Source organism: Nocardioides silvaticus, from assembly GCF_003160695.1.
Taxonomy (GTDB): Bacteria; Actinomycetota; Actinomycetes; order Propionibacteriales; family Nocardioidaceae; genus Nocardioides; species Nocardioides silvaticus.
This window is the reverse complement of record NZ_QGDD01000003.1, coordinates 168021-224397: the sequence shown is the minus strand read 5'-3', so window position 1 is coordinate 224397 and position 56377 is coordinate 168021. Positions and strand designations below refer to the sequence as shown.

At 71.6% G+C, this 56377-nt stretch carries 53 protein-coding genes (2 of these 53 only partly in view); 40 read left to right on the top strand and 13 right to left on the bottom strand.

The annotated features are described in order from the left end of the window. The 6 genes in view from DJ010_RS09180 to DJ010_RS09155 are tightly spaced (each overlapping or abutting the next) and all read left to right on the top strand, a layout consistent with a single transcriptional unit that may run on beyond the window. On the top strand, window positions 1-930 hold the 3' portion of the coding sequence (locus DJ010_RS09180; protein WP_109693367.1) for a VOC family protein. The gene continues 204 nt to the left of window position 1, outside the view; the window shows 930 of its 1134 coding nt (coding positions 205-1134); the start codon falls outside the window, past its left edge; its stop codon occupies window positions 928-930. Next, entirely contained in the window at window positions 927-1880 is a 954-nt protein-coding gene (locus DJ010_RS09175; RefSeq protein ID WP_109693366.1) for a fumarylacetoacetate hydrolase family protein, read from the top strand. The genes DJ010_RS09180 and DJ010_RS09175 overlap by 4 nt, the downstream gene beginning before the upstream one ends. Beyond that, window positions 1877-2239, top strand: coding sequence for a DoxX family protein (locus DJ010_RS09170; protein WP_109693365.1), 363 nt, complete (start codon window positions 1877-1879; stop codon window positions 2237-2239). Before DJ010_RS09175 ends, DJ010_RS09170 begins: the two co-directional genes overlap by 4 nt. Next, a complete protein-coding gene (locus tag DJ010_RS09165; RefSeq protein ID WP_109693364.1) occupies window positions 2236-3807 on the top strand; it encodes a bifunctional 3-(3-hydroxy-phenyl)propionate/3-hydroxycinnamic acid hydroxylase in 1572 nt (523 codons plus the stop codon). Before DJ010_RS09170 ends, DJ010_RS09165 begins: the two co-directional genes overlap by 4 nt. Further along, on the top strand, window positions 3804-5000 hold the full coding sequence (locus tag DJ010_RS09160) for a cytochrome P450 (protein WP_109693363.1): 1197 nt from the start codon (window positions 3804-3806) through the stop codon (window positions 4998-5000). Before DJ010_RS09165 ends, DJ010_RS09160 begins: the two co-directional genes overlap by 4 nt. After that, window positions 4997-5200, top strand: coding sequence for a ferredoxin (locus DJ010_RS09155; RefSeq protein ID WP_109693362.1), 204 nt, complete (start codon window positions 4997-4999; stop codon window positions 5198-5200). Before DJ010_RS09160 ends, DJ010_RS09155 begins: the two co-directional genes overlap by 4 nt. Window positions 5201-5203: 3 nt before the next feature. On the opposite strand, the gene DJ010_RS09150 is transcribed toward DJ010_RS09155, so the two are convergent. Then, window positions 5204-6124 (bottom strand): NADP-dependent oxidoreductase, encoded by a 921-nt coding sequence (locus DJ010_RS09150; protein ID WP_109693361.1) that lies wholly within the window; start codon window positions 6122-6124, stop codon window positions 5204-5206. 125 nt (window positions 6125-6249) lie between these two features. On the opposite strand from DJ010_RS09150, the gene DJ010_RS09145 reads away from it, so the two are divergent. Genes DJ010_RS09145 through DJ010_RS09135 form a run of 3 tightly spaced genes read left to right on the top strand, consistent with a single transcriptional unit; the run spans window position 6250 to window position 8653 of the window. Beyond that, window positions 6250-6651, top strand: a complete 402-nt coding sequence (locus tag DJ010_RS09145) for a winged helix-turn-helix transcriptional regulator (RefSeq protein ID WP_109693360.1) — start codon at window positions 6250-6252, stop codon at window positions 6649-6651. A gap of 9 nt (window positions 6652-6660) precedes the next feature. Next, window positions 6661-8019: an NAD(P)/FAD-dependent oxidoreductase gene (locus DJ010_RS09140; RefSeq protein ID WP_109693359.1), complete on the top strand. Its 1359-nt coding sequence runs from the start codon at window positions 6661-6663 to the stop codon at window positions 8017-8019. After that, entirely contained in the window at window positions 8009-8653 is a 645-nt protein-coding gene (locus tag DJ010_RS09135) for an HAD family hydrolase (protein ID WP_281271129.1), read from the top strand. Before DJ010_RS09140 ends, DJ010_RS09135 begins: the two co-directional genes overlap by 11 nt. On the opposite strand, the gene DJ010_RS09130 is transcribed toward DJ010_RS09135, so the two are convergent. Next, entirely contained in the window at window positions 8608-9099 is a 492-nt protein-coding gene (locus DJ010_RS09130; protein ID WP_109693358.1) for an Lrp/AsnC family transcriptional regulator, read from the bottom strand. The two genes, DJ010_RS09135 and DJ010_RS09130, sit on opposite strands and share 46 nt — an antisense overlap. Before the next feature lie 127 nt (window positions 9100-9226). Between DJ010_RS09130 and DJ010_RS09125 the strand changes: the two genes are divergently transcribed. The 6 genes from DJ010_RS09125 to DJ010_RS09100 all read left to right on the top strand — a co-directional run bounded on the left by DJ010_RS09125 (window position 9227) and on the right by DJ010_RS09100 (window position 14120). After that, the gene (locus DJ010_RS09125; RefSeq protein ID WP_158282979.1) at window positions 9227-10420 is read left to right on the top strand and encodes an ABC transporter substrate-binding protein; all 1194 of its coding nucleotides are present in this window, start codon (window positions 9227-9229) and stop codon (window positions 10418-10420) included. Beyond that, on the top strand, window positions 10404-11552 hold the full coding sequence (locus DJ010_RS09120; RefSeq protein WP_109693356.1) for an ABC transporter ATP-binding protein: 1149 nt from the start codon (window positions 10404-10406) through the stop codon (window positions 11550-11552). The genes DJ010_RS09125 and DJ010_RS09120 overlap by 17 nt, the downstream gene beginning before the upstream one ends. Beyond that, window positions 11552-12412 (top strand): ABC transporter permease, encoded by an 861-nt coding sequence (locus DJ010_RS09115; protein ID WP_109693355.1) that lies wholly within the window; start codon window positions 11552-11554, stop codon window positions 12410-12412. The genes DJ010_RS09120 and DJ010_RS09115 overlap by 1 nt, the downstream gene beginning before the upstream one ends. Then, a complete protein-coding gene (locus tag DJ010_RS09110) occupies window positions 12412-13212 on the top strand; it encodes an ABC transporter permease (protein ID WP_109693354.1) in 801 nt (266 codons plus the stop codon). Before DJ010_RS09115 ends, DJ010_RS09110 begins: the two co-directional genes overlap by 1 nt. Window positions 13213-13284: 72 nt before the next feature. Beyond that, entirely contained in the window at window positions 13285-13629 is a 345-nt protein-coding gene (locus DJ010_RS09105; RefSeq protein WP_211318727.1) for an ArsR/SmtB family transcription factor, read from the top strand. Beyond that, window positions 13626-14120: an SRPBCC family protein gene (locus tag DJ010_RS09100; protein ID WP_109693352.1), complete on the top strand. Its 495-nt coding sequence runs from the start codon at window positions 13626-13628 to the stop codon at window positions 14118-14120. The genes DJ010_RS09105 and DJ010_RS09100 overlap by 4 nt, the downstream gene beginning before the upstream one ends. Window positions 14121-14125: 5 nt before the next feature. Here the strand turns inward: DJ010_RS09100 and DJ010_RS09095 are convergent, their stop codons facing one another. Then, on the bottom strand, window positions 14126-15502 hold the full coding sequence (locus tag DJ010_RS09095) for an aspartate aminotransferase family protein (RefSeq protein ID WP_109693351.1): 1377 nt from the start codon (window positions 15500-15502) through the stop codon (window positions 14126-14128). Window positions 15503-15637: 135 nt separating this feature from the next. Between DJ010_RS09095 and DJ010_RS09090 the strand changes: the two genes are divergently transcribed. The 5 genes from DJ010_RS09090 (at window position 15638) to DJ010_RS09070 (ending at window position 24007) form a co-directional block, all read left to right on the top strand. Further along, the gene (locus DJ010_RS09090; protein WP_109693350.1) at window positions 15638-17071 is read left to right on the top strand and encodes a gamma-aminobutyraldehyde dehydrogenase; all 1434 of its coding nucleotides are present in this window, start codon (window positions 15638-15640) and stop codon (window positions 17069-17071) included. A 175-nt stretch (window positions 17072-17246) separates the two neighbouring features. Beyond that, window positions 17247-19070 carry a phosphoenolpyruvate carboxykinase (GTP) gene (locus tag DJ010_RS09085; protein WP_109693349.1) on the top strand — a complete coding sequence of 608 codons (1824 nt, stop codon included), beginning with the start codon at window positions 17247-17249 and terminating at the stop codon, window positions 19068-19070. A 6-nt stretch (window positions 19071-19076) separates the two neighbouring features. Further along, the gene (locus tag DJ010_RS09080) at window positions 19077-20237 is read left to right on the top strand and encodes a zinc-binding dehydrogenase (RefSeq protein WP_109693348.1); all 1161 of its coding nucleotides are present in this window, start codon (window positions 19077-19079) and stop codon (window positions 20235-20237) included. Window positions 20238-20354: 117 nt separating this feature from the next. Continuing rightward, a complete protein-coding gene (locus tag DJ010_RS09075; RefSeq protein WP_211318726.1) occupies window positions 20355-23420 on the top strand; it encodes an MMPL family transporter in 3066 nt (1021 codons plus the stop codon). Next, entirely contained in the window at window positions 23417-24007 is a 591-nt protein-coding gene (locus tag DJ010_RS09070; RefSeq protein ID WP_109693347.1) for a TetR/AcrR family transcriptional regulator, read from the top strand. Before DJ010_RS09075 ends, DJ010_RS09070 begins: the two co-directional genes overlap by 4 nt. Here DJ010_RS09070 and DJ010_RS09065 read toward each other — a convergent pair. Continuing rightward, window positions 24004-25590, bottom strand: a complete 1587-nt coding sequence (locus tag DJ010_RS09065) for an adenylate/guanylate cyclase domain-containing protein (RefSeq protein ID WP_109693346.1) — start codon at window positions 25588-25590, stop codon at window positions 24004-24006. The genes DJ010_RS09070 and DJ010_RS09065 overlap by 4 nt on opposite strands. Window positions 25591-25630: 40 nt before the next feature. Here DJ010_RS09065 and DJ010_RS09060 point away from each other — a divergent pair, with 40 nt between their 5' ends. After that, window positions 25631-26125 carry a nuclear transport factor 2 family protein gene (locus DJ010_RS09060; protein ID WP_211318725.1) on the top strand — a complete coding sequence of 165 codons (495 nt, stop codon included), beginning with the start codon at window positions 25631-25633 and terminating at the stop codon, window positions 26123-26125. Between the two features lie 22 nt (window positions 26126-26147). Then, the gene (locus DJ010_RS09055) at window positions 26148-26642 is read left to right on the top strand and encodes a PGPGW domain-containing protein (RefSeq protein WP_245927388.1); all 495 of its coding nucleotides are present in this window, start codon (window positions 26148-26150) and stop codon (window positions 26640-26642) included. Here DJ010_RS09055 and recD read toward each other — a convergent pair. The 3 genes from recD to recC are packed head-to-tail and all read right to left on the bottom strand — an operon-like array spanning window position 26620 to window position 34966. Continuing rightward, window positions 26620-28362, bottom strand: coding sequence for an exodeoxyribonuclease V subunit alpha (gene recD / locus DJ010_RS09050; RefSeq protein ID WP_109693343.1), 1743 nt, complete (start codon window positions 28360-28362; stop codon window positions 26620-26622). The two genes, DJ010_RS09055 and recD, sit on opposite strands and share 23 nt — an antisense overlap. Continuing rightward, on the bottom strand, window positions 28359-31757 hold the full coding sequence (locus DJ010_RS09045) for a UvrD-helicase domain-containing protein (protein WP_109693519.1): 3399 nt from the start codon (window positions 31755-31757) through the stop codon (window positions 28359-28361). The genes recD and DJ010_RS09045 overlap by 4 nt, the downstream gene beginning before the upstream one ends. Next, window positions 31757-34966, bottom strand: coding sequence for an exodeoxyribonuclease V subunit gamma (gene recC / locus DJ010_RS09040; RefSeq protein ID WP_109693342.1), 3210 nt, complete (start codon window positions 34964-34966; stop codon window positions 31757-31759). Before recC ends, DJ010_RS09045 begins: the two co-directional genes overlap by 1 nt. 107 nt (window positions 34967-35073) lie before the next feature. Here recC and DJ010_RS09035 point away from each other — a divergent pair, with 107 nt between their 5' ends. Next, the gene (locus DJ010_RS09035; protein ID WP_109693341.1) at window positions 35074-35685 is read left to right on the top strand and encodes an ACT domain-containing protein; all 612 of its coding nucleotides are present in this window, start codon (window positions 35074-35076) and stop codon (window positions 35683-35685) included. 141 nt (window positions 35686-35826) lie between these two features. Next, window positions 35827-36324 (top strand): nitroreductase family deazaflavin-dependent oxidoreductase, encoded by a 498-nt coding sequence (locus DJ010_RS09030; protein WP_109693340.1) that lies wholly within the window; start codon window positions 35827-35829, stop codon window positions 36322-36324. Here the strand turns inward: DJ010_RS09030 and trxA are convergent. Both trxA and DJ010_RS09020 read right to left on the bottom strand, forming a co-directional pair. After that, window positions 36285-36653, bottom strand: a complete 369-nt coding sequence (trxA, locus tag DJ010_RS09025) for a thioredoxin (RefSeq protein WP_109693339.1) — start codon at window positions 36651-36653, stop codon at window positions 36285-36287. The two genes, DJ010_RS09030 and trxA, sit on opposite strands and share 40 nt — an antisense overlap. Continuing rightward, entirely contained in the window at window positions 36650-37021 is a 372-nt protein-coding gene (locus DJ010_RS09020) for a MerR family transcriptional regulator (protein WP_109693338.1), read from the bottom strand. Before DJ010_RS09020 ends, trxA begins: the two co-directional genes overlap by 4 nt. A gap of 71 nt (window positions 37022-37092) precedes the next feature. Between DJ010_RS09020 and DJ010_RS09015 the strand changes: the two genes are divergently transcribed. After that, complete coding sequence (locus DJ010_RS09015; protein ID WP_109693337.1) at window positions 37093-38061, top strand: 1,4-dihydroxy-2-naphthoyl-CoA synthase; 969 nt, start codon at window positions 37093-37095, stop codon at window positions 38059-38061. Here the strand turns inward: DJ010_RS09015 and DJ010_RS09010 are convergent. After that, window positions 38055-38630, bottom strand: a complete 576-nt coding sequence (locus tag DJ010_RS09010) for a DUF2238 domain-containing protein (RefSeq protein ID WP_109693336.1) — start codon at window positions 38628-38630, stop codon at window positions 38055-38057. The two genes, DJ010_RS09015 and DJ010_RS09010, sit on opposite strands and share 7 nt — an antisense overlap. A gap of 308 nt (window positions 38631-38938) precedes the next feature. On the opposite strand from DJ010_RS09010, the gene tuf reads away from it, so the two are divergent. Next, window positions 38939-40126, top strand: coding sequence for an elongation factor Tu (gene tuf, locus DJ010_RS09005; protein ID WP_109693335.1), 1188 nt, complete (start codon window positions 38939-38941; stop codon window positions 40124-40126). Between the two features lie 51 nt (window positions 40127-40177). Here the strand turns inward: tuf and DJ010_RS09000 are convergent, their stop codons facing one another. Beyond that, the gene (locus DJ010_RS09000; RefSeq protein WP_146207298.1) at window positions 40178-41305 is read right to left on the bottom strand and encodes a PP2C family protein-serine/threonine phosphatase; all 1128 of its coding nucleotides are present in this window, start codon (window positions 41303-41305) and stop codon (window positions 40178-40180) included. Between the two features lie 184 nt (window positions 41306-41489). Here DJ010_RS09000 and DJ010_RS08995 point away from each other — a divergent pair, with 184 nt between their 5' ends. Both DJ010_RS08995 and DJ010_RS08990 read left to right on the top strand, forming a co-directional pair. Further along, window positions 41490-41990 (top strand): hemerythrin domain-containing protein, encoded by a 501-nt coding sequence (locus DJ010_RS08995; protein ID WP_109693333.1) that lies wholly within the window; start codon window positions 41490-41492, stop codon window positions 41988-41990. Window positions 41991-42003: 13 nt separating this feature from the next. After that, a complete protein-coding gene (locus tag DJ010_RS08990) occupies window positions 42004-42195 on the top strand; it encodes a hypothetical protein (protein ID WP_109693332.1) in 192 nt (63 codons plus the stop codon). A gap of 8 nt (window positions 42196-42203) precedes the next feature. Here the strand turns inward: DJ010_RS08990 and DJ010_RS08985 are convergent, their stop codons facing one another. Continuing rightward, window positions 42204-43010, bottom strand: a complete 807-nt coding sequence (locus DJ010_RS08985) for a nucleoside phosphorylase (RefSeq protein WP_158282978.1) — start codon at window positions 43008-43010, stop codon at window positions 42204-42206. A 91-nt stretch (window positions 43011-43101) separates the two neighbouring features. On the opposite strand from DJ010_RS08985, the gene DJ010_RS08980 reads away from it, so the two are divergent. After that, window positions 43102-43791 (top strand): NAD-dependent deacylase, encoded by a 690-nt coding sequence (locus DJ010_RS08980; protein WP_245927386.1) that lies wholly within the window; start codon window positions 43102-43104, stop codon window positions 43789-43791. Further along, entirely contained in the window at window positions 43788-44798 is a 1011-nt protein-coding gene (locus tag DJ010_RS08975; protein WP_211318724.1) for an asparaginase, read from the top strand. Before DJ010_RS08980 ends, DJ010_RS08975 begins: the two co-directional genes overlap by 4 nt. 545 nt (window positions 44799-45343) lie before the next feature. On the opposite strand, the gene DJ010_RS08970 is transcribed toward DJ010_RS08975, so the two are convergent. Then, complete coding sequence (locus DJ010_RS08970; RefSeq protein WP_109693330.1) at window positions 45344-46120, bottom strand: TetR/AcrR family transcriptional regulator; 777 nt, start codon at window positions 46118-46120, stop codon at window positions 45344-45346. Between the two features lie 102 nt (window positions 46121-46222). Here DJ010_RS08970 and DJ010_RS08965 point away from each other — a divergent pair, with 102 nt between their 5' ends. From DJ010_RS08965 to DJ010_RS08920, 10 genes are all read left to right on the top strand, one after another. Continuing rightward, complete coding sequence (locus DJ010_RS08965; RefSeq protein WP_109693329.1) at window positions 46223-48379, top strand: MMPL family transporter; 2157 nt, start codon at window positions 46223-46225, stop codon at window positions 48377-48379. A gap of 10 nt (window positions 48380-48389) precedes the next feature. Next, window positions 48390-50222 (top strand): serine/threonine protein kinase, encoded by a 1833-nt coding sequence (locus DJ010_RS08960; RefSeq protein ID WP_109693328.1) that lies wholly within the window; start codon window positions 48390-48392, stop codon window positions 50220-50222. A 40-nt stretch (window positions 50223-50262) separates the two neighbouring features. Beyond that, on the top strand, window positions 50263-51732 hold the full coding sequence (locus DJ010_RS08955; protein WP_109693327.1) for an MDR family MFS transporter: 1470 nt from the start codon (window positions 50263-50265) through the stop codon (window positions 51730-51732). A gap of 41 nt (window positions 51733-51773) precedes the next feature. Continuing rightward, window positions 51774-52919: an acyl-CoA dehydrogenase family protein gene (locus DJ010_RS08950; RefSeq protein WP_109693326.1), complete on the top strand. Its 1146-nt coding sequence runs from the start codon at window positions 51774-51776 to the stop codon at window positions 52917-52919. 39 nt (window positions 52920-52958) lie between these two features. Then, on the top strand, window positions 52959-53516 hold the full coding sequence (locus tag DJ010_RS08945) for an NYN domain-containing protein (RefSeq protein ID WP_109693325.1): 558 nt from the start codon (window positions 52959-52961) through the stop codon (window positions 53514-53516). A gap of 15 nt (window positions 53517-53531) precedes the next feature. Then, a complete protein-coding gene (locus DJ010_RS08940; RefSeq protein ID WP_109693324.1) occupies window positions 53532-54125 on the top strand; it encodes a hypothetical protein in 594 nt (197 codons plus the stop codon). 64 nt (window positions 54126-54189) lie between these two features. Further along, on the top strand, window positions 54190-54849 hold the full coding sequence (locus DJ010_RS08935; RefSeq protein ID WP_109693323.1) for a hypothetical protein: 660 nt from the start codon (window positions 54190-54192) through the stop codon (window positions 54847-54849). Next, the gene (locus DJ010_RS08930) at window positions 54846-55430 is read left to right on the top strand and encodes a hypothetical protein (protein ID WP_109693322.1); all 585 of its coding nucleotides are present in this window, start codon (window positions 54846-54848) and stop codon (window positions 55428-55430) included. The genes DJ010_RS08935 and DJ010_RS08930 overlap by 4 nt, the downstream gene beginning before the upstream one ends. Then, entirely contained in the window at window positions 55358-56314 is a 957-nt protein-coding gene (locus tag DJ010_RS08925) for a sensor histidine kinase (RefSeq protein WP_109693321.1), read from the top strand. Before DJ010_RS08930 ends, DJ010_RS08925 begins: the two co-directional genes overlap by 73 nt. Further along, window positions 56311-56377 carry the beginning of a response regulator gene (locus tag DJ010_RS08920; RefSeq protein WP_109693320.1) on the top strand. It continues 560 nt past the right edge of the window, so 67 of the gene's 627 nt are visible here — the first part of the coding sequence; it begins with the start codon at window positions 56311-56313; its stop codon lies beyond the right edge, outside the window. Before DJ010_RS08925 ends, DJ010_RS08920 begins: the two co-directional genes overlap by 4 nt.

Here is a 56377-nt window from a genome sequence, read left to right as displayed (position 1 = left end):
CTGCGCGGCGCCTTCGCTGGAGCGCCGAGCGTGATCATCCGCCGCGGGGCCCGGTCGCGCTACGCCGGCGCTGCGTTCCGGGCGGCCGACGACGCCGACGTCCTCAGGCTCGCGGACGCCACCGGCGCCCGCGTCGGCCGGTTGCCCGAGAGCATCGGTGGCATCGTCGTCGACCTCGAGGCGCCGGACGGGGCCGGGGTCCGGGTCGTCAGCGGCATGGACGAGCTGCCGGCACTGGCGACGCAGGCCGCCCATACCTTCAACGCCGGCGGCGACGTACGACGCGCGAACGCGACCCAGCGACCGCCCCGCGCGCCGGCCGTCATCGAGCGGCTCGGTCACGTCGTGCTCCAGAGCAACCGCTACCTCGAGAGCCTCGACTGGTACCTCCAGCACCTCGGCCTCATCGTCAGCGACTTCCAGTACTTCGAGGGACAGCGCGACCGCGGACCCACGATGAGCTTCATCCGTTGCGACCGGGGGTCGCAGCCGGCCGACCACCACACGCTGGCCATGGCGCTCGGCCCACGGAACCGCTACGTGCACTCGGCCTACCAGGTCGCCGACCTCGACGCACTCGCTGCAGGCGGGGAGCACCTGAGGGAAAAGGGCTACTTCCGGTCGTGGGGCATCGGCCGTCACATCCAGGGCAGCCAGATCTTCGACTACTGGCGCGACCCCGACGGGTTCCTCGTCGAGCACTTCACCGACGGCGACATGTTCGACAACACCCTGGAGCCGGGCTGGGCACCGATGACCGCCAGCGGCCTTGCGCAGTGGGGACCTCCCGTCAGCAAGGACTTCCTCGGCGTCAAGCCCGGACGGGAGTCGCTCCTCGAGCTGCGGTCGATGGTGACCGCGCTCCGCTCCGACGACAACGAGTTCGACCTGCCGCGCCTGCGCGGCCTGCTGAAGGTGGCCACCTCATGAGCATCTCCGTTCTCCGCACCGCCGACGCCTGGTGGGTCGCGACCTCCACCGGCGCCGCCCGCATCGAGACCGCGGCCACGACGACGGCCGAGCTGCTCGCCGACCGTGCCGCAGTCGACGCGGCGGCCGCCACCGAGGGCGGCGAGCCGATCGAGAGCCTCGCGCTCTTCTCGCCGGTCACCGCGCCCTGTCGGGTGGTCGCGCAGATGACGAACTTCCGGTCGCACGTCGCCGACGCCGGCATGAACCCGGACACGATCCCGATGACGTTCTTCCGCAAGACGTCGGGCTCTATCTCCGGTCCGTACGACGACATCGTGAAGCCCGCGCACGTGCGGCTGCTCGACTACGAGGTCGAGATCGGCATCGTGATCGGCAAGCCGGTGCCGGTCGGCACCGCGATCACCGCCGAGAACCTGGCCCAGCACGTCGCCGGCCTCGTCGTCACCAACGACGTGAGTGCCCGCGACCTGCAGCTGCCGAAGACCCAGTTCTTCGAGTCGAAGAGCTATCCGGCGTTCACGCCCGTCGGGCCGTCGCTGGTGCTGCTGGAGGGCGACGAGCTGAAGCGGTTCGCCGACCTGCGGCTGCGGCTGTCGGTCAACGGGGAGGTCCGCCAGGACGCTCTGGTCCGCGGCGACATGGTGTTCGAGCCGCTCGCCGCGCTGCAGGGGCTGTCCGGCTTCCAGCGGCTCGACCCGGGCGACCTGCTCCTGACAGGCACGCCCGTCGGCACCGCCCTCAGTGCACCGCCCAAGCCGATCGAGATGATCGGCAACCTGCTGCCGCCGACGGTGAGGTGGAAGGCGTTCTTCAAGGCCCAGGCCAGGAACCAGAAGTACCTGAAGCACGGTGACGTCGTCGAGCTGTCGATCGCCACCGACGACGGCGCCCTCGACCTCGGCAGCCAGCGCACCGTCGTCCGCGACGCCGGACAGGACTCACGATGAGCGCCGAGGCGATCGGTGCCACCTGGGTCATCGGCGTAGCGGTGGCCTCGGGTTTCATCGGTCTCGGAGTCGCCAAGGTCGCCAAGACTCAGGCCATGCGCGCCCGCGCTGAGCACGTGGGCCTCGACGCGAGGGCCTATCAGCTCATCGGGGTCGCGGAGTTCGCAGGGGGTGTCGGGGTGCTCGCCGGTCTTCGATACCCGCCGCTCGGGTTCGCCGCGGGCGCAGGGCTGCTCGTGCTGATGACGGGCGCGGTGCTCGCCCACGCCCGCGCCGCCGACGGGCCGACCCAGCTGCTGCCCGCCGCCGTCTTCGCCGCCGGCACCCTCGCCTACCTCCTCGGGCTGGGAACGCGGTGAACGCCGGAGCGGGCGACCGGTCTCCGACGAACGGTGTCGAACCGGAGGTCGTGGTGGTGGGTGCCGGACCGACCGGCGTGACGGCCGCGATCCTGCTGGCCCAGGCCGGGGTGAGGGTGCTGGTCCTCGACAGGTGGACCGACGTGTTCCCCCAGCCTCGCGCGGTCCACCTCGACGACGAGGTCTACCGCATCCTGGGCAGCCTCGGGGTGGCCCGGGAGTTCGGAGCCATCTCGATCCCCGGCGCCGGACTCCGACTGCTCTCCCGGGAGCACCGGGTCCTGGCGCAGTTCGACCGAACCGACCCGCAGACGGTCAACGGCTACCCACAGGCCAACATGTTCGACCAGCCCGACCTCGAGGCGGTCCTGCGCCGGCGGATGCACGAGCTCGACCTCATCACGTTCCGCGGCGGCGTCGAGGTGTCCGCCGTCCGTGCCGACGTCGTCGGGCTCCCCGAGGTCGACTTCCTCGATCTCGCCGCGCAGGAGATCCGCACCGTCCGTCCGCGCTTCGTGCTCGGGTGCGACGGCGCGAACAGCGTCACCCGGCGTGCCATCGGCTCGACGATGGCCGACCTCGGGTTCCGCGCGCAACGATGGCTGGTCGTCGACATAGCGACGCCCCGGGAGCTGGGTCACTGGGGTGGCGTCCACCAGGTGTGCGACAGCGGGCGCGCCGCGACGTACATGCGCACCGGCGCGACCCGCCACCGCTGGGAGTTCGAGCTCCACGAGGACGAGAGCGCGGCCGACTACAAGACCTTGGACGAGCTCGCACCCCTCCTCGCGCCGTGGGACTCCGACACCAGCGACTTCGAGGTCGTCCGGGTCGCCGAGTACACCTTCCGCGCCCAGCTCGCCGATCGATGGCGGCGCGGCAACGTGTTCCTCCTCGGCGACGCCGCCCACCTCACGCCACCGTTCATCGGACAGGGCATGGGGGCCGGGATCCGGGACGCGGCCAACCTGTCCTGGAAGATCGCGGCGGTCATCGAGGGCGCCCTGCCTGCCGGGATCCTCGACAGCTACCAGACCGAGCGGCGGGCGCATGCCCGCGCGATGATCCGGCTCGCCGCCACGGTCGGACTCTCGATGACCGGCGGTGGACCCGTCGGGGACCGGTTGCGGCGGTTCGTCGTGCCTGTGTTGCCCCGCCTGCCCGGCCTGCGCGGCCGGGTGCTCGACAGCGCGACTCCCTCCCTGGCCGGGTCGATCGTCAACCACCGCCGGGGCCGACGCCGCGGCTTGGCAGGAACCCTGTGCCCGAACGTGCTCCTCGACTCCGGGGAGCGCCTCGACGACCGCGCGGGAAACCGGTTCACCCTGGTGCACCGGACCCCGCTCGACCGCGCTGACACAGCCCGGCTCGGTCCGCTCGGCCCGCTCGACGTGTGCCTCGTGGACGCCGCGGAGTCGGCCGATCTCGACCATTGGCTCGGCCGCGCCCAGGCCGCCCTCGTTCGACCCGACCGGACGGTCCTCGCCGAGGGGCGTCTCGGTGAGGTGCTGCGTCGCATGCCCCGTGGCCGACCCACCACACCCCGGCACCAGGAGGCCGCTCGATGAGCACCGTCGTCACCGCACAGACCTACCGCGGGAACCTCTACAGCGCCGCCGCGATCGCCGACCCCTATCCGGTCTATCGAGAGCTCCGTGCCCTCGGCCCGGTCGTCCGGCTGGCCCGGCATCGGGCCTTCGCGCTGACCGGGTACGACGAGTGCAAGCGGACCCTGCTCGACGACGGCACCTTCGTCTCCGGCAAGGGTGTCGCCCTCAACCCCTTCGCGAACCGTTTCAGTCGCGGGACCACCCTCAACAGCGACGGCGACGAACACGCCAACCGACGCAAGCTCGTCGCCCACCGGTTGACACCGCGGGCGTTGCGCTCGATGAGCGACGCTGTCGAGGCTGCGGCCGAACAGGTCGCAGGGCGGGCGGTCGCGCGTGGACGTGTCGACGGTGTCGCGGTGGCCAGGTCCCTGCCGCTGCAGGTCGTGCCCGACCTCGTCGGCTGGCCCGACGACGAGCGTGAACACCTCCTGAGGTGGGCAGCGGCGACCTTCGACGTCCTGGGGCCGATCAACGGCCAGTCCTTGCGCAGCACCGCCGCCTCGCTGGGGATGATGCGCTTCGCGCGGCGGATCGCCCGGACCGAGAACGTGCTGGCCGGCAGCATGGGTGCGGAGGTCATCGCCGCCGCGAAAGCAGGCCGCATCGCGAGAAGCGAGGCATCGGCACTGATGATCGACTACCTCGCGCCCTCGCTGGACACCACCATCAGCGCGATCTCCAGCGCACTGCTGCTGTTCGCGCTCCACCCCGGCCAGTGGGACCAGGTCCGCGCCGACCGCACCCTCATCCCGAACGCGCTCAACGAGGTCGTCCGCTTCGAGTCCCCGCTGCGTGCTTTCACCCGCCTGGCGTCGGACGACACCGAGATCGCCGGAACCCCTGTGCGGAAGGGCCAGCGAGTCGTGGTCCTCTTCGCATCGGCCAATCGCGACGAGACGGCGTGGAACGATCCCGACACCTTCGACATCCATCGCGATGCGACGCGCCACCTCGGCTTCGGGCAAGGCACGCACGGGTGCGCCGGCCAGGGTCTCGCCAGGCTCGAGGCGCACGCGATCCTCAACGCGCTCGCCGACCGGGTCGAGCGCATCGAGCTGACCGGACTTCCGGTCTGGGGCCGCAACAACATCATCCGAGGGCTGGCCCGCCTGCCACTCGAGCTCCACCCGATCGGAGGCCGCACATGAGGATCGTCGCCGACCGCGAGAGGTGTGAGGGCCACGGGATCTGCATCAACCAGGCGCCGTCACTCCTGGGCCTGGACGACGACGACATCGTCCTCGCGCCCGAGCACGACCTGAGCCCGGACGAGGAGGGCCAGGCGCGCGTCGCCGTGGCCTCCTGTCCGGTCGCCGCCCTCGTCCTCGCCGAGGACGGGTGCCCCTGACGATCAAGGCCGCAGCACGTAGCGGCCGCGGTAGCCGCCCTTGGCGACCAGCTGGAGCGCCTCGACCACGTCGGCGAGCGGGAGCTCGCCCGCGACCGGGGTCGGCAGGTCGCCGCGTGCGGCGGCCCGCAGCAGGAAGTCGAGTCGCTCGGCGTCGGGCTCGACGGACACCGCCTTCACGGCGACCCCGCGGCCGGTCTCGGGCAGCGCCGCCGGCCGGACTCCGACGAAGACACCGCCGTCGCGGACCAGCGCCGCGGCCTCCTCCTGGAGCACCGCCGCGTCGGCGACCGCGTCCCAGCCGTCGGTGGTCTCGGTGGTGAAGTCGGCGCCGAGGCCGCGGACGAATGCCTCGTCGGCCGGGCGGGCCAGGCCGGTGACGGTCCAGCCGCGCTCGGCGGCCAGGCGCACGACGTACGCCCCCACCGCCCCGGCGGCGCCGGTCACGAGCAGCCGCCGACCGTCCCCGTCGCCCAGCAGGCCGACGACCTGGTCGGCAGTGAGGGCGTTGAGCGGAACGGTGGTGGCGCGGGCGGCGGTCAGCTGGTCGGGCACGACGGCGACCCACGAGCGGTCGGCGACGATCTCCTCGGCGTAGCTGCCGAAGTCGCGGTCGAAGCCCGGCACGATGCCGGCGACGCGCGCGCCGGTGGGGAGGTCCACCCCCGCGCCCGCCTCGAGGACGGTGCCGGCGAAGTCCCAGCCGAGGCCGGTGTGGGACGGCTGGTCGATCATGCCGATGGAGTGGAAGAACCCGTCGGTGACGCCGACGTCGGCGGGGTTGACGGTCGCTGCCTCGATCCGCACGCGCAGCTGGCCCTCGCCGGGCTGCCGGACCGGGACGTCGACGAGCTCGACGGACTCCGGTCCGGCGGGCGTGCGGACGACGGCGGCGCGGAAGGTGGCGGTGGTGGTGGTGCTCATGGTGCTCCTCCTGGAGTGGGTGAGGTTCTCCTGCTTGTCACTCCAGAGTGGTAGGGCTACTCTCTTCTGGGAAGTAGGCACCTGGAAGTGCGTAAGTTGCTGGTGGGTGCCGGAGAGGTGACCCGATGCCCACCATGACCGCCGCCGAGAAGCGGGCCCGCGCGAAGACGGCGTACGACGCCTTCCTCGACGGCTGCCCCAGCCGGCAGCTGCTCGACCGGATCTCCGACAAGTGGGTGGCGCTCGTGCTCGCCGCGCTCGCCGAGGAGGGGCAGCTCCGCTACTCCGCGCTGTCGCGGCGGCTGGCCGGTGTCAGCCAGAAGATGCTGACCCAGACCCTCCGCTCGCTCGAGCGCGACGGGCTGATCACCCGCACCGTCACGCCGACCGTCCCCGTCACGGTCGAGTACGACCTCACCGACCTCGGCGCCTCCCTGCAGCAGGTGATGCTGCGGCTCAAGGACTGGGCCGAGAGCCACATGGACGAGGTGCGCCTCAACCGCGACCGCTACGACGCCGCGGGCTAGCATCCGCGCGTGGACTCTCTCGCCGGATCGGTCAACCGGCCGCTCTGGTTGGACACGCCGCTCCGGCCGGATGCGCGCCCGGCGCTCGCCGGCGACACGACGGCCGACCTCGTCGTCGTGGGTGGCGGGTTCTGCGGGCTGTGGACGGCGCTCCGCGCGGTCGAGCGCGAGCCGGGGCGCGACGTGGTCCTGCTCGAGGGCGAGCGGATCGCCGAGCACGCGACCGGGCGCAACGGCGGGTTCTGCGAGGCCTCCCTGACCCACGGCGAGCCGAACGGCCGGGCCCGCTGGCCCGAGGAGTACGACGACCTCGAGCGGCTCGGCATCGAGAACCTCGACGGCATCGAGGAGGCCGTCGCCCGCTACGGCATCGACTGCGGCTTCCTCCGTGGTGGCGCCCTCCTCGTCGCGACCCGCGAGCACGAGGTCGCCGACCTCGCGCCGGACCGGCCGGGCTTCCTCGACCGCGACGCGGTGCGCAAGGTCGTGGACTCGCCGACCTACCTCGCCGGCCGGCTGTCCGCGCCCGAGGAGTGCGCCGTCCTCGACCCGGCCCGGCTCGCGTGGGGTCTCGCTGACGCCGCCGAGCGGCAGGGTGTCCGGGTCGCCGAGCACAGCCCGGTGACGAGGATCCGGCGCGACGGCGAGGCCATGGAGGTGCACACGCCGCAGGGCGTGGTCCGGGCCAGCCGGGTCGCGCTCGGCACCAACGTGTTCCGCCCGCTGCTGCGGCGGCTGCGCTGGACGACGGTGCCGGTCTACGACTACGTGCTCGCGACCGAGCCGCTCACCGAGGCACAGCTCGCCGACCTGGGCTGGGACCCGGCGATCGGCGTCGGCGACGCGGGCAACCAGTTCCACTACTACCGGGTCACTCCGGACCGCCGGATCCTCTGGGGCGGCTACGACGCGATCTACCACTTCGGCCGGTCGATCGAGCCGGACCACGAGGAGCGGCAGGAGACCTTCGGCGTCCTCGCGGAGCACTTCCATGCGACGTTCCCGCAGCTCGACGGGATCCGGTTCACGCACCGGTGGGCAGGGGTGATCGACACCTCGACCCGGTTCAGCGCGAGCTTCGGCACCGCGCACGGCGGTCGGTCGTCGTACGCCCTCGGGTTCACGGGTCTCGGCGTCGGCGCCACCCGCTTCGCCGCCGACGTGATGCTGGACCTGCTGGCCGGCACGGAGACCGAGCGCACGCGGCTGGAGATGGTGCGGCGCCCGGCGGTGCCGTTCCCGCCGGAGCCGGTCGCGTGGGCCGGCATCGAGCTCACGCGCAGGGCGCTCGCGCGCGCCGACGAGACCGGCCGCCGCAACCTGTGGCTGCGCACCCTCGACCGGTTGGGGCTCGGCTTTGACTCGTGATCTCTGCGTCGGCTTCGACCTCGACATGACCCTCATCGACACGGTGCCGGGGTTCCGCGACGTGCTGCGAGCGTTGGGGTCCGAGCTCGGCGTGCAGTTCCCGATCGAGGAGATGACCGCCGTCCTCGGCCCGCCGCTCGACCTCATCCTGCAGCCGCACCTCGCGCAGGACGCGATCCAGCCGGCGGTCGACCGCTTCCGTGCCCTCTACCCGGACCACGCGATCGAGAGCGTCGCCGCGATGGCGGGTGCGCACGACGCGCTGGCCGCCGTACGACGTCACGGCGGGCGGGTGGTCGTCGTGACCGGCAAGTACACGCCCAACGCGCAGCTCCACGTCGACCACCTCGCGCTCGACGTCGACCACCTCGAGGGCAAGGTCTGGGGTGTCGGCAAGGCCGACGTGCTGCGCCGCGAAGGCGCCAGCATCTACGTCGGCGACCACGTCCACGACGTCGAGGGGGCGCTCGCAGCCGGGATCCTCAGCGTCTCCGTGCTCACCGGCGGGTGCACCCGGGAGGAGCTGTACGACGCCGGCACCCACGTGGTGCTCGACCACCTGGGCGAGTTCCCGGACTGGCTGGACGACTACCTGGGGATGCGGTCACCGGGCCGCGGCAGCCCCCAGTTGTAGACCTCCTTGCGGGTCTCGAGATAGACGAACGACTCCGTCGACTGCACGCCCGGGATCCGCCTGATCTGGTCCGACACGGTGAGCAGGTCGGCGTCGGACTTGGCGATCACCTCGGCGACGATGTCGATGCTGCCCGCTGTCACGACGACGTAGATCACCTCGTCCATCTCGACGAGGGCGTCGGCGACCGGCGCGGTGGGTCCCGAGACCCGGATCCCGAGCATCGCCGCGCGGGCGAAGCCCAGCTTCAGCGGGTCGGTCACCGCAGCGACGATCTGCATCACGCCGGACTCGAGCAGGCGTTGCACCCGCTGACGCACCGCTGCCTCCGAGAGTCCGACCACCTTGCCGATCGCCGCGTAGGAGCGACGCCCGTCCTCCTGCAGCTGCTCGATGATCGCGACCGACACGTCGTCGAGCTGATGACCGGTGGAACGTGCGCCCATGGCGGGATCGTCCCACGTCCGTGTTCCGTGCTCAACGACCTACGGAAATGCGAAATCCGTTGCGAGCATGTTTCGATGCCACCGAATCCCTTGCCGTCGAGCACGTTCCGGTGCAAGCATCACGGCCATGGTGCCTGAGCAACCGGCCCGCCGCTCCACTCTGTCGAGGCGCGGGCTGCTCAAGGGGGGCGGGGCCGTCGCGTTCGGCGGTCTCAGCATCGCAGCGCTCAAGCTGCCGATGTTCGGCATCGACCCGGTCCAGGCCTGTCCCAACGGCGGTGCCGCCAAGGACGTCTCGGCCGACGAGCGCGAGCTGGTCATCTCCAACTGGACCGGCTACATCGACCCGCGGAAAAACCCGAAGAGCACGCTCGCGCAGTTCCAGGACCAGACCGGCATCTCGGTGACCTACAACGTCGACATCAACGACAACGCCGAGTTCTACGCCAAGGTCAAGAACCAGATGCGGGCGTGCGAGCCGATCGACCGCGACATGATCGTGATGACCGACTGGATGGCTGCGCGGATGATCAGCCTCGGCTTCATCCAGCCGCTGAACAAGGGCAACGTGCCCAACCTCGACAAGAACCTGATCGAGTCGCTGCAGGGTGTGCCGTGGGACCCGGAGCGCGAGTACTCCGCGCCGTGGCAGTCCGGTCTGACCGGCATCGCCTACAACGCCGATCTGGTGCCGGAGGTGAGCAGCTTCGAGGAGCTCATCACCCGCGACGACCTCAAGGGCAAGATCACCCTGCTCAGCGAGATGGCCGACACGATGGGGTTCTTCCTCAAGGTGACCGGCGCGGACCCCGTCGACTTCGACGACGACGAGTGGGCCGCCGCGATCGACCGGCTGCGCGAGGTGAAGGAGAGCGGCCAGCTGCTGCAGTTCGCCGGCAACAACTACCTGCAGCAGCTCTCGCAAGGGACGCTGCTGGCCTGCGAGGCGTGGTCGGGCGACGTCATCCAGGCGCAGTACGACAACCCGAACCTGAAGTTCGTCGTGCCGGAAGAGGGGCTGTCGCTCTGGAGCGACAACATGATGGTCCCCAACTACGCGACCCACCAGACCCACGCCGAGACCTGGATCGACTACTACTACCAGCCCGAGGTCGCGGCGAAGCTGGCCGCCTGGGTCAACTACATCTGCCCGGTGCAGGGGGCGCAGGAGGCGATGCTCGACATCGACCCCTCGCTCGCCGAGAACCCGCTGATCTTCCCCGACTCCGAGATGTTGGCGAACACGTGGGACTTCATGACCCTCACCGACGAGAAGCAATCGCAGTACGAAGGGGAGTGGGCCGATGTCATCTCCAGCTGAGGCCGGCGCCGAGCCCGGCGACGGCCTCCAGGTCCGCGCGCTGAGCAAGTCGTACGGCGACTTCCACGCCGTCCGCTCGCTCGACCTCGACGTGCCGCGGGGCCGGTTCTACGCCCTGCTCGGTCCGTCCGGCTGCGGCAAGACCACCACGCTGCGGATGGTCGCGGGCCTGGAGGCGCCGACGTCCGGCTCGATCCTGCTGGCCGGGCAGGACATCACCCGGACCAAGGCCTACCGCCGCCCGGTCAACACCGTCTTCCAGAACTACGCCCTCTTCCCGCACCTCGACATCTACGAGAACGTCGCGTTCGGGCTGCGCCGGCGCAAGGTCGGCGACGTCAAGAAGAAGGTCGACGAGATGCTCGAGCTGGTCGAGCTCGGGGCGCAGGCCCGGAAGAAGCCGGCCCAGCTGTCCGGCGGGCAACAGCAGCGGGTGGCGCTGGCACGGGCGCTCATCAACGAGCCCGAGGTGCTGCTGCTCGACGAGCCGCTCGGCGCGCTCGACCTCAAGCTGCGTCGGTCGATGCAGATCGAGATCAAGCGGATCCAGACCGAGGTCGGGCTCACGTTCATCCACGTCACCCACGACCAGGAGGAGGCCATGACGATGGCCGACACGGTCGCGGTGATGAACAGCGGCGTGATCGAGCAGCAGGGCTCGCCGGCCGAGCTCTACGAGAACCCACGCAGCACCTTCGTGGCCAACTTCCTCGGTCAGTCCAACCTGATCGAGGGCACCGTGAAGACGCCAGCCGCCGACGTCGTCACCGTCGACATGCACGGCATCGACGTGAGCATCCCGGCCGACCGCGCCCACACCGACGGCGGCAAGGGCTGGATCGGGATCCGGCCGGAGAAGGTGCTGATCGGCGACGCGGGCGCGGAGCTCGACGCCCCGGGCAACACCATCCCCGGTGGCGTGGTGACCGACGTCAGCTTCATCGGCGTGAGCACGCAGTACCTGGTGCGGATGCCGTGGGGCCAGGAGCTCCAGGTCTTCGCCCAGAACACCGGCCGGACCAAGATCCACTCCGTCGGCGACCAGGTCGAGCTGTCGTGGCGGCCGGAGTACGCGTTCCTGCTCGACCATGCGCAGGACGTGCACGCCGGCTCCCAGGAGGAAGGCGCCTGATGGCCGAGACGGGGCGTCGGCGGGGGCTGACGGCGTACCTCCTGATGGCGCCGGCCGTCATCGTGCTCGCCCTGTTCTTCGTCATCCCGTTCTACTCGCTGGTTGCGGCGAGCCTCTACGAGCCGGGTGGCTCGGACAAGAACGGGTGGGAGGTCACCTACCACTTCGCCAACTACTGGGACGCGGTCGAGCTCTACTGGCGGCCCCTGGTGCGGTCGTTGGTGTACGCCGGCGCGGCGACCCTGATCTGCCTGGTGCTCGGCTACGTGCTGGCCTACGCCATCGCGTTCAAGTCGGGCCGGTGGAAGAGCCTGCTGCTGGTGCTCGTGATCGCGCCGTTCTTCACCAGCTTCCTGGTGCGCACGCTGTCGTGGCAGCTGATCCTCGCCGACGACGGGTGGATCGTGGACACCCTGCAGTTCCTGCACGTCCTCGGTGACGACGACCGGCTGCTCGCCACCAACTTCGCCGTGGTGATGGGGCTCGCCTACAACTTCCTGCCGTTCATGGTGCTGCCGCTGTTCGCGAGCATCGACAAGATCGACCACCGCCTGATCGAGGCCTCTGGCGACCTGTACTCCAACCCGGTGGTCGGCTTCTTCAAGGTGACCTGGCCGCTGTCGCTGCCAGGGGTCGTGTCCGGCACGCTGCTCACCTTCATCCCGGCGGCCGGCGACTACATCAACGCCGAGCTGCTCGGGAACACCGAGACGTCGGTCATCGGCTCGGTCATCCAGCTGCAGGCCACCGACGCCAACCACCCGCACACCGCGGCCGCGCTGTCGATGATCCTCATGATCGGGATCCTCGCGATGGTGCTGTTCTACATCCGCAAGGCCGGGACGGAGGACCTGCTCTGATGGCCTGGATCAAGGAGCGGGCCGTCCTCGTCCTCGGCCTCCTCGTCCTCGTCTACATGTTCGTGCCGATCTTCGTGGTCGTGCTGATGAGCTTCAACGACCCGGCCACGCGCAACGTCTACAAGTTCGACGGCTTCACGATGCACAACTGGCTGAACCCGTGCGAGGACCCCAGCATGTGCGACGCGCTCGGCCTCAGCGTCCGCATCGGCCTGCTCGCGACGGTCGTCGCCACGATCATCGGCACCCTCGCCGGCTTCGCGCTGGTCCGCTGGGACTTCTTCGGCCGGTCGTCCTCGAACGTCCTGATCTTCCTGCCGATGGCGGCGCCCGAGATCGTGCTGGGCTCCTCGCTGCTCACCCTGTTCGTCCAGGGCGGTTTCGCCGGCCAGCTCGGCTTCTGGACGATCTTCATCGCCCACGTGATGTTCTGCCTGTCGTTCGTGGTGGTGACCATCCGCGCCCGCCTCGCGGGCATGAACGACGTCCTCGAGCAAGCGGCCGCCGACCTCTACGCCACCCCGTCCCAGACCTTCTGGCGGGTGACGTTCCCCCTCGTCCTGCCGGGCATCCTCGGCGCCGCGCTCCTCAGCTTCTCGCTGTCCTTCGACGACTTCATCATCACCAACCTCAACTCCGGCAGCGAGGTCACCTTCCCCATGTACGTCTGGGGCGTCGCTCGGGTCGGCCTCCCCATGCAGGTCAACGTCGTCGGCACGCTGATGCTCATCGTCTCCCTCGTCATCGTCCTCGGCACCGAGGTCAACGCCCGCCGCCGCGCCCGCGCCCTCGCCACCTGAGCGGCGGCCGCCGAACGAACGATCCGGCGACGGTCTTGACCGACCATCTTGGTAAGTCGTAACTTACCGTTCGTGACGACTTACCAAGCGATCGAGCTCGACCCCTGGGTCGCGCTGGGCGACCGGACCCGACGACAGATCTTCGGGCTGCTCGCGCGCCGGCCGCGGTCCGTCGGGGAGCTGGCGGACGAGCTGCCGGTGAGCCGCCCGGCGGTGTCCCAGCACCTCAAGGTGCTCAAGGGCGCTGCGCTGGTGCAGGTGCGGCCCGAGGGCACCCGCCGGATCTATGCCGTCGATGCCGACGGCCTCGCCGCGATCCGCTCCGAGCTCGAGACGTTCTGGAGCGCGGCACTGACCAACTTCAAGGAGCTCGTCGAAGCCGACGAGCCGAGCGGCACGACCAAGGAGAAGAGATGACCGAGACCAGCGAGACCAGCCAGACCAGCCAGGACACCGCCGTGCGCCTGGACATCACCGTGGAGGCGTCGCAGGAGAAGGCCTTCCGCGTCTTCACCGAGCAGTTCGACAAGATCAAGCCTCGCGAGCACAACCTGCTCGGAGCGCCGATCGCGGAGACCGTGCTGGAGCCGCGGGTCGGGGGCAGCGTCGTCGACCGGGCGGAGGACGGGACGGAGTGCCGGTGGGGGCGGGTGCTGGTCTTCGACCCGCCGGAGCGGCTCGTGTTCACCTGGGACATCGGGCCGGACTGGCAGGTCGCGTCGGACCTGGAGCACACGAGCGAGGTCGAGGTGCGGTTCGTCGTCGAGAGCGAGAACCGGACCCGCGTCGAGCTGGAGCACCGCAACCTCGAGCGCCACGGTGCTGCCTGGGAGTCGTTGCGGGACGGCGTTGCGGCCGACGGTGGCTGGCCCCTCTACCTCCAGCGGTACGCCGACCTGTTGGCCTGACCCGCTCAGATCAGCGTGTACGCCTTGTCGAGGACGGACCGGAGGACCTGCTCCATCTCGTCGAAGTGCTCCTGGGTGCAGACGAGGGGCGGGGAGAGCTGGATGACGGGGTCGCCGCGGTCGTCGGCGCGGCAGTAGAGGCCCTCGTCGAAGAGACCCTTGGAGACGAAGCCGTAGAGGATGCGCTCGCACTCGTCGGCGGTGAACGACTCCCGGGTGGCCTTGTCCTTGACGAGCTCGATGCCGTAGAAGAAGCCCTCGCCACGGACGTCGCCGACGATCGGGAGGTCGAGGAGGCGCTCGAGGGTGGCCCGGAAGGCCGGGGCCTTCTCGCGGACGCCGGCGAGGATGTCCTCCTCCTCGAAGAGCTGCATGTTGCGCAGGCCGACGGCGGTGGAGACGGGGTGGCCGCCGAAGGTGTAGCCGTGGGCGAACATCGCCTTGTCCTTGGCGAACGGCTCGAACAGCCGGTCGGTGGCGATCATCGCGCCGAGCGGGGCGTAGCCGGAGGTGAGCCCCTTGGCGCTGGTGATGATGTCGGGCTGGTAGCCGAACGCGGTCGCGCCGAACATCTCACCGAGCCGCCCGTAGGCGCAGATGACCTCGTCGGAGACCAGCAGCACGTCGTACTCGTCGCAGATCTCGCGCACCCGCTGGAAGTAGCCCGGGGGCGGCGGGAAGCAGCCGCCGGAGTTCTGGACCGGCTCGAGGAAGACCGCTGCCACGCTGTCGGGGCCCTCGTACTCGATCGCGACGGCGATCTGGTCGGCCGCCCAGCGACCGAAGGCCTCGGGGTCGTCGCCGTGGACCGGCGCGCGGTAGATGTTGGTGTTCGGCACCCGGAACGCCGACGGCACCAGCGGCTCGAACTGCTGCTTCAGCCCCGGCAGGCCGGTGATCGACAGCGCGCCGTGGGTGGTGCCGTGGTAGGCGATCGCGCGGCTGAGCACCTTGTGCTTCATCGGCTTGCCGACCCGCTTGAAGTAGTCCTTCGCCAGCTTCCACGCCGACTCGACCGCCTCGCCGCCGCCAGAGGTGAAGAAGACGCGGTTGAGGTCGCCGGGGGCGTACGACGCGATCTTCTCGGCGAGCTCGATGGCGGGCGGGTGCGCGTAGGACCACAGCGGCATGAACGCGAGGGTCTCGGCCTGGGTCGCGGCGGCCTCGGCGAGCTCGCGTCGGCCGTGCCCGAGCTGGGACACGAACAGCCCGGCGAGCGCGTCGAGGTAGCGCTTGCCCTTGTTGTCGTAGAGGTAGACGCCCTCACCGCGCACCATGATGGGTACGTCGTGCTGCGGTCCGTCACCGTCGTAGCGACCGTGCTGCGAGAAGTGCAGCCACAGGTTGTCCTTGGCAGCGCGCTGGAGTGCGGAGTCGTCCATGCCCCCATGGTGAGCCAACGACCGCGGGCAAGCAAGTGAATCAGTAGGCCATCGGACCTCCTCCCTACGGATTCCGCAAAAATCCGACGGGAATCACCCGCTGATTTCGTCGTCCGACCCGGCTAGAGTCCGTTCATGGCCGACCAGACGTTCACGAACATCATCAACGGCGAGCGCGTCCCCGCCGCCAGCGGAGCGACGTACGACGTCATCGATCCCACCACCGGCGAGGTCTACGCCCAGGCGCCGATGTCCGGCGAGGAGGACGTCGACCGGGCGTACGCCGCCGCGGCGGCCGCGTTCGAGACGTGGGGAGACACCACGCCCCAGGACCGGGCGACCGCGATGCTGAAGATCGCCGAGGCGATCGACGCCCGCAAGGACGAGATCAACGAGGTCGAGTGCAGGGACACCGGGAAGCCGCTCCACCTGACGATGTCGGAGGAGATGCCCTACGCCTCCGACCACTTCCGGTTCTTCGCCGGTGCCGCGCGTGTCCTCCAGGGCAGCTCGGCCGGTGAGTACATGGCCGACCACACCTCGTGGATCCGCCGCGAGCCGGTCGGCGTCGTCGGCCAGGTGACGCCGTGGAACTACCCGCTGATGATGATGATCTGGAAGATCGCCCCCGCCCTCGCCGGCGGCAACACGATCGTCCTGAAGCCGAGCGACACCACGCCCGCCAGCTCGACCCTGCTCGCGGAGATCTGCCAGGAGTTCCTGCCGCCGGGCGTCCTCAACGTCGTCTGCGGCGACCGCGACACCGGCCGCGCGCTGGTCGCGCACAAGACGCCGCAGATGGTGGCCATCACGGGCTCGGTCCGGGCCGGCATGCAGGTCGCCGAGGCCGCCTCCGCGGACCTCAAGCGGGTCCACCTCGAGCTGGGCGGCAAGGCGCCGGTCATCGTGTTCGACGACGCCGACATCGAGGCGGCAGCCGAGGGCATCGCCGGCGCCGGCCTCTTCAACGCCGGCCAGGACTGCACGGCCGCGACCCGGGTGCTGGCCGGGCCGGGCATCCACGACGAGTTCGTCGCCGCCCTCACCGAGGCCGCGAGGGGGATGCCGACCGGCGCCCCCGACAGCGAGGACACCTACTACGGCCCGCTCAACAACCAGGACCAGTACGACCGCGTGTCCAGCATGGTGGACCGGCTGCCCGACCACGCCAACGTCGAGACCGGCGGCGGCCGTCACGGCGACCGGGGCTACTTCTACGAGCCGACCGTGCTCTCCGGGTTGAAGCAGGACGACGAGCAGATCCAGACGGAGATCTTCGGCCCGGTCATGACCGTGCAGCGGTTCACCGACGAGGCCGAGGCGCTGCGGTGGGCCAACGGCGTGGAGTACGGCCTCGCCTCCAGCGTCTGGACCAAGGACCACGGCCGCGCGCTCCGGATGAGCCGCAAGCTCGACTTCGGTGTGGTGTGGATCAACACCCACATCCCCTTCGTCTCCGAGATGCCGCACGGCGGGTTCAAGCACTCCGGCTACGGCAAGGACCTGTCGATGTACGGGCTCGAGGACTACACGCGCATCAAGCACGTCATGTCGTACTTCGGGGAGTAGCAACCCTTCGATCGTTCCAATCGACCCCGATGTGCGAAGGGGCGTCTTGCAGTGCCATGGTGGCTCCGTCGCGGACGACGGTGTCCACGGTTCAGGCACATTCCTTCCTGGGATTTCGGGCACCTGAGCGTGAGGTAGCGTGCCCCCACCCATTCGGACGCGAAAGGCAAGACTGATGGTCGATGTGGAGCGGGTTCTCGACGAAGCGGGACTCACCAACACGCACGTTCGTGAGTACGTCGCTCACTGGGCCGGGGTCACCGGCGCCGAGCGGATCGAGGTCGTCTCTGCTGCCGACGACGCGCGTCTGGTCCAGGAGTCGCTCGACGCGGGCGAGCTGCTGCCCGCCGGCGAGGGCCTCTACTACTCGCGGTCCTACTTCAAGGACACTGCACGCGCCGAGGAGCGCACGATCGTCGCGACCAACGACGAGTCCGACAAGGGCACCTACAACAACTGGCGTCCGGCCGCGGAGATGAAGCCGCTGCTCGTTGACCTCATGACCGGCGCGTCCGCCGGCAAGACGATGTACGTCATCCCCTACCTGATGGCGCCGAAGGGCTCCCCGCTCGAGAACTTCGCCGCCGGTGTCGAGCTCACCGACAACCGCAACGTCGTGCTCCAGATGATCCGCATGGCGCGCGTCGGCGTGGAGTACATCAACGACCTCGGCGACTCCTTCGTCAAGGCCGTCCACGTCACCGGCGACCTCGAGAACCTCGGCCAGGGCACGCCCGACGACAAGCGCTACTTCGTGACCGTCGCCGACGAGCGCACGATCCTGCACTTCGGTTCGTCGTACGGCGGCAACGCGCTGCTCGGCAAGATCGCCCACGGCCTGCGTCAGGGCTCCTACGACGGGTGGAAGAACGGCTTCCTCGTCGAGCAGTTCATGCTGCTCGGGATCACCGACAAGGAGACCGGCAAGAAGTACAACATCTGCGGCGGCTTCCCCAGTGCCTCGGGCAAGACCAACCTCGCGATGACGCTGGCTCCCGACGCCCTCGGTGACCGCTACTACGTCGAGTTCTACGGCGACGACATCGCGTGGCTGTGGGTCGGCGACGACGGCAAGCTCTACGGGATGAACCCGGAGAACGGCGTCTTCGGTGTCGCCAAGGACACCAACGAGAAGACCAACCCGACCGCGATCGACTCGATCGTCCCGGGCACCGGCGCGATCTTCACCAACGTCGCCTACAACGAGAAGACGCAGGAAGTCTGGTGGGAGGGCAAGAGCGAGAAGCCCACGGACCTCGACGGCTGGCTGGACTGGAAGGGCGACAAGATCGCGGACCGCGTCCCGGAGAACGCCGACGCGCCGTGGGCCCACCCCAACAGCAGGTTCACCACCACGCTGGCCAACGTCCCGAACGTGGCTAAGGACTTCGAGGACCCGGCCGGGGTCGAGATCCACGGCATCATCTTCGGTGGCCGCACCCGCGACCGCGAGCCGCTGATCCGCGCGATCACCGACATCGCCGAGGGCGTCTACGACGGCCTCACCCTGGGTGCCGAGGCGACCGCGGCGGCCGACGGCCTCGAGGGCGTGCTGCGCTACGACCCGATGTCGATGCGCCCGTTCATGTCCTACCCCGAGGCGGACTACGCCGCGCACTGGCTGAAGGTCATCGGCGCCGCCAAGGAGAAGCCGATCTTCGCGCACGTCAATTGGTTCCAGCGCGGCGACGACGGTCGCTTCCTGTGGCCGGGCTACCGCGAGAACCTGCGCCCGCTCCTCTGGCTGATGCAGCTGAAGAACGGCGAGGTCTCCGGTGTGCAGACCCCGGTGGGCATCATCCCGGCCCGCGAGGAGCTCAACCTCGAGGGGCTCGACGACCAGGCGCTGGCCGACCTCGACACGATCCTCGAGATCGACCGCGACCGCTGGCAGCAGGAGATGAAGTTCCGCGAGGAGCACCTCGACCAGTTCGACGGTCTTCCCGAGGAGATCTGGGCGGCGCACCGCCGGGTGGCGGACGACCTCGACAAGTCCTGACCGTCGATGCGGGCCGTCGTCTGTCACGAAGGTGAGCTGGCGGTCGAGGACGTCGCCGACCTGACCCCGGGTCGGGGACAGGTGCTGCTCGACGTGGAGCGGTGCGGGATCTGCGGGTCCGACCTGCATGCCCGCATCCACTGTGACGAGACCGCGGACGACGTCGCGAGCCTCGGCTACGACGGCTTCATGCGCTCCCACCAGAAGGTGGTGATGGGGCACGAGTTCGTCGGGACGGTGGCCGACTACGGTCCACGGACCAGGAGGTCGTGGCCGGTCGGCACCCGGGTGGTCGCGCTGCCGGTCCTGCGTTCGGCAGGGGCCGTGCACCTCACCGGTCTCAGCGAGGACGCGCCGGGCGGGTACGCCGAGCAGGTGCTGGTCACCGCCTCGATGGCGATGAGGGTGCCGGACGGACTGGGAGCCGAGGGTGCGGCGCTGACCGAGCCGATGGCGGTCGCCCTGCACGCCGTACGACGCGGTCAGGTCGGCGCCAAGGACACCGCGGTCGTCATCGGCTGCGGTCCGATCGGGCTCGCCGTGATCCTGATGCTCAAGGCGACCGGGGTGCGGCACGTCATCGCCAGCGACTTCTCGGCCGGCCGCCGGGCGCTGGCGGAGAAGTGCGGCGCGGACGTGGTCGTCGACCCGGCGACCGAGTCGCCGTGGATGTCGTTCGAGGAGTCGCGCTACCTCACCAACCCGATCGCGCTCGCCGAGGTCGGCCTCGACGCGATGGACAAGCTGCGCGCCGTGCCGCTGCTGCCGTGGGCGCAGGTCCTCCGAGCAGCGGAGAAGGCCGGGGCGACCCCGCGCGGACCGGTGGTGTTCGAGTGCGTCGGCGTGCCGGGCGTGATCGAGCAGATCGTGACCGGAGCGCCGCTGCTGACCCGGGTGGTCGTCGTCGGGGTCTGCATGGGCGAGGACTCGTTCCGCCCGTCGATGGCGATCAACAAGGAGATCGACCTGCGGTTCGCGTTCGCCTACGACCCGAGCGAGTTCCACCAGACCCTGCAGTGGATCGCCTCCGGCAAGGTCGACGTCGCCCCGCTCGTCACCGGCACCGTCGGGCTCGACGGGGTGGCCACCGCGTTCACCGCGCTCGGCGACCCCGAGCAGCACGCCAAGATCCTGGTCGACCCGAGCAGCGGGGCCGTCGCCCCCTGACCGTCGGCTGAGGGCCGCGTCACATCTCCTTGCCGCTGGCAAGGAAACGTTACTAGCGTTCCTGGAACACGTTCCTTGCCACCGGCAAGGAGCCGACGCGGACGACTTGGGGACCGGGTGGCTGACGACACGGACGACGAGCGCGTCACGGGGATAGCGGGGTTCGCCGCCTCGCGGGCCGCGATGGTGGTGGTCGCGTGGCTGGCGCTCGCCGCCGCGCTGAACGTCTTCGTGCCGCAGATCGAAGAGGTCGCGGCCCGCGACTCCACGCCGGTGGTGCCCGACGACGCCCCGTCGATCGCCGCGGTCGACGCGATGGGCAAGGCGTTCGGCAACGACGGGGCCAACAGCTTCGTCGTGGTCGCGATGGAGCGCGACTCCGGTCTCACCCGCGAGGACCGCCGGTACGCCGGCCGGCTCGCCGCCGAGCTCACCGAGGACGACGAGAACGTCTCCTTCGTCCAGGACGTCCGCAAGGACCCCGAGCTGCTCGGCGCTCTCACCAGCGAGGACGGCGAGGCGAGGTACGTCCTGGTCGGCATCACCGGCCAGACCGGCGCGCCGTCGGCGATCCGGCAGGTCGAGGCCGTCCGCGAGGTCGCCCGGGAGCTGGCGCCGGACGGGCTCGAGGTCGCCGTCACCGGTCCGACCGCGACGATCGTCGACCTGTCGGTCGAGACCGAGAACAGCATCGTGCCGATCACGATCGTGAGCGTCGGCCTGATCGCGCTGCTGCTGTTGCTGATCTACCGCTCGTTCTCGGTGATGGTTCTGGTGCTCACCGTGGTCGGGCTCGGCCTCGGCCTGGCCCGCGCCCTCACCGCGCTCTGCGGCGAGCTCGGGGTGTTCACGGTCTCCACCTTCAGCGGCACCTTCCTCACCGCCGTCGTGCTCGGCGCCGGCACCGACTACGCGATCTTCCTCGTCTCCCGCTACCAGGAGCAGCGCCGGGCCGGCGTGCCTCCGCAGCTCGCCGCGGCCACCGCCGGCGCCCGCATCACCGGCGTCATCGTCGGCTCGGCGCTGACCGTGGTGCTCGCCTGCGGGTGCATGCTCATCGCCGACCTCGGCTTCTTCTCCACCACCGGCCCGGCGATCGCGGTCAGCGTCGCGATCAACCTGCTGGTCGCGCTGACGCTGACCCCGGCGCTGCTGGCGCTCGCCGGCCGGCGCGGCTGGTGCGAGCCGCGTCCCACCAAGGTGGACAAGCTGTGGCCGCGGCTGGCGGCGCTCGTCGTCGCCCACCCGGCGCGGATGCTGCTCGCCTCGGTGGTCCCGCTGGCGGCCCTCGCCGCGATCGCGCCGCTGATCAACGTCAGCTACGACACCCGGGACTCCTCGCCGGACACGACCGAGAGCAACCGCGGCTACGCGATGCTGGACCGGCACTTCCCGGTCAACGAGATCATCCCGGACTACGTGCTCGTCCAGGCCGACCACGACCTGCGCAACCCGCGGGACCTGGCCCTGCTCGAGCGCGCGGCCGCCGCGGTCGCCCAGGAGGAGGGCGTGGTGCTGGTCCGCAGCATCACCCGCCCGCTCGGCGAGCCGCTCACCGACGCGACGGTGGCGCGCCAGGCCGGCATCGTCGGCGTGCGCCTCGACCGGGCCTCGGACCGCATCGGCAAGGGCGAGGACGGCGCGGAGCAGCTCGCGGACGGCGCCGGTCAGCTCGGCGACGGCGCGTCCCAGCTCAGTGACGGCACGGGTCAGCTGGCCGACGGGGCGGAGCGTGCGGTCGGTGGCGCCGACCGGCTGGTCGACGGGACCGCCCGCCTCGAGCACGGCGTACGACGCCTCCTGGCCGGCGCCGACGAAGCGGTCACCGGCACCGGGCAGCTGAACGGGGGGATGCGCGAGCTCGCCCGGGGCCTGGCGACCGGGGCCGACCAGGTGCAGCTCGCGGTGGACGGTCTCGGCCTCGCCTACGACGCGCTCCGGACCCGGAGCCTGACCTGCAACCTGGATCCGGCATGCCGTCAGGCTCGCGAGGGGATCCGACAGATCTGGGTGGCCGAGCGCGACGAGCTGCTGCCGGGCCTGCGCGAGGCGGCCCGCGCCGCCGCCCAGCTGGCTGCCGGGACCGGTGACCTCCAGGACGGGCTGCGCCGGCTCCGCGACGGGCTCAGCCGGGCCCGACAGGGCGCCGACCGGCTCGCCGAGGGCCAGCAGGTGTTCGCCGACCAGCTCGGCGGCCTCGCCGACGGCGCCGACCAGCTCGCCGACGGAGCGGGCCGGCTGGCCGACGGCGCCGCCCAGCTCGAGGACGGCACCGAGGAGGTGGCCACCTCGCTGCCCCAGCTGCAGCAGGGGCTGGAGCAGGCGGCGTCGTACCTCAAGCGCACCGACGCGGTCGGCCACGACCCGGCACTCGGCGGCTTCTACCTCCCGCCGACCGCGCTGGAGCGTCAGCGGTTCGCCGCGGCCATCCGGCTGTTCCTCTCCGAGGACGGCCGCACCGCGCGGATGGCGGTGCTCGGGGGCACCGACGCGTTCGACCGGGAGGCGTCCGCGCGCACGTTCAAGATCGAGGACACCGTGGAGCAGGCGTTCCGCGACACCCGGCTCGACGACGCCGAGGTGAGCATGACCGGCATGGCAGCGACCAACGCCGACCTGGCCGTCATCTCATCCTCGGACATGCGGGTCGTCGCGACGGCTGCCCTCATCGCCGTGTTCCTCGTGCTGCTGGTGCTGCTCAGGAGCCTGGTCGCTGCGGCGGTGCTGATGGCGACGGTGGTGCTCTCGTACGGCTCCGCCATCGGCCTGTCGGTGCTCGTGTGGCAGGTCCTGCTCGGCACCGAGCTCGACTGGACCGTCATGGCGGTGTCGTTCACGATCCTGGTCGCGGTGGGCGCCGACTACAACCTGCTGCTGACCAAACGCATCCACGAGGAGGCGCCCGACGGCTCGGTCGAGGGCATCGCGCGTGCGACGGCGGCGACCGGCTCGGTGATCACCTCCGCCGGCGTCATCTTCGCCGCGAGTATGTTCGCGCTCATGGCAGGCAGCGTGAGCACGATGGCGCACGTCGGCTTCACCATCGGAGCCGGACTGCTGCTCGACACCTTCGTGGTCCGCTCCTTGCTCGTCCCCGCCGCAGCGACCCTGCTCGGCCGACGGCTCTGGTGGCCGAGCGGCCAGAAGGACCCGGTTCCCAGCCCGGGAGCGCACGCGGCATGAGCCGAGCCTCGACCCTGGACCTCCGGGCCCGGCTGCTCCGCGCGGCCGAGGCGGAGATCGCGGCGACCGGCCCGGCGCGCGCCAGCCTTCGCGCGATCGCCCGCAGGTGCGGGGTCTCCCACCAGGCGACGGCCCACCACTTCGTCGACCGGGCCGGGCTGTTCACGGCGCTCGCGCTCGAGGGCCACCAGCTGCTGCTGGAGGAGACGCAGGCGGCCATCGACGCCACACCGGCCGTGGGTGGCCAGCGAGTGGCCGCGGCGGGGGCGGCGTACATCGCCTTCGCGCACCGGCACCCGGCGCTGTTCGACCTGATGTTCCGTCCTGACCTGCTCCACGACGACGACGAGGAGCTCGCCGCGGCCCGGCTCGCGCACCGCGACCTGTCGCTCGCCAACATCGCGGCCGCCCAGGAGCGCGGCTGGGGCACCGAGGTGCCGACCGCCGAGCTCGCCGTTCTCGGCTGGGCGGCCGTGCACGGCCTCGCCGTGCTCGAACGTGAGCAGATCGTGTCCGTCCTCTACCCGGAGGTCGACGTCGACTCGATCCTGCGGCGGGTGGTGCACGTGCTGGACGCGCTCGGCTAGTCCCACACCGGTACGGCGAGCTCGGTCCGCTCGGTGCGCCCTCTCAGCACCTTCGTGCCGCACTTCTCCCAGTGCGTCGCCGCGTCGGCGTCGCCGGACCCGACCGCTGCTACCACGGTGTCCCACAGCGCGAGCACCCCTCCGGGGACCTCCTTCGCGAGCTCGGTGAGGCGGGAGGCGGAGTTCACCGCGTCGCCGATCACGGTGTACTCGTAGCGCGACTTCGACCCCACGTTCCCCGCGACGACGGTGCCCGTCGCCACCCCGATGCCGGCGCCGATCTCCGGCAGCTCCTCCTCGAGGCGGATCGCCATCGCCCGCGCGGCGGCCAGCGCTGACGCGGCGTGGTCCTCGTCGGGCACCGGGGCACCGAAGATCGCCAGGACGGCGTCGCCGATGAACTTGTTGACCAGTCCGCCGCGACGGTCGACCTCGTCGACGACCACGCCGAAGAAGCGGTTGAGCACCTCCACGACCTCCACCGCGTCGTGGTCGGCGGCGTAGGCGGTCGAGCCGACGAGGTCGATGAAGAGCACCGATGCCTGGCGGGTCTCACCGCCGAGCTCCACCTCTCCGGAGTCGACCGCGGCTGCGGCGGTGGCGACGTCGTGGCCGACGTGCCGCCCGAACAGGTCGCGCAGCTTCTCCCGCTCCCGCAGCCCGGCGACCATCTGGTTGAACCCGCTCTGCAGGGCACCGAGCTCCGTGCCGTCGTAGACGACGACGTCGACCTCGAGGTCTCCGGCCTCGACCGAACGGAGTGCCTCCCGCACCGACTCGATCGGCGCGACCACCGAGCGCGCGTTGAGGTCCGTCAGCAGGAAGCCGAAGAGGAGGACGGCTCCCGCGGTCACGATGGTGACGACGGCCATCTGCCTCAGGTTGGTCTCCTGCGGGTCCGCGAGCGCCAGGATCGCCGCCAGGACCAGGCCGCCGAGCGGCACCGCGGTGCCGATCGCCCAGAACAGCACCATCCGCGGTCCGATGCCGACGAAGCGGGCCTTCTTGTTGATCTCCGTGTCCGCAAGGGCACGGGCCGCGACGGGACGCATCGTGAACTCGGTGAGGAGGTAGGAGACGCCGGCGACCACCAGCGCACCGATGCCGACGGTCAGGCCCGTCGACAGGGTGCGGTCCGGTTGGAGCACCAGCGCCAGCACGGTGAAGAGCACGGTCCCGGCCAACCAGAGCGTCAGCTGCATCAGCGTCAGCTGGAGGGGGACGTTCAGGGCCTGGCGGCGCTCCTTGTCGGTCGGCACCACGTCCTTGCCCTGCGTGGCCCAGCGGAGCGCGCGGAGGCTGGACGCGGTGCCCCAGACGACGCCGATGGCGGCAGCGACGAACACGTAGACCGGGACGGCGATCGCGAGCGCGACCTTCGTCGCGGTGTTCGGGGACTCGGCGGGGACGGCGAAGTTGTTGACGACGAACACCACGCCCGCCCCCAGCAGGTTGGTGCTGACCAGGACCAGGGTGAGCAGCAGCTGGATCCGGATCCGCAGTCGTCGCGGCTCCTGCTCGGCCGGGCCGAGGATGCGCGATCCGAAGGGGCCTCGCCGCCGGGCGAGCGTCGTTCGCGGCATGACGCCGATCGTAGTGGCCCGGAGGTGGTTGGATCGTCGCGTGAGCGGCTTCAGCGCAGCAGAGATCACCGAGGCGTACGACGCCTTCCACGCGAAGGTGGCCGGTTTCGTCGAGTCCGGCGTCTGGGACGGCTACGCCGACCTGTTCACGCCCGACGCCGAGTACGTCGAGCACGCGATGGGCACGTTCCGCGGCCGCGACGAGATCCGGGCGTGGTCGGTGCGCACGATGACGTCGTACCCCGGCCGGGTGATGACCGGGTTCCCGCTGAGCTGGCAGGTGGTCGACGCCGACGCCGCGCGCCTGGTCTGCGAGGTGCGCAACCCGATGCCCGACCCTGGTGACGGGACGATGCTCGAGGAGCCCAACATCACGATCATGACCTACGCCGGCGACGGGCTCTTCTCGCGCGAGGAGGATGTCTACAACCCGCTGCGCTTCCACACCATGGCGCTGGAGTGGGCGCGGATCGCGACCGCCCACGGCAACACCGACGAGGACGTGCGCAGGTTCCTCGACCGCTTCGGCGGTTGATCCGTAGGACAGGATGTCTCCCATGACCGGTGCGGCGAAGCGCGTCCTGCTCGAGGTGGTCGGCTGGCTGCTGCTCGTCGCCGGCATCGCGGCGCTGGTGCTGCCGGGCCCGGGCCTGCTGCTGATGTTCGCGGGTCTCGCGGTGCTCTCGCAGCAGTACGAGTGGGCCGAGCGGTGGGTCGAGCCGGTGCGGCTGCGGGCGCTCCGCGGAGCCGCCGAGAGCGTCGAGACCTGGCCGCGGATCGTGCTCTCCACGGTGTTCTCGCTCGGCCTGATCGGCTGCGGCGTGCTCTGGATCATCAAGCCCGACGTGCCGTCGTGGTGGCCGCTCAGCGACGGCTGGTGGCTCCCGGGTGGCGTGTGGACCGGCGTCACCCAGATCGTCTCCGGCCTGCTCGCCCTGGTCCTGATCGTCTACTCCTACCGCCGCTTCCACGGCAAGCCCGACGCCGTCGCGGCGCTGGAGGGCGAGATCGACGAGGCGGACGCGGACGTCAAGGAGCACCGGCACCACTGAGCCGGTCGGCGAGGCCGGAGGACCGACGGGCGCGTCGGCGTACGGCCTCCTTGACCGACTCCTCGGTGCCGACGACACGGACCTTGTGCACCGCGCGGGTCACCGCGGTGTAGAGCAGCTGCCGGCTGAGCAGGCGGGAGTCGGGCTCGGGCAGGACGACGGTGACCTCGCCGAACTCGCTGCCCTGGCTGCGGTGCACGGTCAGCGCGTGCGCGACCTCGACCTCCGACAGCCGGCCGAGGGAGACCAGCCGGCCGTCGGCGCCATCGTCGAAGACGGCGCGGCGCTCCTCGCCGCCGAGGACCGCGCCGGTGTCCCCGTTCCAGAGCTTGAGGCCGTAGTCGTTGCTGGTCTGGATCAGTGGCTGGCCGGGGTAGCGGTGGGGGAGCCAGTCGATGCCCTCGTCGGCCCTGAGCCAGTGCTCGACCCGGTCGTTCCAGGTCGCGACGCCGTAGGGCCCGGCCCGGTGGGCGCAGAGCAGCCGGTGCGCGTTGAGGCTCCGCAGCACGCCGGCGACGTCGCCGGCCAGGGCGCGGCCGCGGAGCTCGCGGACGGTCGGGAGGACGAGCGCGCGGATGCGGGCGCTGTCGGCGGGGTCGACCAGCTCGATGTCGGCGCTGCCGGTGGAGAGCAGGGCCCAGGCCTCGTCGGCCTCGCCGTCGCGGACGGCAGCTGCCAGGCGGCCGATCTCCTTGCCGAAGCGGCGGGACGTCTCGAGCCGGCTGACCGGCGAGGGGCTGCGGTCGTGGTAGCCGGCGACGACGTCGTGCAGGACGGCGCCCGCCTCGACCGATGCCAGCTGGTCGGCGTCGCCCAGCAGCACCAGCCGGGCATCGGGCCGGATCGCCTCCATCAGCCGGGTCATCATCGACAGCGACACCATCGAGGCCTCGTCGACGACGACGACGTCGTGCGGCAGCCGGTTGCCGCGGTGGTGGCGGAACCGGCTGTGGTTGTCGGGCCGGAAGCCGAGCATCCGGTGCAGGGTCGAGGCGGTGAGGTCCGCGACCACGTCGCGGTCGACCTCGGGGAAGGTCGGTTCGGCGGCGGCCTTCGCGAGGGTCTGCGACATCCGGGCGGCGGCCTTGCCGGTCGGTGCGGCCAGCGCGATGCGCAACGGGGTCGCCGACTGGTCGGCGAGCACGGCGAGCAGTCGCGCGAGCGTGGTGGTCTTCCCGGTGCCGGGACCGCCGGTGATGACGGAGGTCCAGCGACGGGCCGAGGCCTCGGCAGCGGCGCGCTGCTCGGCGTACTCCGCCTCGAAGTGCCGGTCCAGCGCGGCCGCGAGCCTGTCCTCGTCGACCTCGGGCTGCGGTCGGGTGAGCCGCTCGTGGAGGTCGATGACGACCGCGCCCTCCTCGGCCCAGTAACGGTGCAGGTAGAGCAGACCCGCCTCGACCCGCAACGCGACGCCGATGAGCGGGCTCGCGGTCACGTTCTCCCACCAGGCGGCGGGGTCGGGCCACGCGTGGTCGGGGAGCAGCTCGGGCACCTCGCGGAGGTCGACGCACACCGAGCCGTTGCGCGCGGCGCGGACCAGCAACGCGACCGCGAGCTCGACCTCGGCGGAGGTGTCGCCGCCGAGCCGGCAGACGGTCTGGGCGGTGCGGACGTCGCCCGCGGTCAGCAGTCCCACCCGGTTGAGGTCGCCGAGCGGACCACCGAGCACCGCGGCCAGGCGGTGGTCGTCGGCGTCGACGGGCTCGAACAGCTCGGTCATGCCGGCGCTCCTTCGGCTCCGGCCCGGCGGCCGTCGAGGTGGTCGGACAGGTCGGCCACCAGCGCCGCCGGTGGCTGCCACGCGAACACGCCGCAGGGTGCGCCGTCGACCGCCGGCGTCTCCGGACCGCACATGCCGCGCAGGTAGAGGTAGAGCACGCCGCCGATGTGGCGCTCGGGGTCGTAGTCCGGCAGCCGCCAGCGCAGGTAGCGGTGCAGGACGACGGCGTAGAGCAGCGCCTGGAGCGGGTACGACGAGTGGCCCATCGCGTCCACGAGGCGGTCCGGGGTGTAGTCGGCCGCGGTGGACGCGGTGTCGACCTCGCCCAACCGGTTGGTCTTGTAGTCGCAGATCAGGTAGCGCTCCGTGCCGTCGGCCTGACGGACCCGGAGGACGACGTCGACCGAGCCGGTGAGGTAGCCGAGGAGCAGCTGACCGCCGAGGCGCGGGTCGTCGAGCGCGTCGGCGTAGAGGCGGAGCGGGTCGCCCTCGGGCAGGTGCCGGCGCAGCAGGTCGGCGACGTCGCCGAGCAGGTGCGGGGTGGGGACCCCGTCGACGCGGTCGTCGCCGCCACCGATCGGGAGCTCGAAGTCCATCTCGCAGAGCCGGTCTGCCATCGGCACCTGGCGGAGCGTGGTGCCGCCGGCGAGCGGGCCGAGCGGCGAGTCGCAGACGGCGACCAGGGCCTCGGCCAGGTCGTCGGGGTCGAGCTCGACCGGCCAGTCGACCAGCTGCTCGCGGACCCGGTCGCGCAGCTCGGCGTGCCAGTCGGGGGCGGCCGGGTCGGCGTGCTCCAGCACGGCGTGGACCAGCGAGCCGAACCGGGCGCTGGACGGGAAGCCGGCGAGGGGCGAGGGCACCGCCAGCGCGGGGTCGGGCGCGTCGGCGGGTGCGAGCGGGATCGCCGGCTCGTCGTCCTTGGGCACGATCTCGGGCTCGGAGACCACCGCCGCGGCGGGCTGGGTGTCCGCGGCGGCGGCGAGTGCGCTGTAGGAGGTGCGACGCCAGTCCTGGTCGACGGTGCGCGAGAACGTGCGCACCGCGAGCGGCTGCCGCTCACCCGACGAGGTGGTGGACGCGATGTCGGCCGGGATGGCGGTCGACCACTCCGGTCCACCGACCTCGTCCCAGCGGGCGAACCACTTGACCAGCGCCTCGTCGGCCTGCGGCGGGTGGTGGGCCGGCACCTCCGCGACGTCGCGGCCCCGGCCGAGGAGCACCCGGTTGAGCGGCGAGTGCGGCGCGTTGTTGCCGGCCGCCCACCACACGACGAGCCGCGACCGGGCGCGGGTCATCGCGACGTAGAGCATCCGCAGCGACTCGCCGGCGTCCTCGTCGGCGTGGCGGTCGAGCAGGGCGCCTGGGCGCTGGCGGGGGTCGCGGATGTCGACGACCCGCTCGCGGTCGTCGTCGTGGTAGATGAGCACCGCCGGCTTCTCGCGGCCGATGTAGCGGTTGCTGAGGAACGGGGCGAGCACGACGGGGTACTCCAGCCCCTTGCTCCCGTGGATCGTCACCAGCTGCACGGCGTGGGCGTCGCTGTCGATGCGGCGGGTGCGCTCGGTCGTGCTGTCGGTGGTCTCGCGCTGCCGCTCGAGGAACCAGGCGACCAGTCCGGCGAGCCCGAGCCGCTCCGCGGTGGCGGCGGTGTGCATCAGCTCGGAGAGGTGGCGCAGGTCGGTGAGGTGCCGCTCGCCCCCGTCGGTGCCGAGCACCCGCACGGTCAGGCCGGCGGACACGAGCGCCTCGAACACCGCGGCGACCCCGCGCTCGGTGTAGGTCGCGGCCAGGTCGCGCAGCCGGTCGGCCACGGCGTCGGTGAGCTCCTCGCCGCCGGCGTCGAGGTCGGTGCCGGTGTAGCCGAAGAACGACGTCGCCGCGGCCGCGCGCACCAGGCCGGTGCGGTGCGGCTGGCCCATCGCCTCGAGCAGCGCCCGCCACTCGCGCCCGGCCTCGGTCGCGAACACGCTCTGCCCGCCGGTGATCACGGCTGGGATGCGGAGCTTGCGCAGCTCGGCCTGCACCAGCTCGAGGTGGAAGCGCCCGTGCGCCAGCACGGCGACGTGGCCGGCGGTCAGGTCGACCCACGCGTCCTTCGCCGCGTCCCAGACCTCGGCCCCGGAGGCCAGCATCGCCTGGACCTGGCGGGCGGCGTCCTCGGCGATCCGGGGGTTGACGGTGCCGACGGTCGCCAGCTTCTCGGGCTCCGCGCCGAGGTCGCCCCGGGTCATCGTGCGCAGCTGGAACGGCCGGCCCGGGAGGCCGCGCAGCCACGGCTCCTCGCGCGCGGCACGGATCGGGTGGACCGCGATCGCGGGGTCGCCGAGCCGGGCGCCGTTGAGCACCAGGTGCACCGCGTCGACCAGGGCCGGGTCGCTGCGCTGGTTGGTCGTCAGTGTCTGCCTGTCGGTGGCGAGCCCGGCCGCGCGCAGGTAGGTGAAGACGTCGCCGCCGCGGAACGCGTAGATCGCCTGCTTCGGGTCGCCGATGAGCACCAGCACCGCGTGGCCGTGGAACGCGCACTCGAACACGTCCCACTGCACCGGGTCGGTGTCCTGGAACTCGTCGATGAGCACCAGCTTCCAGCGGTCCCGCATCCGCGTGCGGGCCACCGCCTGCTCGTCGGCGAGGGCGTCGCGGAGCTGGCCGAGCAGGTCGTCGTACGACAGGACGCCGAGGCGGCGCTTGCGGACGTCGAACTCGCGCACCACCGTGCGGGCGAAGCCGACCCGCGCCTCGTCGACCGAGCCGGGCTCAGGGTCGATCGGCTCCAGGCGGGCGCCGGGGTTGTCGACGATCGCCTTGGCGATGACGCTCGCGTCGGCGTAGGAGAGCCGGGGGTCGGTGGCGTGGTCGCGCAGCCAGACGTCGTCGACGACCTCCTTGCGCAGGTCGGAGAGGTCCTCGACGAGCGCGGCGCGTGGGTCGGTGTCGCCGGCCACGCCGAGCCCCTTGAGCACCAGGTTGCAGAACTGGTGGATGGTCACGATCGTCGCGGTGTCGAACGCCGCGAGGGCGGCCCGCAGCCGGTCGCGGCGTACGACGAGCCCGGTCGGGACGGCGTCGAGGAGCAGCTCCTCGAGGGCGTCGGCGCCCGCCGGTCGGTCGCCCGCGATCGCCTCGTCGAGCAGCGTCGCGACCTGGTCGAGCCGGCGCCGCACCCGGTCGCGCAGCTCGCTGGTGGCGGCGTTGGTGAAGGTGACGGCGAGGATCTCGTCGATCGTCGCGTGTCCCTCGGCGACGTAGCGGGCGATGAGCGCGGCGATCGTCCAGGTCTTCCCGGTGCCGGCGCTGGCCTCGAGCAGGGTGGTGGCGGGGACCAGGTCGTCGTGGCCGGCCACGACGCCGGGCAGGGCGCCGGCGATGTCGAAGCCGTCGATCGCTGTCGTCGTCATCACCGCCACCCCCGCTCGTAGGGGAGCACGTTGCGCCAGGCCTGCTCGGCGAGGGCGGCGAGCTCGGTCAGCCGGTCGAGCGGCGCGGCGGCGCCCAGCAGGTAGCACCACGCGGGATCGGCACGCTCGGGCTTGAAATTGTCCCACTCCCACTTCTCGCGCGCGCCCCTGCGGGCGGCCCAGCGATCGTCGCCGGCCTTGGCCCAGGCGCGACCGGTCTCCAGCGGGAGGTGGCACAGGCGTTGGAGGCCCTCGTGCCGGATCGCGGTCCACGCCGCGAGCGTCGAGCGGGCCAGCTCGGGATCGACCGGGCCGATGCGGCCCTGGCCGTTCTTGGCGATGACGATCCCGCGCACCTCGGTCCCGGGCTCGGCGGCCTGGACGGCGAGCAGGTCGAGCCACAGGGCGAGCGCCTGCGTGCCCTTGAGGCTGGAGTAGGTGACCCGCACGAGCAGGTCGCCGTGCCGGTCCGGGACCCGGCCGGTGAGGAGGCGGCCGTCGACCTCGAGGGCGACGTCGGTGGTGACCGGTTCGCCGACCCGGTGGGCCATCGCCTGCTGGACCACCTTCTGGGCCGACTCGCAGATGCGCTCGAGCTCCTTGGCGCCGAGGTCGCCCGGCGGCAGGGTGCCGCGACGGAGTGCCGCGGTGAGCACGGCCTGCGGGTCGGCGCCGTCGAGGACGGCGCGGACGATGTCGTCGCCGACGTCCCACCGCTCCAAGCCGCTGAGGTCGATCGGGATGTCGTTGCCGGGCGGGTCGACGTCGTAGGGCAGCGAGATCTCGAGGTGGGTCAGCAGCGCGCGGGCGGGATTGGCGAAGAACTTCCGCAGGTCCTCCAGCGTCAGCTCCGGCGGCGGCGCCGACACCGGGCCAGCGAGGAACGGCGGGGCAGGTCGGGGGTCGCGGGCAGCGCCGGCGGCCTGCAGCGCGAGCGGGTCGAAGGTGGTGGGCCGCTCGGCGACGAGCAGCCGCTCGGCGTACGGCTGGAGCGGCTGCTTGGTCAGGATGCGCTCGCGGACCGGCGCAGCCGCGGTTCGGTCGAGGGCGTCGACCAGCTCGCCGACGGGGATGGCCGGTGGCCGGTCCTGGCCGGAGTGCTCGGACATGCCGGCGTAGGTGATGACGAGGGCGTCGCGCGCGGACATCACCGCGTCGAGGAGCAATTGGCGGTCCTCGGCGCGGGGGTCGCGCTCGCCGGTGCGCGGGTCGCGGGCGAGCGCGTCGTCGCCGTCGACGGTGGTCGTGCGCGGGAAGGAGTCGGCGTCCATCCCGAGCAGGCAGACCACGCGGTGGGGCACCGACCGCATCGGCACCAGCGTCGAGACCGTCAGGGTCCCGGTGCGGAAGTTGGCGCGCGTCGGGCGCGGGGCGGTGCGGTCCTCGAGCAGCCGGCGCACGTCGGCGATGCCGAGGTCGGACCCGCCGCCGTCGGCCGCGTCGGCCGCCACCTTGGCGAGCTCGTGCTCGAGCTGGGCGACCTGCCAGGCGTCGTCGTAGGACGTGGCGGTGAGCGCGAGCACGTGGCGGCGCAGCCGCTCGCTCCAGGCCGTCGGGGAGGTCGCGCTCGCGAGATCGTCGACGCAGCTGTCGATGCGGGTGAGCGCCTCGGCGAGGCGGCCGGCCAGCTCGACGTCGGACGAGCCGACGTCGTCGACGGGAAGCGCCTGACCGAGGAGGACCTTCTCCTCCGGCATCGCGACGCCGGCGAGGATCCGGTCGAGGCCGAACCGCCAGGTGTTCTCGTGGAGCGACAGTCCGTGGGTCCTGCGGTGGTCGGCGTCGAGGCCCCACCGGACGCCCGAGCTGACGACCCAGCGGGTGATCGTGTCGAGGTCGTCGTCGCTGAACGCGAACCGGCGGCGCACCGGCGGCGTGCCGAGGATGTCGAGCACGTCGGTGGCGCGGGCGCGGCCGTCGACGAGCGAGACGAGCTGACCGGCGATGGCCAGGAGCGCGTTGGTCGACGCCAGCCCGCGGTCGGCCATCGAGACCCGCAGCTCGCGGGCGGGGTGGCCCTCGGGCACCGCGCCGAACACGGCGTGGACCAGCGGCGCGAACGCCTCCACGTCGGGGCACATGACGAGGATGTCGCGCGGCTCGAGCGTCGGGTCGTCCTCGAGCAGTCCGAGCAGCACGTCGCGCAGCACCTCGACCTGGCGGACGCTGCCGTGGCAGGCGTGCACCTGGACCGAGCGGTCGTCGTCGCGCAACACCCGCTCGGGGTGGGCGGCCGGCGGGGCGTCGGCGCGCAGGTCGGCCTGCAGCCAGCCGAGCAGGTGGTCGCCGGGGTCGGGGGCGGGCGCCACCGCGTCGGCGCAGTCGAGGGGGGCGAGCTGTCGCTGGGTCTCCCTGGCGTCGCGGCCGAGGGTGGTCAGCAGCGGGTGGCGCACGACCCGCGCGGACTCGTCCTCGGCCCGCCGGACCGGCCCGTCGGCCACCTCCGCGCGGAGCTCCTCCCACGCCTGCGCGGAGACCTGAGGGAGGAACAGGTGCACCTCGCGGCTGGCGCCGACGGCGGCCAGCAGCTCGACCTCGGTGACCGGCAGCCGGGTGTGCCCGAACAGGCTGAGCCGGTCGGGCAGCGGGAACCGGCCCGGGTCCTCGCGCAGCGCGGCGCAGGTCTCGAGGTGCCGCACGTCGGGCGGGGGGGCTCCGACCCGCTCGACCACCCGACGCCACAGCTCCGGCTGCCAGGCGAGGTCCGCGGGGACGTCCTCGTCCCGCCCCTCGCGCCAGTCGGTGAGGAGCGTGGGCCGCTGCACGCCGTACGACGCGAAGAGGCCCGCCAGCCGCCGTGCCAATCCGTAGCGGCGCGCCCGGCGCAGGTCGCGCTCGATGCCGTCGTGGTCCTCGCCGAGGTGGCGCGCGACCGCGGCCGCCCAGGACTCGGCGAGCGACTCGTCGACGACCGAGAGCAGCGGCCAGGCCAGCCGGTCGGGGTGCCACGGGTCGGTGCGCTCGGTGCCGGTGAGGACGGCGACCAGCGAGCGCGGCCGGAGGAACGTGATGCCGGCGCACACCCCGTCGGCGCGGCCGGGACCGACGCCGAGCCGGTGCGAGAGCCGCTGCGCCAGCCAGCGCTCCACGCCCTTCGCCGGCACGACCACCGCCTCCTTGGCGAAGGGGTCGGCGAGCGGCCGGGCGAGCAGGTCGCCCAGCGCGTCGGCGAGGGCCGCGGTGCCGGGACCGCGGTGGAGCGTGATCACGGCTCAGACCCTAGGTGGAACGCCCGACGGATGGCCGGGATGGCGCTGGTGCGTTCGCGGTTCGGGCCGGAAACGGCCCCGCAACCTGGGACGGATAGCCTCGAAGCATGCCGTTCCTCCTCCGTGTCGAGCTGCCTGACGTCCCCGGGTCGTTGGGCCGGGTGGCGAGCGCGATCGGTACTGCAGGGGGCGACATCGCGGCGATCGAGATCGTCGAGAAGCGACCCGACGGCACCGCGCTCGACGACGTGCTGCTCGAGGTGGCCGAGGGCACCATGCCCGACTCGGTCGTGTCGGCGTGCAACGCGATCGACGGGGTGCGCGTGGTCTTCGTCAGCGGCTACCCGGTGGGAGGCAACCTGACCCTCGACCTCGAGGCGGTCGAGGAGCTCACCGCCTCGCCCGACGACGCGCTCGACAAGCTGGTCGACCTGCTCCCGCGGACGTTCCGGGTGGACTGGGCCGCCCGGGTCCACCGCGTCAAGGGCGTCGTCCACGGCACCAGCGCCGCCCCCGAGGAGCTCGACTTCGTCGACATCGAGGGCCCGACCCGCCTCGAGCCCGAGACCCCCGACGACGTCACCCTCTACGCCGCCGCCCGCCTCGACGGCAACGAGATCGTCGTGATCGGTCGCCGGGGTGGCCCGGAGTTCGTGGACTCCGAGATCGCCCGGATCGGGCACCTGTCCGGGCTGGCGGTCACGATCGCGGGGGAGTGAGCGGGGGCCCGGAGGAGCGCGGAATACCCGGCCGACCGGGTATTCCACGGGTTGTCGGCCATTGCAGAGGCGGACAACCCCCAGGAGAGGCTGACAACCCCGGCGGGAATGCTCACGGCCGGGTCGGGCATTGGCAGAGGCATGACTGATCTCCTCGAAGGCGAGTACGAGCCGAGCCCGGCCGACTGGGTGCGCGAGCAGGTGGCGACGTACGAGGCGACCGACGGCCGCGAGGCCAACGTCCTGCGGGGCAACCCGGACTGGCCGATCGTCGTCATCACCTCGCGCGGCGCGAAGTCCGGCAAGTTGCGCAAGAACCCGGTGATGCGCGTCGAGCGCGACGGGAAGTACGTCGCGGTCGCGTCGAAGGGTGGCGCCGACGACAACCCGACCTGGTTCGCCAACTTCGTCGCGAACCCGGTCGTCCAGCTGCAGGACGGCCCGGAGCCGGCGCTCTACAACGCGCGCCTGCTCGAGGGCGAGGAGCGGCAGGAGTGGTGGGACCTGGCGGTCGAGACCTGGGACACCTACGCGGAGTACCAGAAGAAGACCGACCGCAAGATCCCGGTCTTCCTGCTGGAGCCGGTCGAGGTCACCGGTTACTCGGTGCCGCCGGCGGACGCGCCCCCGACCAGCTGAGGAGAGCCCAGCACCTTGTCGAGCTCGCGGTCGAGCGCCGCCTTCGGGCGCGCTCCACGCAGCTCGAGCACGAGCTCGCCGCCGGAGAACAGCAGCAGCGACGGCAGCCCCATCACGCGGTAGCGCGCCGAGGTCACCGGGTTCTCGTCGCTGTTGAGCTTGACCACGCGCAGCCGGCCGACGCGCTCGGAGGCGATCTGCTCCAGCACCGGCGCGATCATGTGGCACGGTCCGCACCACTCGGCCCAGAAGTCGACGAGCACCGGGGTCTCGGAGCCGAGCACGTCGGTCTCGAAGGTGGCGTCGGTGGTCGTGCTGGTGGCGGTCATGCGGTCTCCTCGGATCGGTAGGACTCGGCGTCCTGGAGCAGGGTGGTGAGCTCGTCGCGGAGTGCGGAGAGCTCGGCGATGCGCCGTTCGATGTCGGCGATGCGCGTGCGGTAGGCCTCGAGCGAGGCCGGGCAGACGTCGGCGCGGTCGTGGCCAGCGCGGAGGCAGTCGACGAACGGCACGGTCTCGTCGGCCGTCAGCCCGAGCGACAGCAGGGCGCGGATCTCCCGCACCACCTGCACGTCCGCGTCGCCGTACTCCCGGTAGCCGTTGCTCGCACGCGCCGGCGTCAACAGGCCGCGCGACTCGTAGTAGCGGACCGCTTTCACGGTCACCCCGGCCCGGTCGGCCAGCTCCTTGATCTGCACGAGGACGACCGTAGACCTTGACCCCAGGGGCAAGGTCAACCCCGGCGGAGCCAGGTCGATAGCCTCCACGCATGAGCGCGATCGAGGGTGTGTCCGAGACGTTCGACCCGTCGGCGTGGGAGGAGGTCCCCGGCTTCGAGGACCTGACCGACCTCACCTACCACCGGGCCAAGGCGCACGGCACGGTCCGGATCGCGTTCGACCGCCCCGACGTCCTCAACGCGTTCCGCCCGCACACCGTCGACGAGCTGCTCCGCACCCTCGAGCACGCCCGCACCTCCGCCGACGTCGGCTGCGTGATCCTCACCGGCAACGGCCCCAGCGCCAAGAACGGCAAGCGCAGCTTCTGCACCGGCGGCGACCAGCGGATCCGCGGCAAGGCGGGCTACCAGTACGAGGTCTCGACGAGCTCGACCACCGGGAGCACGACGTACGACGCCGGCGCGACCGGTGCCGCCGAGCCCAGCGCCATCGACAAGGCCAGGCTCGCCCGGCTGCACATCCTCGAGTGCCAGCGGCTGATCCGCTTCATGCCGAAGGTCGTCATCTGCGTCGTCCCCGGCTGGGCGGCGGGCGGCGGCCACTCGCTGCACGTCGTCTCCGACCTGACCCTGGCCAGCGCGGAGCACGCGCGCTTCAAGCAGACCGACGCCGACGTGGGCTCCTTCGACGGCGGCTACGGGTCGGCCTACCTCGCCCGCCAGGTCGGCCAGAAGTACGCCCGCGAGATCTTCTTCCTCGCCGAGGAGTACGACGCCGCGGACGGCATGCGGATGGGCACGGTCAACCGCGCGGTCCCGCACGCGGAGCTCGAGGCCACCGCGCTGGAGTGGGGGCGGATCATCAACGGCAAGAGCCCGACCGCCGTCCGGATGCTCAAGTACGCGTTCAACCTCCCCGACGACGGCCTGGTCGGCCAGCAGCTGTTCGCCGGCGAGACCACCCGCCTGGCGTACATGACCGACGAGGCCCAGGAGGGCCGCGACCAGTTCCTCGAGAAGCGGGACCCGGACTGGTCGCCGTACCCCTGGTACTACTGAGCCCGCCGGCGGGCCACGACGAGCGCGGCCACGAAGCCGCCGAGCGTGCCCAGGGCCTCGTCACCCAGGGTGTCCTCGTAGGCGGTGTCGATCTCGGTGCCGTGCCGGATGAACGCGAACCACTCGCCGAGCTCCCACCCGACGGCGAGCAGCGCGCCGATGCCGGTCACCACGACCACGACCGCCCACCGCGGCTCCACCCGCCGGCAGACGAGGAGCCCGATGCCGCTGCACAGGAGCAGCCAGTTCACGAAGTGGTTGGCGTCGTCCCACCACACGAGGGTGTCGTAGAGGTCGAGGCTGTTGCCGGTGACGTCGATGAGGAATGGCGCCATGACCAGGGTGAAGGCACCCCAGGGCACGGGCTCGGGTCGGGCCGAGCGGCGCTCGGAGAGCCACCACAGCGCAGGAGCCGCCAGCATCATCAGGGGATAGGCGACCAGCCGCCACCCGAACGCCTTGCCCTCGAACTGGTCGAGGTCGGGGAGCGCCGTGGCGACGAGCAGCTGCGCGACCGTCAGGACGAGCACCGCGAACGCCGCCGCCCGCGACCAACCCCTGGGTGTCATGCGGGGATTGTGCTGCACACCAGCCCGGCCGCGGCCGGGAATCCGTTCGGTCCCGCCGGCGTTCGTGACTAACGTGACCCGCATGTCCGCCACCCGCACCGCGCTCCCGGCAGCTCTGCTGTCGGTCGCAGCGCCCTGCGTCGACGGCGCGGCCCTGCACCAGACCGACGCCCGACGCTGACCCTCCTCCCGCTCCAGCGGGACCGTAGGAGGAGGGTCGGCAGCTCGTCCGGTCCCGGGCGTGGACGGCCCGGCACGCCGTCCCGCCGTCTCTCCCTGCCCTCAACCCACTCACAAGAAGCACAGCCATGGCCAAGAGCCAGTTCGTGCGGACCAAGCCGCACCTCAACATCGGGACGATGGGTCACGTCGACCACGGCAAGACCACCCTGACCGCCGCGATCACCAAGGTGCTCGCGGACGCCGACCCGACCCAGAACACCTTCGTCGCCTTCGACGGGATCGACCGTGCGCCGGAGGAGGTCCAGCGCGGGATCACCATCAACATCGCGCACGTGGAGTACGAGACGGCGACCCGTCACTACGCCCACGTCGACATGCCCGGCCACGCGGACTACGTGAAGAACATGATCACCGGCGCCGCCCAGGTGGACGCCGCGATCCTCGTCGTGTCCGCCCAGGACGGGGCGATGCCGCAGACGCGGGAGCACGTGCTGCTCGCGCGGAGGGTCGGCGTGCCGTACCTCGTCGTCGCGCTCAACAAGGCCGACGCCGCCGAGGACGACGAGCTGCTCGACCTCGTCGAGCTGGAGATCCGCGACCTGCTCAGCGAGTACGGGTTTCCCGGCGACGAGGCGCCCGTGGTCCGGGTGTCCGCGCTGCGGGCGCTCGAGGGCGACCCGCGCTGGGTGCGGTCGATCCTCGACCTCCTGCAGGCGGTCGACGACTACGTGCCGGAGCCCGAGCGCGCGCTGGACCAGCCGTTCCTGATGCCGATCGAGAACGTCCTGACCATCAGCGGCCGGGGCACGGTCGTCACCGGTGCGGTCGAGCGCGGTTCGCTCCGCGTCGGCGAGGCCGTCGAGGTCGTCGGGCTCGGTCCGACGGTCGCGAGCGTGGCGACCGGTCTGGAGACGTTCGGCAAGACGCTGGACGAGGTCCGGGCCGGCGACAACGCCGCGGTCCTGCTGCGGGGCGTACGGCGCGAGGAGGTACGGCGCGGCCAGGTGCTCGGTGCGCCCGGCTCGGTCGCGCCGCACGCCAGGTTCACTGCCGACCTGCACGCGCTGACGACTGCCGAGGGCGGGCGGCACACGCCGTTCGCCGCGGACTACCGCCCGCAGTTCTACTTCCGGACGACGGACGTGTCCGGCGGCCTGGACCTCGGGGACGTGGCGCTGGTGCTGCCCGGTGACACCGTCGAGGTGACGGTCGAGCTCGAGAAGCCGGTCGCGATGGAGGTCGGGCTCGGCTTCGCCGTGCGCGAGGGCGGGCGGACCGTCGCTGCCGGCACCGTCACCGGTCTGCTCGACTGACCGCGTCGCACGGCGGCGGCGTCGGGGTGCGCTCCGCGTCCCCGGCGCCGCTCAGCGGGGCCGCCGTACGACGACCAGGGCGACGTCGTCCTCGTTCGGCTCGTCCCCGAGCACGGCGGCGATGATCCGGCTGCAGGCGGTCTCGGCGTCCACGTCGGCGCCGAAGACCGAGCAGGCGATGTCGAGGTGCTCGCTGTACGGGTCGACCTCGAGGGCGCGGCCGACGCGCCGCTCGACGAGCCCGTCGGTGAAGAACGCCAGCGCCGTGCCGGGTGCGAGGTCGATCTCGTCGCTGGTCCGCGCGACCTCCGGATGGACACCGAGGAGAAGCCCCTCCGACACCTTGGCGAGCTCCGCGTACTCCTGGCCCTCGTGGCTGACGAGCGGAGCGGGGTGCCCGGCGTTGCAGATGCGGATCGTGTCGAACGGCGGCTCGGTGACGCCGTAGACGACGGTGGCGGTGATCTCGTTCTCGAAGTAGCAGAGCTTGCGGTCGAGCCGGGCGACGACCTCGGCCGGGTCGTCGTGGTCGAGCGCGTAGGCGCGGAGCGCGCTGCGCAGCCGGCCCATCACCACAGCGGGCCCGAGGCCATGACCCTCGACGTCGCCCATCACGATCCCGACCTTGCCGTTGGGCAGCGGGAAGATGTCGTACCAGTCACCGCCGAGGTCGCCGTCCGCGGGCAGGTAGCGCACCGCGATGTCGAGTCCGTCGATCAGCGGCGGCGCGGCCGGCAGCAGGCTGCGTTGCAGGGTCAGCGCCGCGAGGTGGGCGTCGTCGGCCGTCCGCTCGGAGAGTCGTCGCCCGATCTCCTCGGCGATGCCCTCGAGCTGCACGGTGTCGTCGCCGGAGAAGTCGCGCTCGGTGAACGTACCGACGTGCAGGACGCCGACCAGGCCGTCGGCCCCGAAGACGGGAACACCCAGCAACCGCCTGACCCCACCCTCGCGAAGGATGGGGTTGATGACGTTCTCCTTGGTGACCTCCTCGACCACCACGGGGCTCTGCCGGGCGGCGACGGTGCCGGCGAAGCCGGTCCCCACGCGCACGTGCGGCGCTCCACGCCAGCGGCGGCCGAGGCCGGCGGAGGCGGCCGGCTCGAGGACGGCCCGCGTCTCGTCGAGGAGGAGCAGCGACGCGGTGTCGGAGCTCATCTCGACGCGAACGTTCTCGATCATGTCCTGGACTGAGACCTGGACAGGGGTCACAGCGATGCTGTCCTCCACAAGGTCGACGTTCCACGGACCGTCTTCTTCAGCCCAGGGTAGCCATCGTTTCACACCGACGGACGCATCGTGGATGCGACGGCACCGGATGGGTACTTCTCCTCGAGTCGCTCACGCCGTACACCAGGAGGCCGCCATGTCCACCGACGCCATCGTCCTGCTCAAGGAGGACCACAAGGAGATCCGCCGGCTCTTCCGCGAGTTCCAGCAGGCGGGCGAGGAGGCCACCGCCCGTAAGGGGCACCTGGTCGACCAGATCATCGAGGCGCTGACCGTGCACACCTACATCGAGAACGAGGTGATGTACCCGCGGGTGCGCGAGCTGCTGCCCGACCTCGAGGACGACGTGCTCGAGTCCTACGAGGAGCACCACGTCGCCGACCTGCTCGTCGTCGAGCTCGCCGCGCTCAAGCCGAGCTCGGAGCGCTTCGACGCCAAGACCACCGTCCTCATCGAGAACGTCACGCACCACATCGAGGAAGAGGAGCAGGAGTGGTTCCCGAAGGTCCGCGAGGGCCTCGGGCGCAAGGCCCTGCAGGAGATCGGCGAGGAGATGCTGGCCGCGAAGAAGAAGGCGCCGAAGCGTCCCTCGCAGCCGAGCGCGCTGAAGAAGACCGTCGACGCGATCATCTCCTGACGCCCACCCGACGATGTACTTCGACAACGACCCCTGCGAGGCCTGCGGGAGCGAGGTCCGGCTGGAGCCCAGGACGTCCGGTGACGTCGAGTCGGGCGGGCGGGGCGCGCTGGTCGGTCCGTCGGACGGCGTCGTCGGGGACGCCGACAGCACCGTGGACAGGCGGGTCTGCACCAACCCGGACTGCCCGACCAACAAGGGCTGACGGCGCCGTCAGCCGCCGGCGTCCGCCATCGCCAGCGCAGCAGCAGCCGCGACGTCGAAGAGACCGTCGCGGACGTCGGCGAGGCTCTGCCATGCGCGCTTGTCCCACACCTCGCCGGTGAGGTCGTCGCCGCAGTAGACGACCTGCGCGAGCGGGACGCCGCGGAACCGCGCGACCGCCGCCAGGGCGGAGGCTTCCATCTCGACGGTCAGGCAGCCCTCCTCGCGCCGGGCGGCGATCTTCGCAGGGGTCTCGCGGTACGGCGCGTCCGTGGTCCAGGTCAGGCCGGAGACGAACGGCACGCCCCGGGCGTCGAGGACGGACTCGAGGGCACGGCGGGCGCCCGGATCGGCGTCCACGAGCCGACCCGGCGGCAGGTAGTGGAAGGACGTCCCCTCGTCCCGCAGGGCCGCCGAGACGACCACGCAATGGCCGAGCGTCAGGTCAGGGTGGAGCGTGCCGGCACCGCCGCACGCCACGAAGTAGCGGCAGCCCATGGCGATGACCTGCTCCAGCAGCGCTCCCGCCAGGGGGGCGCCGACCCCCGACCGCAGCACCGCCAGCCGCCGGCCGTCGTGCTCGAGCTCGAGGAGCGGGTGGGGCCCGTCCTCCCAGCGGTTCTCGACGAGGACCCGCGCGCCGCGTTGCTCGACGAGCCGGTCGACGACGTCGCCGAAGAAGGTGATGACGCAGGCCTCGGGGACGTCGCGGCGGGCGATCTGCTCGGTGGGCTCGATGAACGCCGTGAGCGCCGCGTCGTGCTCGCTCAGCGGGATGTGGAAGTGCCGGCCGTCGCCGTCCTCCGAGTGCGCCACGACTGCTCCCTCCGGGTCCGTCGGCGCCATTGTGTCCGGCGGCGGCCGCCTCGGCGAACCGGTTTCCGGCCGCCCGGTTACAGTCGCCGACGTGAAGGTGGTCGTCCTGACCGGCGCCGGCATCTCCGCCGAGAGCGGGGTGCCGACCTTCCGCGACGCCGACGGGCTCTGGGAGGGTCATCGGGTCGAGGACGTCGCGACGCCGGAGGGCTTCCACGCCGATCCGGAGCTGGTGCACCAGTTCTACGACGAGCGCCGCGCCGCCGTCGCCGAGGTCGAGCCCAACCCGGCGCACGTCGCGCTCGCCGAGCTCGAGCAGCTGCTCGGGGACGACCTGACCCTCGTCACCCAGAACATCGACGACCTGCACGAGCGGGCCGGGTCGAAGCGGGTCGTGCACATGCACGGAGAGCTGCTCTCGGCGCTCTGTGCCCGGTGCGGTCGCCGCATCCCGTGGGAGGGGCCGATGGTCGGCGCGCCGCCGTGCGGCTCCTGCGGCAAGGGTGATCTGCGGCCGGACGTCGTGTGGTTCGGCGAGATCCCCTACCACATGGACGCCATCATCGACGCCCTCGTGGAGTGCGAGCTGTTCGTCTCGATCGGCACCTCCGGCGCGGTCTACCCGGCCGCCGGTTTCGTGCAGCAGGCCCGGGCCTTCGGTGCGCGCACCCTCGAGCTCAACCTGGTGCCGAGCGAGGGCAGCCGGTTCTTCCACGAGGCCCGCCACGGCCGCGCCGGTGACCTGGTGCCGGCCTGGGTCGCGGCCCTGTGCCACCCGTGAGCTCCGTGCCGTCGGCGACCCGCCGGGTCGTGGTGCTCGGCACCGGCGGCACCATCGCCAGCCGGCTCGACGAGCACGGCGCCGCGACGCCGGTCGACCCGGTGGGCGGCCTGCTGGCCGACCTCGGAGCCGAGCTCGGCCACGACCTGGTCCTCGAGAGCCGCGACCTCTTCGTCAAGGACAGCTCCGCCCTGACACCGGCCGACCAGGCGCTGGTCGTCCGCGCGGTGCAGGAGACGCTGGCCGGTCCGGACGTCGTCGGGGTCGTGGTCACGCACGGCACCGACACGGCGGAGGAGACGGCGTACCTGCTCGACCTCGTCCACGACGACGAGCGCCCGGTGGTGCTCACCGGCGCCCAGCGGCCGGCCGACGCGCCGGACGCGGACGGACCGCGCAACCTCCGGGACGCCCTGCGCGTCGTTGCCGATCCCGCCGCTCGCGGGCTCGGCGTGCTCGTCGTCTTCGACGGCCTGGTGCTGGCCGCCCGCGGCACCCGCAAGGTGCACACCCACCAGACCGCCGCCTTCGCGCAACCGGACGGCGGCCCGCTCGGCCACGTCGCGGACGGCCGGCTCGTGGTCGACGACGCACCCGCGCACCGCGCCCACCTGACTCTCGACACCGCGGACCTCGCCTCGATCCGCGTCGACATCGCCGCCGTCTACCCGGGTGTCGACGGCACGGCGCTCCAGGCGTTCGCGACGGCCGGCGCCCGCGGCGTGGTGCTCGTCGCGACCGGCGCGGGCAACGCCAACCCGGCAGTCGTCGCCGCGGTCGCCGACCTCACGGACCGCGGTGTCGTCGTCGGCCTGACCACCCGGGTCGACACCGGTCCGGTGTGGGGCGGGTACGGCGGCGGCGGGGGCGGCGCCGACCTGGTCGCCGCCGGCGCCGTGCCGCTCGGCACGCTACGGGCGGGGCAGGGCCGGATCCTGCTGCTCTCGCTGCTCGCCGCCCTCGGTGACCCGGACCGGGTGCGGGCGACGCTGCCGACGTACCTGTAGGCGGTCGGGTGCGGGCGTCTCGATACGTCCTCGCCTGGCGGCTCGGACTACTCGACGACCGATTCGCTCGGGCTGCTCGACGACCGATTCCGCTGGTCCGGTCGTCGAGTAGGAGCGAGCGCAGCGAGCGACGTATCGAGACGCGGTGAGTCGGATGCGGTGCTGGCTGGTCGGTGATCGGTTCGTCGGTTCGGGCGTCTCGATACGTCCTCGCCTGGCGGCTCGGACTACTCGACGACCGATGCGCTCGGACTACGCGAGGATCGGTTCGTCCCGTCGGTCGTCGAGTAGGAGCGAGCGCAGCGAGCGACGTATCGAGACGCGGTGAGTCGGATGTGGTGCTGGGTGCGACTGGTTCGTCGGTTCGGGCGTCTCGATACGTCCTCGCCTGGCGGCTCGGACTACTCGACGACCGATTCGTTCGGGCTGCTCGACGACCGGTTCGCTCGGGCTGCTCGACGACCGGTTCCGCTGGTCCGGTCGTCGAGTAGGAGCGAGCGCAGCGAGCGACGTATCGAGACGCGGTGAGTCGAATGCGGTGCCGGCTACTCGGAGACCGGGGGCCGGTCCTGGGCGAGCTCGTCGTCGATGACCTTGGTCAGCCGGTCCGCCTCGGCGGCGAGGCCGAGCGGCTCGAGCCAGTCGAGCACCGTGGAGCGGAAGAGGGCGCCGCTCTGGATGACGCGCGGGTCGCAGTGGCCGGTCGACTCCAGCGTCACCACGCCGTAGAGCGCCGACCACGACCGCATGTAGACCCACAGGAGGCCACGGTCCTCGGGCTCGATGTGCTCGGCCTTGGCCGGGATCAGCGGGTCGAGCACGGCGTCGCGCACGATCGGGTCGAGCTCGTCGAGGCTCGGGTAGGAGAATTCGTAGCGCACCCAGATCTGGTAGAGCAGGTCGGTGAAGTAGTGACCGGAGGTCGCCAGCGTCAGCAGGTCGCGCCGGTCGGAGGTCTCGCTCCCGATCGGGTTGGCGAAGACCAGGGCGAACTCCCGCGGCTTGGCCAGCGCCCAGCGCCGGAACGCCACGCAGGCCGCGCACAGCTGGGCGGCCGGGTCGTCGTCGGGGTACTTCGCCGCGGCCTCCATGAACGTCTGCGTCGCCGCCTTGTCCAGCTCGAACGCGACCAGGTCGACCAGCTCCTGGTAGTTGGCGACGTACCGGTAGAGCGCCGGCGCGGTCATGCCCATCCGGGACGCCACCGCGCGCAGCGACAGCTCGACGCCCTCGGTGAGGAGGTCGGTCGCGACCCGCACGATCTCGTCGTACGTCGCCTCGCGCTGCCGCTCGCGTCGGGTCGGTGGGTGCAGTGCGGGCACGGAGCTCCTTGGGACGGGGATCACCTTGACGTCGGGAGTTTACACCGTTTACCGTTAACGGCGTTAACTCAGATGAAGACCTGTAGCGAAGGATGAGGAACGATGATCGAACGGTGGGGCGGCGTGGTCGTCCGCAGGGCGCTGGCCGTCCTGCTGGTGGGACTCGGGGTGACGGCGATCGCGATGATCGCGGGCGTCGGTCTCGAGGACAAGCTGTCGGCCGGCGGCTTCGACGACCCGGCGACCGAGTCGTCGAAGGAGCTCAGCGCCGAGCGCGAGACCTTCGGCAACCAGTCGATCGACGTGATCGCCATCTTCACCAGCGAGGACGAGTCGGCCACCGACGCGTCGTTCCGGGCCGAGGTCGAGAGCACGCTGGCAGCCGTGCCGGACGACGAGGTCACCGCGATCACGACCTACTACGACACCCAGGACCCGGCGATGGTGTCGGAGGACGGGCACGCGACCGCGGTCTACATCTCGCTGGCCGGTGACAGCCAGAACGACTTCATGGACTCCTACGACGCGATCCGCCCGACGATCGAGGAGTCCGCCCTCGACGTCGACTTCGCCGGGGCCTACGCCGTCTACTCCGACGTCAACGACCACACGAAGGAGGACCTGCTCCTCGCCGAGATCGTGTCGCTGCCGTTCGTGCTGCTGCTCTCGCTCATCATCTTCCGCAGCGTGACCGCGGCGTTGCTGCCGCTGCTCGTCGGCGTGGTCACCGTGCTGGGTGCGCGCGCCGCCATCGCCGGCCTCAACGAGATCACCGAGGTCTCGATCTTCGCGCCCAACATCATCACGTTGATCGGGCTCGGGCTGTCGATCGACTACGCGCTGTTCATGGTGTCCCGGTTCCGCGAGGAGATCGCGCTGCACCCCGACGACACCCGGTTCGCCCTGGTGCGCACGATGGCGACCGCCGGCCGCACCGTGATGTTCTCGGCGCTGACCGTCGCCGCGGCGATGAGCTCGCTGCTCGTCTTCCCGCAGGGCTTCCTCAAGTCGATCGGGTACGGCGGGATCGCGGCCGTCGTCGTCGCCATGATCGCCGCGCTCACCGTGCTGCCGGCCACGCTCGCGCTGCTCGGCAAGCGGGTGGACTCGATCCGGATCCCGTTCCTGCAGCGGGCCGCCGCGGTCGACAGCGACCACGGCTGGTGGTCGCGCCTGGCCCAGGGCGTCATGCGTCGCCCGGTGCTGGTGGCGGTCGGCGTGATCGCCGCGCTGCTCGTCGTCGCCTCGCCGTTCCTCGGGGTGAAGTGGGGCAGCGTCGACTACCGCGTGCTCCCCGCGGACGCGGCGGCCCACCAGGCCGCCGAGCGCCTCAACGACGAGTTCGGCGCGGAGCGCTCGACCGCCAACGTCCTGATCGAGGGCGCGGACGCGACCGAGGTCTCGACGTACGCCGAGGCGCTGCGCCAGGTCGAGGGCGTCGTCGACGTCCGGCCGGTGCAGGAGTCCGGTGACACCACGCTGCTCCGCGCCTCCTGGGAGGGCAACAGCCAGAGCGAGGACAGCCAGGACCTGGTGCGCGACCTCCGTGACGTGCCGAGCCCCGACGGGACGACGGCGCTGGTCGGTGGCCTGACCGCGGACACCGTCGACCTCGCGGCGTCGGTGAAGTCGCACCTGCCGTGGATGGGACTGATCGTCGTCTCGGTGATGCTGGTCCTGCTGTTCCTGGCGTTCGGGTCGCTGGTGCTGCCGGTCAAGGCGGTGGCGATGAACTTCTTCTCGATCACCGCGTCGTTCGGTGTCGTCACCTGGATCTTCAGCGACGGCCACCTCGCCGACCTGCTCGGCTTCACCAGCTCCGGCTTCCTCGACCTGACCAACCCGATCGTCATGCTGGCGGTGCTGTTCGGACTGTCGATGGACTACGAGGTGTTCCTGCTGAGCCGCGTCCGCGAGCAGTGGGACGCCACCGGCGACAACGAGCTCGCCGTCGCGACCGGGCTGCAGAAGACCGGCCGGATCATCACCAGCGCGGCGCTGCTGCTCGGCATCGTGATCGGTGCGTTCAGCCTCAGCGGCGTGGTCTTCATGAAGATGCTCGGCATCGGCATGCTGATCGCGCTGCTGGTCGACGCGACCGTCGTACGCGCGCTCCTGGTGCCCGCCACGATGAAGCTGCTCGGCCGCTGGAACTGGTGGGCCCCGGGCCCGCTGGCCCGCTGGTGGGAGCGGCACGGCTTCCGCGAGGAGAGCGGCCGGCCCGACGCCAGGAGCGAGGAGCCCTTGCGCGTGGGGTAGAAACGACTCCGTGGCTCCTGATGCGACAGGCTCGGACGGCTCGGCAGCCGGCTACCCCGTGCCTGGTGACCGCATCGGGCGGTTCCGGATCGTGGAGCAGCTCGGGCAGGGCGGCATGGGCGTCGTCTACCGCGCGGTCGAGGAGAACCTCGGCCGCGAGGTGGCGCTCAAGATCGTCGCGCCGTTCTTCGCCCACGACCCGGAGTTCCGTGAGCGGTTCAGCCGCGAGGCGCGGGCGCAGGCGTCCCTGGAGTCGGCCCACGTCGTCGCCGTCTACGCGCACGGCGAGGAGGACGGCTACCTCTACATCGCCAGCCAGCTGATCGTCGACGGCGACCTCGGCCGCCTGATCCGTACGGCGGGCGTCCCGCCGCTCGCCGACGCGCTCAGCGTCATCGAGCAGGTCGCCAGCGGGCTGGCCGACGCGCACGAGGCCGGCCTGGTGCACCGCGACATCAAGCCCGGCAACGTGCTGGTCCGGATCCGCGGCGGCGTCGTGCGCGCCTACCTCGCCGACTTCGGCATCGCCCGCCGGATGGACGCGGCGTCCACGCGGATCGGCTCCATGGTCGCCGGCACCCCGACCTACATGGCTCCCGAGCTGCACGGCGGCGCCGCGGCCAGCTTCGTCACCGACATCTACTCGCTCGGCTGCCTGCTGTGGGTGGCACTCGCGGGCACGCCGCCGTTCACCGGCCGGAGCGACTACCAGATCGTCGCCGCCCACGTGAACGGCGAGATCCCGCAGCTGCCCGGCACCAGCCCGATGGCCCAGGCGACGAACCGGATCCTGCGCCTCTCGATGGCGAAGGAGCCCGGCGAGCGCTACCAGTCGGCGGTCGCCATGCGCGCCGACCTGCAGGCGGCGCTGCGGCTACCGGCCTCGCCACGGCCCGTCGCGCCTCCGGCCTCGGGACGTACGGCGATCCGGCCGGCCGCGCCGGGCACCCAGCCCCGACCCGTCCCGGCAGCCCTGGTGCCGACCTCGCCCCCCGGCGGCGACCGGGGTGCTCCACCTCCCGCTCCACCTCCCGCGCCTCTTCCTGCACCACCTCCTCCTGCCCCCGTCCGCCGGCGCCCCGGCACCAAGCTGGTCGCGGGCGGCGCGCTCGCGGCGGTCCTCGCGGTCGGCGGCGGCATCGCGGCAGCGGCCGTCGTCGGCGACGGCGGGAAGGGCGACGAGGGCGACCCCGTGACGACGGAGTCGACCGGGCCCACGAGCGAGGAGTCGTTCCTCGCCCTCGCGCCCGAGGAGATCCTGCGCGCCTCGGAGAAGGAGATGAAGGTCCTCGACACCGTGCAGGTCCGGGGTCAGTTCCCCGACGGCGACCTGAGCGTGGCCGTCGACATGACCATCACCGCCGACGGCGACTGCCGGGGCACGATGAGCTACCTCGGCAGCGGCGGCGCGGAGGTGCTGCGCACCGAGGGACGGATCATGGTCCGGCCCGAGGCCGGCTTCCTCTCCGACCTCGGCATCGACAACACGAAGCAGTTCCTCGACTACCTCGACGGCCGGTGGCTCGAGTTCACCTCCGACCGCGACCAGTTCTCGAAGGTGTGCGACCTCGACGAGTTCCTGGAGCGCGACGGTCGCACGGGCGCGACCGCGACCAACGAGGGGCTCGTCACCCAGCAGGGCGAGCAGGCGGTCAAGGTGCACCTCGCCGAGGGGTCCACCATGGAGACCTACTACGTCATGGTCGCCGAGCCGCACTACCTGCTGCGGATCGACGAGGAGGAGGACGCGTGGTTCGAGTACTCCGCGTTCGACGAGCCCGTCGACATCACGCTGCCCGAGGAGAGCGAGATCCTCAAGGACTCCGAAGTGGGGCAGGACTGAGGCGGGAATGCGCGCCGTACCGTCTCGGTTGCGGCCAGTCATGACCTCCGCCGCCCCGACCCGCGCGTCCGTGGGGCTCCGGAGCGACCGCGGCCCGATCCTCGGCTCGGTGATGCTGTCGATCGCGCTGATCGCCATCGACGCGACCATCCTCGCCACCGCCGTGCCGGCGATCGTGACCGACCTGGGCGGGTTCACCCAGTTCCCGTGGCTGTTCTCGGCCTACCTGCTGACGCAGGCGATCTCGACCCCGATCTACGGGAAGCTCGCCGACGTCTTCGGCCGCAAGCCGCTGATGCTGTTCGGGATCGCGACGTTCGTGATCGGCTCGGTGCTCTGCGCGGTCGCCTGGAGCATGGGTGCGTTGATCGCGTTCCGCGCGTTGCAGGGACTCGGCGCCGGCGCCATCCAGCCGGCCGGCATGACGATCATGGGCGACATCTACTCCGTCGCGGAACGGGCGGTCGCCCAGGGGTACGTCGCCAGCGTGTGGGCAATGTCCGCCGTCGTCGGTCCCACCCTCGGCGGGCTCTTCTCCGACCACCTGTCGTGGCGCTGGATCTTCTGGATCAACCTGCCGCTCGGCCTGTTGGCTGCGGCCGTGCTGTGGGCGAAGTTCGAGGAGGAGCCATCTCCTCACGAGCGGCGGCCGATCGACTGGTGGGGCGCTCTGCTGGTCGCCGCGGCGGCTGCGCTGCTGCTGCTCGGCCTGCTCGAGGGCGGGATCCGCTGGCCGTGGTGGTCGTGGCAGAGCGCGGTCGTGCTCGGTGGCGCGGCGCTGCTCACCGCTCTCTTCGTCCGCGTCGAGGGCCGGGTGGACGACCCGGTGCTCCCCGGCTGGCTGTTCCGGCACCGCGTCCTCAACGCCGCGACCATCGCGGCGTTCGTCGCCGGCGTCGTCATGCTCGGCGTGACGTCCTACGTGCCCGTCTACGCCCAGCAGGTGCTGGGCGCGGGAGCGACCGTGGCGGGCTTCGCTGTCGCCGCGCTCGCGATCGGCTGGCCGATCGCGGCCAGCACGTCGGGCCGGATCTACCTGCGCTGGGGCTTCCGGGCCTGCCTGTTCCTCGGTGCGACCTTCGGCGCGCTCGGTGCCGTCGTGCTCACGCTCGTCGGCCCGGACAGCTCGATCCTCCTGCTCGCCGGAGCCTGCCTCGTGCTCGGCCTCGGCCTGGGCTACGTCGTCAGCCCGAGCGTCGTCGCGCTCCAGTCGGCCGTCGAGTTCCGCCGGCGCGGGGTCGCGACCGGGGCCAACATGTTCTCCCGCTCCGTCGGCAGCGCGGTCGGCGTCGCGGTCTTCGGCGCCATCGCCAACGGCGTCGTCGCCGACCGGCTCGGAGGGGCGGACCGGGCCGGGTCGGTCGAGCTCGAGAAGCTGCCGGACGCCGTGCTCGATCCTGCGCTCCAGGCCGTCTTCCTCGCCGTGGCCGGCTGCGCGCTGCTGCTGGTGCTGGCCGCCCTCATGATGCCGGGAAGGGTCGAGGGTCCGGACGGCGAGACCGCGGCCTGAGCGCCCCGGGCGGCGATGCTACTAGCCGGTAGTATCGGGGCATGAAGCGCGAGATCTACAACGAGGACCACGAGGCGTTCCGCGACTCCGTCCGCACCTGGATCGAGCGTTCGGTGCTGCCGAACGCCGAGAAGTACATCCAGGAGAAGTCCCTCCCGCGGGAGTTCTGGCTCGAGGCCGGGGCCCAGGGCATGCTCGGGCTCTCCATCCCGGAGGAGTACGACGGCGCCGGCGCCGACGACTTCCGTTTCAACGCGATCCTCAACGAGGAGATGGCGAAGGTGGGTGCGTGGATGCCCACCTGCGTCGGCATCCACGTCGACATCACTGCTCCCTACATCGTCGAGCTCGGCACCGAGGAGCAGAAGAAGCGCTGGCTGCCCAAGGTCTCCTCGGGCGAGATCCTCCTCGGCATCGGCATGACCGAGCCGTCCGGTGGCTCCGACCTGGCCGCGCTCAAGACCACCGCCGTCCGCGACGGGGACGAGTGGGTCATCAACGGCTCCAAGACGTTCATCACCAACGGCTACTCCGGCGACCTCATCGTCACCGCCGTGCGCACCGACCCGGAGAAGGGCGCCAAGGGCATCACGCTGTTCGGCATCGAGGCGACCAAGGAGGGCTTCAGCCGCGGTCGCAAGCTCGACAAGGTCGGCATGGAGGAGTCCGACACCTCCGAGCTGTTCTTCGAGAACGTGCGCTGCACCGACGACGACATCATCGGGGAGCTCAACATGGGCTTCATCCACATGATGCAGAAGCTCCCGCAGGAGCGGATCTCGTGCTCGGTGGCCAACACCCACCACGCCAAGCAGATCCTCGCCGAGACGATCCAGTACGCGAAGGACCGCCAGGCGTTCGGCCAGTCCATCGGCCGCTTCCAGCACATCAAATTCCTCCTGGCCGAGCTGGTCACCCAGGTCGAGGTCTGCGAGGCCTACATCGACAAGTGCGTCGACGCCCACACCCGCGGCGAGCTCACCGCCGTCGAGGCCGCCAAGGCCAAGTGGTGGTCCTCGCAGATGCAGAACGAGGTCATCGACCACTGCGTCCAGATCCACGGCGGCTACGGGTTCATGAACGAGTACCGGGTCGCCCGCGCCTGGCGCGACGCCCGCGTCACGAAGATCTGGGCTGGTTCGAACGAGATCATGAAGGAGCTGATCGGGCGGGAGCTCGGCTTTTGACCTGAGGCGCTCCGGCCCGAGTCGTCGTACTGTCGTCCCATGGGCGACGGACGCACCACCTACCTGCTCATCGACGGCGAGAACATCGACGCGACCCTGGGCGGGTCGATCCTGGGTCGCCGCCCGCGGCCGGAGGAGCGACCTCGCTGGGAGCGGCTGTTGCAGTTCGCCGAGGAGCGGTGGGGGCAGCCGGCGAGCGGGCTGTTCTTCCTCGCCGCCAACAACGAGCTCCCGATGCCGTTCGTCCAGGCGCTCCTGGCGATGGGGTTCCGTCCGATCCCGCTGACCGGCGGCCCGAACGAGAAGGTCGTGGACATCGCGATCCAGCGGACCCTCGTCGAGCTCCGCCACCACGAGGCGGACGTGGTCCTCGTCAGCAACGACGGCGACTTCGTCGAGCAGGCGGCCGACCTCCTCGACGGCCGGCGGCTCGGTCTGATGGGGTTCGCGGAGTTCCGCAACAGCGCCTTCGCCGACCTCACCGAGCGCGGCCTGGAGTTCTTCGACCTCGAGTACGACGTCGCCGCCTTCAACTCTCCGCTGCCGCGGGTCCGGATCATCCCGATCGACGAGTTCGACCCGGCCCAGTTCCTGTAGGTCTAGGGTCTGCCCATGGCACTCGGAACGACCGAGGTGGAGTCGCCGCCGCGCGAGCCGGGCCGGCCGGTCGACCGCCGCTGGCTGCTCGCCGCCGGGCTCGTCGTGGTCCTGGTCGTCGGCGGTGTGCTGGCCTGGGACTGGCGACACCTCGACCAGCGGTACGAGAGCGGCTACGGCATCAAGCCGCGGGTCGGCGTGGGCGAGCCGGTCTGGACGACCCTCGTCCACCACAACCGAGACGACCTCGAGGAGGTGACGGTCACCGAGATCGAGCCGATCGTCCGGACCGACGGTGCGGAGGTCGAGGTCGAATACCTGATCTGCGAGCTCGACCAGGGCAACCTCGCGCGCGAGAAGGTGGGCGGCTTCGGCTACGGCTTAGGCGATCGCGACGTGGACCGCTATTGCGCCACAACCACGCCCGCGAAGGGCGCGACGTTCGATCCCACCGGCGACTCGCTCCAGGAGCTGCTCGTCGGCGTCACCGCGACCAGGCCGGGTCGCACGATCATCACGGGCCACCACATCGAGTTCGAGAACGGCTGGCGGGTCGGGGACGACGACATCGCCGTCGAGATCGACCTGGCCGTGCGCCGCTCCCGCTGACGTCCCGGCAGGTCGGGACACCGGCCCCATGCGGTGGGTCGCGCGCCCACGCCAGCGTGGGTGCATGAGAAGAGAACCGATCCTTGTCCTGTCCGCACTGCTCTCCGCCCTCGGCCCGCTGGTCGGCAACGGCCTGTACGCCGGTCCGACCGGCGACGACGAGGAAGTGCTCGCCTCGCTGCGGGACGGCTTGCCGACGATCGCCTACGCCGGGTACGGGCTCGAGCTGCTCGGTTTCGTCGCGATGGTCGTCCTCTTCGGCTGGCTGGTCTCCTTCCTGGCGCGGCCCGCGCCGGTCGCGGCGGCCTGCGTCGGCGTGGGTGGCGCGGCGATGCTCGGTGTGAAGCTCGGGTCGGCGGGCTCGACGATGGCAGCCCTGTCGCTGGCGGACGACATCGACGCCACCACCGCCGAGGTCCTGCTCAGCCTGGGCGAGCAGGGATTCGTCCTCCAGGGTTTCCTCCTGGGCCTCGCGCTCTCTGCCGCCGGTGTCGGGCTGCTCGCGACCCCCGCGCCTCGGTGGCTTGCCTGGTGGCCGACCGTCGTGGGCGTGCTGGCGATGGTGACCGCCGGCATCGGGGTCGTCGCGCCCGCCTCGTACGTGCCGATTCCTTTCCTGCTGCTGCTCGTCTGGATGGTCGCGCTCGCGATCCGCTCGGCTCTCGGCACCTCGTCGGCGGAAAGCACCCCAGCCGCGGCGGCGGCACCGACAATGACCGCATGACAGCTCCCGATGCGCGTGCAGCCACGGTCGCCACCTGGTGGCCGTGGCTCGCGTTGCCGGCGGCTGCGGCGAGCCTGGTGACGCTGGGCCTGTCGATCGACCTCCTGTCGTCCCACGACGGGGTCGAGGGCGAGGTGTGGGTCCTGGTGCCGGCGGCGGTCGGCTTCAGCGTCGTGGCCGCAGGGATCTGGTCGACCCGGCCGCACCCGCCGGGCATCGTGCGGCTCGGCGTCCTCTACACCGTCGTCGGTCTCGCCTGCGCGCTTGCGCTACCCGCGCACGGTTGGGCGCAGGAGCGACTCGCGGGTGCCGAGGCGGCGGCCTGGCTCTCGAGCTGGGTGTGGGCGCTCGGCACGCCGCCGCTGATGGCCTTCGGTCTGCTGCTCTACCCCGACGGGAACCTCCCGAGCCGACGGTGGTGGCCGGTGGCCGCGATCGGCGCGGCCGGCATCGCCGGACTGGTCCCTCGGGCGCCCTCGCCCCGGGACCGCTCGCCGACGAGCCGACCGTGGACAACCCGCTCGGGTTCGGCCCCGACGCTGCCTGGGGCATCGTCGAAGGCGGCTCGTTCCCGGTGCTGATGCTCGCCACGGTCCTCGGCCTCGCCGCCCTGGTCGTCCGCTTCGTCCACGCACCGCGAGGCAGCGACCTGCGCGGCCAGATCGCCGGGTTCCTCGTCGCGGCCGCCGTGCTGGTCGTCGCCGCGCTCGTCCCTGCCGACGCTGGGCCCCCGCAAACGGTGCTCGCGCTGCTCGCGGGTGCGGCCCTCCCGGCCACGGTCGGCTACGCGGTGCTGCGGCACCGGCTCCTCGACCAACGGGCCGAGGTCGTCGACCTCCGGCGGCGCGTCACGAGTCTTTCTGCATCCCGCCGCGAGCTCGTCGCCGACCGCGAGGACGAGCGCGCCGTGCTGCGCCGAGAGCTCCACGACAAGCTCGGGCCCTCGTTGGCAGCCATCGGTCTCGGTCTCCGTCACCTGGAGCACGACCCGGACCCCGAGGTCGTCCGTGGCCTCGCGGACGAGGTGCAGCGCGCGGTGGGCGAAGTGCGCCGGATCAGCGCCGGACTCGGACCGGCAGCCCTCGACGACCTGGGCCTGGCGACCGCGCTGAGGGAGTCGCTGCGCTCGCTCGACCGGTTCGGCCCGACGGTTACCGTCGACATCGAGGCACTCCCGGACCTGCCCCGCGTGGTGCAGGTCGCGACGTACCGCATCGTCATGGAGGCCGCGACCAACGCGGTGCGGCATGCAGAGCCGACGCTGGTGTCGGTCAGCGTGCGGCACGACGACGGTGTCCGCGTCCGGGTCGAGGACGATGGCGTCGGCCTGCCCGCCACGCACGAGCCCGGGATCGGCCTGAGAGCGATGAGCGCCCGCGCGGAGGAGCTCGGCGGTCGGCTCGAGGTGGCCAGCGCCGACGGTGGCACGCGGGTCGAGGCGTGGCTTCCCGGAGGCGCTTCGTGACGCGCGTGCTGGTCGTCGAGGACCACCCGCTCTACCGTCAGGCGGTCGCGCGGCTGGTCGGCG

Coding starts and splice junctions, on each gene's coding strand:
- DJ010_RS09150 (WP_109693361.1), bottom strand. CDS start 6,124: ATGAGCACCACCACCACCGCCACCTTCCGCGCCGCCGTCGTCCGCACG.
- DJ010_RS09035 (WP_109693341.1), top strand. CDS start 35,074: ATGCCGTTCCTCCTCCGTGTCGAGCTGCCTGACGTCCCCGGGTCGTTG.
- DJ010_RS09070 (WP_109693347.1), top strand. CDS start 23,417: ATGAGCCGAGCCTCGACCCTGGACCTCCGGGCCCGGCTGCTCCGCGCG.
- DJ010_RS09125 (WP_158282979.1), top strand. CDS start 9,227: ATGGTGCCTGAGCAACCGGCCCGCCGCTCCACTCTGTCGAGGCGCGGG.
- DJ010_RS09010 (WP_109693336.1), bottom strand. CDS start 38,630: ATGACACCCAGGGGTTGGTCGCGGGCGGCGGCGTTCGCGGTGCTCGTC.
- DJ010_RS08950 (WP_109693326.1), top strand. CDS start 51,774: ATGAAGCGCGAGATCTACAACGAGGACCACGAGGCGTTCCGCGACTCC.
- DJ010_RS09160 (WP_109693363.1), top strand. CDS start 3,804: ATGAGCACCGTCGTCACCGCACAGACCTACCGCGGGAACCTCTACAGC.
- DJ010_RS08940 (WP_109693324.1), top strand. CDS start 53,532: ATGGCACTCGGAACGACCGAGGTGGAGTCGCCGCCGCGCGAGCCGGGC.
- DJ010_RS09090 (WP_109693350.1), top strand. CDS start 15,638: ATGGCCGACCAGACGTTCACGAACATCATCAACGGCGAGCGCGTCCCC.
- DJ010_RS09085 (WP_109693349.1), top strand. CDS start 17,247: ATGGTCGATGTGGAGCGGGTTCTCGACGAAGCGGGACTCACCAACACG.
- trxA (WP_109693339.1), bottom strand. CDS start 36,653: ATGACCGCCACCAGCACGACCACCGACGCCACCTTCGAGACCGACGTG.
- DJ010_RS09175 (WP_109693366.1), top strand. CDS start 927: ATGAGCATCTCCGTTCTCCGCACCGCCGACGCCTGGTGGGTCGCGACC.
- DJ010_RS09030 (WP_109693340.1), top strand. CDS start 35,827: ATGACTGATCTCCTCGAAGGCGAGTACGAGCCGAGCCCGGCCGACTGG.
- DJ010_RS09155 (WP_109693362.1), top strand. CDS start 4,997: ATGAGGATCGTCGCCGACCGCGAGAGGTGTGAGGGCCACGGGATCTGC.
- DJ010_RS08965 (WP_109693329.1), top strand. CDS start 46,223: ATGATCGAACGGTGGGGCGGCGTGGTCGTCCGCAGGGCGCTGGCCGTC.
- DJ010_RS08935 (WP_109693323.1), top strand. CDS start 54,190: ATGAGAAGAGAACCGATCCTTGTCCTGTCCGCACTGCTCTCCGCCCTC.
- DJ010_RS08990 (WP_109693332.1), top strand. CDS start 42,004: ATGTACTTCGACAACGACCCCTGCGAGGCCTGCGGGAGCGAGGTCCGG.
- DJ010_RS08955 (WP_109693327.1), top strand. CDS start 50,263: ATGACCTCCGCCGCCCCGACCCGCGCGTCCGTGGGGCTCCGGAGCGAC.
- DJ010_RS09100 (WP_109693352.1), top strand. CDS start 13,626: ATGACCGAGACCAGCGAGACCAGCCAGACCAGCCAGGACACCGCCGTG.
- recD (WP_109693343.1), bottom strand. CDS start 28,362: ATGACCGAGCTGTTCGAGCCCGTCGACGCCGACGACCACCGCCTGGCC.
- DJ010_RS08995 (WP_109693333.1), top strand. CDS start 41,490: ATGTCCACCGACGCCATCGTCCTGCTCAAGGAGGACCACAAGGAGATC.
- DJ010_RS09115 (WP_109693355.1), top strand. CDS start 11,552: ATGGCCGAGACGGGGCGTCGGCGGGGGCTGACGGCGTACCTCCTGATG.
- tuf (WP_109693335.1), top strand. CDS start 38,939: ATGGCCAAGAGCCAGTTCGTGCGGACCAAGCCGCACCTCAACATCGGG.
- DJ010_RS09080 (WP_109693348.1), top strand. CDS start 19,077: ATGCGGGCCGTCGTCTGTCACGAAGGTGAGCTGGCGGTCGAGGACGTC.
- DJ010_RS09000 (WP_146207298.1), bottom strand. CDS start 41,305: ATGATCGAGAACGTTCGCGTCGAGATGAGCTCCGACACCGCGTCGCTG.
- DJ010_RS09170 (WP_109693365.1), top strand. CDS start 1,877: ATGAGCGCCGAGGCGATCGGTGCCACCTGGGTCATCGGCGTAGCGGTG.
- DJ010_RS09045 (WP_109693519.1), bottom strand. CDS start 31,757: ATGACGACGACAGCGATCGACGGCTTCGACATCGCCGGCGCCCTGCCC.
- DJ010_RS09095 (WP_109693351.1), bottom strand. CDS start 15,502: ATGGACGACTCCGCACTCCAGCGCGCTGCCAAGGACAACCTGTGGCTG.
- DJ010_RS09120 (WP_109693356.1), top strand. CDS start 10,404: ATGTCATCTCCAGCTGAGGCCGGCGCCGAGCCCGGCGACGGCCTCCAG.
- DJ010_RS09055 (WP_245927388.1), top strand. CDS start 26,148: ATGACCGGTGCGGCGAAGCGCGTCCTGCTCGAGGTGGTCGGCTGGCTG.
- DJ010_RS08945 (WP_109693325.1), top strand. CDS start 52,959: ATGGGCGACGGACGCACCACCTACCTGCTCATCGACGGCGAGAACATC.
- DJ010_RS09145 (WP_109693360.1), top strand. CDS start 6,250: ATGCCCACCATGACCGCCGCCGAGAAGCGGGCCCGCGCGAAGACGGCG.
- DJ010_RS08930 (WP_109693322.1), top strand. CDS start 54,846: ATGACAGCTCCCGATGCGCGTGCAGCCACGGTCGCCACCTGGTGGCCG.
- DJ010_RS09065 (WP_109693346.1), bottom strand. CDS start 25,590: ATGCCGCGAACGACGCTCGCCCGGCGGCGAGGCCCCTTCGGATCGCGC.
- DJ010_RS09130 (WP_109693358.1), bottom strand. CDS start 9,099: ATGGGCGCACGTTCCACCGGTCATCAGCTCGACGACGTGTCGGTCGCG.
- DJ010_RS09015 (WP_109693337.1), top strand. CDS start 37,093: ATGAGCGCGATCGAGGGTGTGTCCGAGACGTTCGACCCGTCGGCGTGG.
- DJ010_RS09110 (WP_109693354.1), top strand. CDS start 12,412: ATGGCCTGGATCAAGGAGCGGGCCGTCCTCGTCCTCGGCCTCCTCGTC.